The following is a 53,471-nucleotide window of genomic DNA, read 5'->3' as shown; positions in this document are numbered from 1 at the left end:
TTGATAATCAAAGCATTGTTTTCACGGATAAAAGCACATCATACGTTGATATTTCAGATTTTGTTGAACTTCATATCACCGAAAAATCTGATAAAGAAACTACCAACGAAACCTTAAAATGGGTTCACATCACCATCAGCAATGCTAAAAGAAATCTATTGGGAAATTATCATAAAATCAAAAGAAAATATCTTCAATTGTATCTCAACGAATTTATTTACAAACTAAATCGAAGATATTTCGGAGACAAACTATTCGAAAGGCTCATTATTGCTAATATTACAGCAGTATGATTAAAAACGGATATACATATTTTATTTAAACATATCATGAATTACGATCAGTTAAAATTCAATATTGATGCTTACAGGCAAACAGGTGAGATCTTGGCTGCGGCTCAATTTCTTGTTCATCAGTTTAACCTTGATGATGAGAACTTTGCCGGATTTGGTTTTCGTGATGAGTTAAAAAAAAACTCAATATTATTAACAGCCAATGGAGAAATTGGAGAACTGCAGGAAGTTATGATTCCGAGAAATCTATTCGATTTTGACCTGGATTTGGTCCTTAATATGCTGGCACATGAGATGCTGCACGTCCGCCAAAAATCTCCCAAAATGATGATTTTGGACAAAAACGAACGCGAATGGCAGGCGTATTACGAAATGCTTTTCCACACCAATTTTCCACAAATCCCAGAATTGTCTGATTATTACAAGAATTTTTTCGGAGAAAAGGCGCTAATCTATTACGGAAGAATGGGCGAAGGGAGTGCATTGCAACTCAAATACGCAGAGCAAAAATTGGATGTTGAGAAACTTTTGCAGGAGATTAAGAATAAAACGACTTAACAGTGATAAAATCTGGTATAATGATTTTGATAAAATCGACATCAGGTCGGAATTATTTCTGCTAAAGATTTTGAAAAAAAAGAATTCGTCCTGTCAAATGGAAATTGATTTTGACATTTGGGAAAAACGGGTTATTTATTGGATGATGTTAATCAAAATTCTGAAGTTCTACCAACTTTCTGTAAGTACCGTTAATGGCCATTAGCTCGTTATGGGAACCTTGTTCTATAATATCACCCTTTTCCATCACCACAATATGATCTGCCTTTTGGATGGTTGATAATCGGTGGGCTATAACCAGCGAGGTCCTGTTTTCCATCATTTTTTCCAAAGCATCCTGCACATACCGTTCTGATTCTGTATCCAAAGCAGATGTTGCCTCATCCAAAATCATAATCGGAGGATTCTTAAGGACGGCTCTTGCGATAGAAACGCGCTGTTTTTGGCCTCCGGAGAGTTTGTTACCATCATCGCCAATATTGGTATTATAACCATTGGGCAGGCTTTCTATAAACTGATGGGCATTGGCAATCTTAGCCGCTGCTATTACCTCTTCCTGCGTAGCATTTTCTTTCCCCATGGCGATATTGTTGTAGACAGAATCGTTGAACAATACCGATTCCTGCGTAACCATCCCAAGGAGAGAACGGTAATCTTTCAGGTTAAGATTTTTGATATTTTCACCATCAATCTCGATGCTGCCTTCGGTCACATCATAGAACCTTGCCAGCAGGTTGGCAATAGTTGTTTTGCCACTACCACTCTGCCCTACCAATGCTACCGTTTTACCTTTACCAATAATCAAGTCAAAGTTCTTGATGATTGTCCTATCCTGATTATAATAGAACCCTACATTTCTAAAATTAATTTCTGACTTCAGGTCATGGATTGGGACAGGATTGGCAATCTCATCCACGCGCACATCGGCATCCAGGATCTCCATGACACGTACCAGAGATGCTTCAGCCTTCTGCACATTGGAGATGGATGAAGAAAGACTTTTTATAGGAGGAAGAATCTGGAAGAAAATGCCTAAAAACACAAGAAAATCCTCTGGACGGATGCTGTGATTTACGATAATCTCTTTACCGCCATACCAAGTGATGATCAGAAATGTAACCGCACCCAGAAACTCACTCATAGGAGAAGCCAATTCTTTTTTGCGGCCCAGACTTACCGAGTTGTTGATCCACTTAGTCATAGAAGCGGTAAATCTTTTACTGAGCAACTTTTCCGCGTTGAAGATTTTGATAATCTTAGCAGATTTAAGCGTTTCATCTACAATAGAAAAAATATTACCCAACTCATGTTGCGCTTCATGAGAATCCTTTTTCAGGCTTTTACCAATCACAGAGATCAAAGCGCCCATGACCGGGAGAACAATTAAACTAAACAACGTTAATTGTGGACTGAGATAAAACAGCGTCACCAGCGTACTGATAAGCATAAATGGAGAATTGATCAGATCTACAAGGCTACCCAGGATATTATTTTCTACTTCGCCAACATCATTGGACATCCGGGACATCATGTCTCCTTTTCGTTGCTCGGTAAAAAAAGATACAGGCAAAGCCAAAACCTTATTATACATGGCACTCCGCAGGTCCTTTGTAACACCAACTCTATAAAATATTAACAGGTAGGCACCAAAATAACGGAATATGTTTCTTAATAAAAACGTGAAGGCGGTAATCACGCAAAGCCACGCCAAAACGGTAAGTGCACCACGCTGGTTGACTTCTGACTGAATAAAATAGTAAGAATACTCTTTGAGGTAACCAAAGAAGCTGGAAATATGGCCATCGTAAACAGGTTCTTTCAAATCTGCATCCATTTTCACGCTCCCAAAAAGCATCCCTAAAACCGGAAGGATGGTTCCTAACGAAGCTATCTGAAAGACTGAATACAGGATATTAAAAAACAGACTGGCGTAGATATATTTTTGATGAGGTCTGGCAAATTTTAGAATCCGTCGATATAAATTCATTTAAAAAAATTGAATGGCAAAATTACACTAAAATAAGTAGCTTTTTACTGCAAGACGTTACAAAGTGGCGATTACTTTATTTTAATCAGTAGAGATAATATCTTTTGTAAATAAAAAGGACTTCAAAAATAATAAAGTAAATTAATGCCAGGGCGTAATAAGTATTCTTTTTAGGCTTTATAAAGATCAGCAACAAACAAATGGGAATGTGTGTCATAATTCTAATACCATAGAGCGGCATCAGAGCCTCAAGATAATCTTTGCCTTTGTAGATGGTGTCTACCAGATCCAGACAGTATAAAGCACCAAGAAATCCAAAAAGCCATTTTTTCCGGGAAAAAAAGTAATTTTTATAATCATTGTTATAATCTTTCAGGTCTGTAGGATAAAGCAATGTGCATAAGACAAAAAACATGATGATGTAACTGATGATAAAAACATATTGGGTAAAAGTCCAAGAGCTGATGCCTCTCAGCCTGTATTCCCACCACCAAAAATGAATCATCAAAATAAAGATGTAAAGGACAAACAGCAGATGTATCCAGAAAGGCTTGTACCGGCCAGGGTGCTGTATAAATCTCACGCTGCCATTGAGTAATGTCCCGATACTTAATCCGAGAATGATACTGATGATCGTTTTGAGATGGTTGAATGTATCCACGCTATAAGTTTTAATCAAAAAAAAAAACAGCTCCCATCAATGGGAACTGTTCTCACTCAAAAAAATCGTCGTAAGCCTATCGGAGTCTGTCTACAGATTTTACGAGCCTCTCATCTTTTCTGATATATACGTTTGCCAAAAGCAGACATATTACAGATAACAATGGGAAAACCGGCTCAATACCCTTCTCAGGAAAATGAATTCCTCCGGATAAATTGAGTAGCCAATACACCAAAAGACCAATCAACAAAGCGTTTATAATAATGCTGATTGTGTTCAGCAGGATTTGTCTTTTTCTGTTTTTGAAATTAAAAATGCTTAAAACACCAAACAGAATCAGGATCACCGTAGAAGCATTAATCGTTAAATACCTGCCAAGGATATCAAAATCCTGAGCTGTTATATTGAGGAAAACGGCTCCCAATACGGCTAAAAAGATCCAAACTGTTTGTATTCTTTGCAACATTTTTTACTGTAAAAGCTTTATAAAGAAAGCATTAAACCGTTGCAAAATTAAAATATTTTTTGCATAATTCAAAAATTAATGTAGATTTGCAGTGTAATCACCTATTTAAAAATGCTAACCTCCTGGTTTTCATTCTTACTTATACACAAATAAAAACTACTTTTTACGTATAATATGTTTAATATTGAAACGCTAAAGTCAAAATCCGATGAGGAATTGACTCAACTTTCTAAAGATTTAGGCGTTAAATTGGCAAAGAAAAGCTCTCCGGAAGAAACTGTTTTTGCAATTCTGGATTATCAGGCTTCTAACCCAAAAATCATTAAAGATTATCTAAACGCCACTCAAGAAAATATGGTAAAAAAAACAGAGGAGACACCGGCAGAAAGTGTAACTCCTGCAAAAAAAAGAGGCCGGAAACCTGTGGGCAAAACCCAGCAGGAAACAGAAGCTCCTCAGGAAGACACAGCTGTAACCCAAGAACAAACAGCTGCTACGCAGGAAGAAGCACCTGCAGAAGCCGTAAAAACACCACCCCAGTCTAAGAAAAAACCAAGAGCAAGGGTGCAACCGGCCAAACAGGAAGAGCAGCAGGAAGAACAACCAAAAGACACTGCCGAAGAACTTCCTAAAACTGATGAAAAAACAGAGGAAAGCACTGCAGCTGCCAAGGCGCCGCAAGCAAGACCTAAGAATAACAATATGCGAGGTCAGCAAAGAGCACCTCAAAATAACTCTCATCAGAACAATCATAAAGAACCGTCTGAATCTCAACAAGAGGCTCCTTCTCCAAGAAAAGAATTTAATTTTGACGGCATTGTTACCATAGAAGGTGTGCTGGAGATCCTTCCTGACAATTATGGTTTCCTTCGTTCATCAGATTTCAGCTATATTTCTTCTCCTGATGATGTTTATGTTTCTACCAATCAAATCCGAAATTACGGACTGAAAACCGGAGATACCGTAAAAGGTATTGTACGATTACCAAAAGAAGGTGAAAAATATTTTTCCCTGCAAAAAGCAACCGAAGTGAATGGCCGCGACCTGGCATTTATCAAAGACCGTGTCGCTTTTGAATATCTTACCCCGCTTTTCCCTCAGGAAAAATTTAACCTGGCAGGTAGAAACTCTACTTTTTCTACAAGGATTGTAGATCTTTTTGCACCAATCGGTAAAGGCCAGAGAGCTATGATTGTAGCACAGCCAAAAACCGGTAAAACAATTTTGCTGAAAGAGATTGCCAATGCCATATCTGCTAACCATCCGGAAGCTTACATGATGGTACTGCTCATCGATGAAAGACCGGAGGAAGTTACAGATATGCAGAGAAGTGTCAACGCAGAGGTAATTGCCTCCACTTTTGATGAAGCTGCAGACAAACATGTGAAAGTTGCCAACCTGGTTTTATCCAAGGCACAAAGAATGGTAGAATGCGGACACGACGTGGTGATTCTCCTGGATTCTATCACGCGTTTGGCCAGAGCCTACAATACGGTGACACCTGCATCCGGGAAAATCCTTTCTGGAGGTGTGGATGCCAATGCACTTCATAAGCCCAAACGTTTTTTTGGAGCCGCAAGAAAGATTGAAGGCGGCGGCTCTCTTACCATTATTGCAACAGCATTAATTGATACTGGATCAAAAATGGATGAAGTAATCTTTGAAGAGTTCAAAGGTACCGGAAATATGGAGTTGCAGCTGGACAGAAAAATCGCTAACAAAAGGATTTATCCGGCGGTTGACCTTATTGCATCCAGTACAAGACGCGATGATCTCCTACAGGACGAGGCCACGCAGCAGCGTATGTGGATTATGAGAAAATATCTGGCGGATATGAATCCGCTGGAAGCAATGGAATTTGTGCAAAAACAAATGAAAGGCACCCGTAATAACGAAGAATTCCTAATGTCTATGAACAGGTAACCCGCTACTAGCTAATTGCAGTTGGCTATTTGCCTTTATCCATAAATAAAAAATTCCGACTCTTTTTATAGAGCCGGAATTTTTTTGCAAACCTTCAAGGTTGTTGAAACCTTGAAGGTTTAATATTACGCTACAAAAACATCTGAAACGTCGCTCTTTCTGCTGAGAACAGCATGGGCATAAGAACAATGTGCTTTGATAGACCATCCGTTTTTTCTGGCAAATTCCACTGATTTGTCCACCAATGATTTACCCATGCCTTTGCCTTCAAACTTTGGAAAAACCATTACATAACTTACAATCAGCTTCTTAAGTTCCGGGACGATTGTATAGGTCAACCGCCCAATTTCTTCCTGCGCATTTTTCATGGAGATAAATCCGCCATTGCCTGATTTTTTATTTTCGAAAAGAAGTTCCATAAGGGTTGTTTTCAGAAAAAGAAGCGAAAATTATTCCAAAACAATTAGGCAACATCGGATTCAAAAAAACACAGCTTCTACGTATTTTAGCAAAACAGCTACGCACTAAGCAATCATTGAGATAGAAACAACAAAAATACTTGCCCAATAAAAAACGTAACCGATTTTCTGCACAGAAACTTTTATTACAAAGATTACCGCACCGGTGTCCTAAACTCACCATAGCCCATAAGCCCGTCAAAGTTTCTGCCGAAAGGTGTATAGTATAAGAAGGCCTGATAAAGATTCTCAGTTTGCCAAAAATTTCCGTTGACATCACCATAGTTGAGTTGGCCACCTGAGCCTTTCGTAGCAATAATATAGTTGTAAAAACCTTGTTTCAGGTAGATCTTGGCTATATATTTTTGGGCTTTCTCATCATACTGCATCTGGCTTTTTTCGTCAGCTTTGTAATCGTTAAACATTCCGAGAACATAAAAGTCCTTATCAGACTGCTGACTGTCCAGGGCAAAGTAAACCCAGGAATAATCAGCCTCTCGATCGGCATTGCGCTCAATTCCCAAATCATTTCTGCGGAAGTAGAACGCACCATTTACATCCGGCTGGTATTGATAATCTGCAGGAAAAGCCCATACAGGATGCAGGTATGTATAGTTTCTGCCGTCTATATTCTCTGTGTTGGCTACCATATCCATTGCCTGGTTGATAATCTTATTATCAAAATAATAAAACTCATTGTTACCCGGGAAAGCCAAACCCAATTGCTGGAACAACAACTGATTGCCGAGTGTAGAACTTGGGCGCAGATTGCGCAGTGCAATACCCCAGTTATTATTCTGGATGACACTTAGCGACAGAGAAGACAGATTGTTGGTAATCCCGGCACCATTCCCGGTGGCCTGGATCTCCAGACGTTGCTTCAAACCGGGGTTTTTGGCATCGATAAATCTTGTAACATTAATCCCAAGATTAGCACCATCCTCGTAAATGGAGAACCGTTTTGTAAATAATGGCTTATCCTGAGAATCCTTAAAAACGATAATCTCATAATTCCCCGATATTTTTGGCTGAATCTTCTCGTTGGGAAAAGCCAACTCATAATGTGTATATTTCTGATAAGTATTGAAGGAATACTGAAAGTTGTCAATCAGTGCATTCATACTTCCGTTGGCAAACTCGGTAAAAAAAAGGCCGTCTTCTTCCCAGTTTCTGTTATAATGTTTATAAGTGTACCTATAGATCTGACTGGAGTTTGACAGATCATCAAATCTTAAAACCAGTTGCTCGCCATGCATAATTACCGGCGTCTCATCGTTGGTTTTGGGATTAAAAACCTGGATGCTCCTGATCTCCTGTGAAAAACTAAAAATGCTTAAAAACAGCGCTAATATTGATATTAATTTCATCTTACTAATTTGATTGGGTCCGGAAAAGTCACCATCCAACAGGAAACTTTTTCTAAAGGCTAAAATAATGTTTTATATTTTTACATTAAATATAATTAAATGCTAAACGTAGAATCTTTTACCTTCAACCCTTTTTCTGAGAATACTTATATTGTTTATAACGACAAAAAAGAAGCTTTTCTTATAGATCCGGGAAATATGCCTGAAGCTGAGACAGATATACTGGCCAACTTTATCGCATCAAAAGAGCTTAAAATACAAAACATCCTGCTTACCCACGCCCATATAGATCACATTATCGGGCTGCAATGGGCTTACGACACGTATAAAGTCCCGGTTTTGATCCATTCTCAGGAGATAGAGATTCTGGAGCGCGGTCCATTTACCGCAAAAAATTACGGTTTCTTCTTCCCACCCTTTAAGGGAGATATTCAGCACATCAAAAACGGAGATAAGATCCAGTTGGGTTCTGATACTTTTAAGGTCTTGGATGTTCCCGGGCACTCTCCTGGTAGCGTGGCTTTTTACAGTGAAAATGATGAATTTGTGATCTCCGGAGATGCGCTTTTTATGATGAGCATTGGCAGAACCGATCTATACAAAGGCAATTATGATCAATTGATATCCAGCATTACCCGTCAGTTACTGACCTTGCCGGAGAACACCAAAGTGTACAGCGGCCACGGCGAAATGACATCTGTTGGTTTTGAAAAAGCCCATAATCCTTTTCTGAAATAAGACTTAGCACCAAGAGAGAATATCCAATACCTGATGTGCAAAACGGAACTGATTTCAAGAAGAGATTCGATCAGATTTTTGACTCTAAAAGCATTAATCAAATTTCAACTTCCAGAATTGAGCAATGGAGTGACGTTGGCTGGAGAGGAATAATGCTGGATAACGGAGTCCTTTGGATTGATACGGATGGAAGAATTATTGCCTTTAATTATCAAAGTCCATTTGAAGCTCATCAAAAACAGAAAATTATTCTTAACGAAAAGAAAAATCTGTTTTCAACATTGAGACAATATAAATTACCAGTTTACAAGTTCTCAACTCAAAATTATTTGATTAGAATTGATCAACTCAAAAATGGAAAATACCGTTATGCTTCTTGGAAATTAGGTAAAAAAGAATCTACAAAACCTGATTTGGTTTTGACAAACGGCGAAATCAGCATGGATGGAAGCGGCGGCAATCATACTATTACCTTTAAAAAAGGTGAGTTCAATTATATAATTTACAGAAAAATTATTGGTGAAAAAGCTTCACCGGAAATAAATCTGACAGTTGAGCAAAATAATAAATTAATTCTGCAACAAAATGGAAAAATGATACAATAAAAAACGCTTCCAAATCCGGAAGCGTTTCAATTTTTAAACTTAAAATCTATGATAAAGTAGGTCCCGAAGCAATTAATTTGCGGGCTTCTTCGTTATCTGCAAATTGCTCAAAATACTGGATGTACCTTGCGGCCAAATCTTTGGCTTTAGTTTCCCATTCGGAGCTATTTTCATAGCTGTCGCGAGGATCCAGGATATTGTCTGAAACCTCAGGCAAAGCCACCGGAAACTCCAGATTCATCACAGGAACCTTGCTGGTTTCTGCCTTATCAATACTTCCGTCGATAATCGCATCAATAATTGCTCTGGTATCTCTAAGAGAAATTCTTTTTCCGGTACCGTTCCAACCTGTATTTACAAGGTATGCTTTGGCGCCGTGTTCCTTCATTTTCCCAATCAGTGTCCTAGAATATTTTGTAGGGTGAAGGGTTAAAAATGCCTCTCCAAATGCCGGGGAAAAAGATGGTGTTGGTTCTGTAATCCCGCGTTCTGTCCCAGCTAATTTTGAAGTATAGCCACACAAGAAATGATATTGTGCCTGCTGCTCTGTCAAGATAGAAACCGGAGGCAAAACCCCGAATGCATCTGCTGAAAGATAAATAATTTTGCTGGCATGGCCAGCTTTGGATGGCAGTACAATTTTATTAATATAATAGATGGGGTAAGATACTCTTGTATTTTCTGTAATAGATCCGTCGGTGTAATCTACATTGCCGTTGTCATCTACTACTACGTTTTCCAGCAGCGCATCTCTCCGGATGGCACCAAAAATATCTGGTTCTTTTTCCTTGCTTAGATCAATCACCTTTGCATAGCAGCCACCTTCGTAATTAAAAACTCCGTTGTTATCCCAGCCATGTTCGTCATCTCCTATCAGATAACGTTTGGGATCTGCGGAAAGCGTGGTTTTACCCGTGCCGGAGAGACCAAAAAATACAGCAACATCACCTTTCTCTCCCACATTGGCAGAACAATGCATAGAGGCCATACCCTTCAGCGGAAGATAGTAATTCATGATAGAAAACATGCCTTTTTTCATCTCGCCACCATACCAGGTTCCACCGATAATCTGCATTTTTTTAGTCAGATCAAACATCACAAAAACTTCTGAATTAAGGCCGTGCTTTTCCCAATGGGGATTAACAGATTCTGAAGAATTAATGACTAAAAAATCCGGTTCGCCATAATGCTGAAGATCATAGTTGGAAGGGCGGATAAACATATTCATCACAAAATGAGCCTGCCAGGCCACTTTGGTTACGAATCTTACTTTCAGTCTTGTATCTTGATTAGAGCCACAAAAGGTATCGATGACGTATAATCTTTCATCAGAGAGGTCTTTTGTAACAACATCTTTCAGTTCATCAAAAATTTCTACAGATGTTGGCCGATTGATATGGCCATCCCACCAGATAGTATCCTCTGTAACATTATCTTTTACGATATATCGGTCTTTCGGCGAACGTCCGGTAAAAATACCTGTTTTTACAGCCACCGCTCCGGATTTTGTAAGAATTCCTTTTTCAAAACCGGAATTACCCGGATCTATTTCTGCCTGAAAAATTTCTTCGTAACTTGGATTATGGATAATTTCTTTGGGATTGGAAATGCCTTGACGCTCTAGATAAGATTTTAGCTTGTCCATGATATTTTTTTTGAAGATTAGGGTGTTGCGACAAATGTAAAAATATCAGGCAATTATCAAAGTTTTTATAAAATGACATTCATCAGGTCAATAAAAATTCATAATTAATTAACAATCAATTAATTAATTCTGACCAATCAAACACTTTTGTAAAACCTTGCTTTTTAAAATAGTCTTTGTAATCTCCAAATTTGGATGTCAGCACAAAATCTCCGCCCCATGCACCCAAACTTTTGACAAAGCTCGGGCAGTTTTGGAAGTATTTTTCCTTCACTGTTGGCACTTGAAGAAAGTTGGACAATTTTTGTTCGTGAATGGTCATTAGATCCGCAAACATTTCCAGTGAAGTACAATCTACAATTGTTTTTGTAAGATCCGTATAAAAATCAATCATTTCTGCGGACCGCGGTTTTGATCTGTAATGAGAAATCCCCTCTCTGCTGTCCTGTTTTTGATTGAGATGGATAAACAGTAATTGATCCCTGAAATGCGGCTGGAAATCTATTTTTTCGTACCTTCTTTCAGGAAAACGACTGTACAGAACGGCTGATTTTTCTTTGGCAACCGCAACATCATAACCACTTCCTCCCAAACTGATTTCGTTTAAAGTAAAAGCATCAATATTTGCCCATTCTGCAAGATTATTCATTAATGTGGAACTGCTGCCCAAACCAAAATCTGGAGGAAACTGAAGATTGGTCCTGATGTGATAAGAGGTATCACTCTTTAATTGGGTTACAGAAAGACTTTGGACATTTTTGAGAACTTTTAAGATGAATTCGGCTGCCCTTACATTATTGGTTTCTATGATCTGCCACTTCCTGTAATCAATCACTATTTTTAGCCATGGCAGATTCTGATGATCTGCATCCCAAAAAATCAATGCCCGTTGATCTCCTGTTTCTGTATAAAAAAACTCTTGTCCCGGCTTAGTAGGTACAGCCAGGACAAGAGCGCCATCTACAGCAACATATTCTGAGGTAAGCATTAATTTACCGGGAGAAAAAATTCTCTTCATATGTGCTGTTATGTTTTTCTTGTGACGATCATAAAAGAGAGTCCAATCACAAAGTTGATATTAATTTTATTTTGGAAACTGCTGTGTGGTTCTGCAGAGCTACAAAACAATTAGATTGCAGACGAAACAGTTACTTCCGGATTGATTTTCTTGATCAGGCCTTGGAGCGTTTTTCCCGGTCCAACTTCAACAAAATTGGTTGCGCCGTCTTTTATCATATTCTGTACACTCTGTGTCCATTTTACAGGACCAGTTAACTGTGCTATCAGATTTTTTTTAATTTCTTCCGGATCAGAAACGGCGGTAGTCGTAATATTCTGATAAACCGGAATAGTTGCATTGCGGAATTTTGTATTTTCTATCGCAGAAGCTAACCGCTCCTGAGCCGGCATCATTAGCGGGGAATGGAAAGCACCATTTACAGGCAACAATAACGCTCTTTTTGCACCAGCAGCTTTCATAGCTTCGCAGGCTTTTTCCACAGCTGCGGTTTCTCCTGAGATTACCAACTGCCCCGGGCAATTATAATTGGCGGGGACAACAATCCCATCAATCTGTGCACAAATCTCTTCTACTTTTTCATCTGCCAAACCAAGAATCGCAGCCATAGAGCTAGGATTGAGGTCACAAGCCATCTGCATAGCCTGAGCTCTTTCTGAAACCAACTTCAGCCCGTCTTCAAAAGACAAAACACCATTGGCAACCAATGCAGAAAACTCACCCAAAGAATGCCCTGCAACCATCTGTGCGCCAAGGCCGTTGGCCACTTTTACCGCTGCTACAGAGTGAAGAAATATCGCTGGCTGTGTGACGCTGGTTTTTTTAAGGTCCTCATCTGTCCCATTAAACATCACAGAAACAAGATCAAAACCAAGGATGTCATTGGCAGAATCCATCAGGTCTTTCACATCTTTTCGGGAATCGTACAGTTCTTTTCCCATCCCGACAAACTGTGAACCCTGCCCGGGAAATACAAGTGCTTTCATAACTTTAAATGATAACTGATGAATGATAATTAATCAATCCATCAATGTTTAAAAATTTTTATTTGAATGGCGTATCTATTTTAATGCTAATGATTGAGCCAATAAATGGTGAAATAATAACGATTAGATCAACGAGAACTTACTGCATCAATCTTACAACTCGGTAACCATTATTGATGTAAGCACCATTGGGCTTAGCTTTTACAAACTCAAATTTGGTTGCCAACTGTGTTTGGGTTTTGCCAATCTGCTTGAAGATTTCGCCTTTTTTGTTTTCTCTTGTCAGCATATCATTCATCACATCAAAACCAATGACAGCATATTTGGATGGTGTTTTACAATATTTTGCTTTGTAAGAAGCTAACACTTCTTTCTCAAAACTACCCTCGTAATCTATTTTTCTGTCCATCAGATATACCAGGCTAACTTTGGAAAGATCATCAACATTTTTCTCAAAACTAGGGCTGTAAAACATACTGAAAGCCTTGCTTCCTTCAGCCTGTTTCCCAAGCGCAACCATCTTAGAAGCAAAGGCAGCTCCCGCTGATTCATCATCATCCGCCAAAACAGCAATTACCGGTACCGCCTGGCCGGTCATCATATTGGTATCCAGTTTAATGTCTGAAGATGAGTTAACAATAACAATATTAGGTTTTGAAAGCGATTTTTCCAATCCGTCCTTTATGGCATTAGCGTTGGCTTTTGAGCTGTCAGCAACAATATAAATTTTCTGATCCTGATAAACCTGGCCTACTTCTTTCACGATCCTGTCTGAATAAACAGAACTTTCTGTTTCTACAATGATCAGATTATTATAATCAAAAAGATCCGAAGAATTGGCAAAAGGTGCAACTACCGGTATTTTTTTATCATTCACATAATTGAGGACTTCTAACACGCTGGATTTGAAAAACGGACCAACGATTAAGTCTGTATTATCCTGATTGATTTGCGACAAGCTGTTTTTGAAGGTATTTTCATTTCCCGCATCTACCACTTTGATATCCAGTTTTTGACCGTTTGCAGCATTTCTCTCAGCAGCCAACTTGGCACCTGTCAAAAAATCCATCGCCATGGTCCTGTACTTGGCATCATTGGCGTCAAAACCAAATGGCAGCATCAGTACAACACTCAACACATCGCCACTTTTTTTGGAGTACATCGGATCCTGTTTTTTGATTTTAAGGGTCATACCAGCTTTCAAACCGTCAGAAAGATTGGGATTGAGGCTGATTAGCTGATCCAAAGTCACATTAAACCGGTTCATAATACTGAACATCGTATCACCACTTTGAACAGTGTATGTCACATAATCGTCGGCAGATGCTGAACCAGACGCAACAGTATTATTAGAAACGGCTGCGGTAGTTTTGGTAATAGGCGCCGATGCATTATTGCTTTGCGAATTGTCTTCAACCTGAATAGCGCCGGAGGACTGTACTGGCGCAAAAGATGCTGTACCTGCCACTCTTATGGCTTCACCTGGCTTCAATCCACTCGATTCAAGACCCGGGTTAAGTGCAAATAACTGCTTCTGAGTTAGGTTAAACTGCCTGGATATTTTATAATAATTATCTTTTGCCTGAACTACATACAAGCTGTTATCTGTAGAAGTCTCAGTTTTAGTTTCGGTTTTTACAGCTGGTTTTACTTCGGCTGGTTTTTCTGTAACAGTTTGTGTTACCACAGTTTGAGCCGGAGCAGGCGATGCAGAACCCGCATATTTCTGAATATTGTCGGCAGGTAAAGTGACCAGATCACCGATTTTCAAGTGAGAATCCAGCTCCGGATTCAGTTTTCTGAGATCAGCTTCGGAGATATGATACTGTTTGGTAATCCCGTATATGGTTTGTTTCGGCAGCAAAGCAATGGTACCGGTCTTGCCGGTTTTGGGTGCAGATGTTGCAACTACAGGCGCAGCGGTTTTTACAGGACTGGATCCGTTTTTTGAAACAATCAGAACATCACCAATCTTGAGGTTGCCGTCTTTTTTGGAAGGATTGAGCCTGTACAGTTCATCTACTGTTAACCCATATTGACGGGAAATCCCATAAGGCGTTTCTTTTTGTGCCACAGTGTGTGTTTTCTGCGCAGAAAGCCCCAAAAAGCTTATAAGTGCTGATAAAATGAAAATCTTTTTAACCATCCTTTTTTAATAATGTTTACAAAAATAACGCTTTCAAATTAAATGGACGAAATTTTTGCCTTAGAACAAGTCCGAATGGCTACCAGTTCTAATCAAAGATATGAGCCGGATTTCTTCTTTCTGTTCCCAAATCAACAGCCAGTCAGATTTTATATGGCATTCCCACAGCCCAGAATATTGCCCGGAAAGTTTGTGTGGTTTGAATTGTTGTGGGAGATTGCCTTCTGAAACTAAAACCGTTACAACTTCGTCAAGTTTTTTCATATCCAAACCTCTTTTCTTAGCAAGTTTGATATCTTTTTTGAATTGATTGGTCAGTTCTAGATTATACATTTCAGGAATATAATTCTTTTCTAAAATTTTCCAGATCTACAGATGAAGTTTTCCTATTGCGAGCTTCTTTTATGGCCGTTTCTGTCTCCTTGTTATAGCGAGGTTTGCCTTCTTCAATCGTAACTCCACTTTTCTCTTTTTCAGAAAGTAGTTTTGCCATTTCAAAAAGTAATTTACCGGCTTTTGTGCGCTTGTTTATCGTAATCGTTATCATAACAGAGTGAATTGGTTGAACAAATATACAAAATTTGTAACCCTGATGTATCTCATCAAAAACCCTCAAATTAAATGGTACAAATTATAAGTTCGGATTTTTGAACATCTATTGCCTCATAACAATCCTCAATCCACTGCCTGCCATAGTCTGCATAAAACACGCTAAAGTTGAAAATCCTTTCCTGCCAGATTCCGCCCGGATGTACTTTTAAAAATAAATCCTGCATCTGGTCAAATCTCTCGGATTGTTTGATTTTTTCAGCTTTCAACAGGCGTTTTTGCATTCTTTTGAAAGATTTCAGTTGCCGAGTTTCTTCTGCTTTTACAAGATTGCCAAATGATTTGTCCGTGAGTTCAGCTTTAGCTTTTATTTCTGAAAATGATTCAATCAGGTCCTGCTCTTTCTGTAAAAGAAGTGATTGGATTTCGTTACCCTCCAATAATTTCTCATTGATAACTTCGGCAAAATTCCCAAAGAAATCCCTAATCGTTAAACCAGATTTCTCAATTTTATGTTCTGTTTTCCTATCGAGAAACAACATCGAATTCCGCGGAATAAGAATTGGGAAAGGAAGATTGACGGATGTGAAATAATCTCTGAGCTCCAACCAATACATGATCTCTGCATTACCGCCAACATAAGCCAGATTGGGCAATACTGTTTCCTGATAAGCGGGGCGCAGCACTGCATTGGGACTAAATTTTTCCGGGTAATTTTCTAATTCAGCAAGGATTTCTTCCCTTGAAAATTTGAGATCTGTATCTAGGACAAAATAATTTTCATTGATTTTCTCAATCCGGTTCCTTGTTTCGGTCAAATAAAAAAGGTTGATTTCCCTTGGATTGACCTGGACTTTGTGGTATTTTTCTTCAAAGAAATGACGTTGGTTTTTAGTAGTCTCAAAAAGCTGGTCCTGCAATAATTCTTTCCGGAAAATATCTTTTGCCTGATCTTTCAAAACCTTTTCATTACCATCCAGGGTCAGCAATCCGTAGTCAGAAAACAACTGGTTTACCAGATAACGAATGGCCTGCGTATGTGTTTTGCCTTTTTGATAGGCCTTTTTGATCCAGAGAATCAGTTCGGTTCCGTACAGGTTATCTTTGAATTCTTTTTCGAATTCATTAATAAAAAACTGGTCTTCAATCCTGATATTCCCCACATCACCACCCGATTTCCCATTCACTTCATAATAATGATCCCTCGTTTTGAAATGGTTGATTTCTTCGAAATCATGATCTTCTGTCGCCATCCAAAATATAGGCACAAAATTATACTCTGGGAAGTTCTGTTTAAGGAACGCGGCTGTTTTTATGGTTTGCAGGATCTTGTAAATAAAGAAAACAGGGCCTGTAAAGAGATTTAGTTGATGTCCCGTTGTAATGGTAAAGGTCTGCTGATCCTTTAGAAAAAACAAATTCTCCATCTGCTTTAGAGACATTTGTCCATCACTGTTTTGGGAAAAAATTGTATTGTACAGTTGTTCTCTCTGCTCAGCTGAAAAAGCATTTTGTTTCTCTGCAATCTGATTTTTGAAATTATCCAGGCCAAACACTTTATCCCGAAATCCGTCCAGATCCTGTGATAAAAAGTCTTTGATAAGCTGCGGAATGCTGTCAATATTTTGGAAACCAATGGTCATCTTTGATTCTTATATTTGATTCTTATATTTAACCTTAACAAACCGTCATCATTCCTTTTGCAGCAAGTTCAGCATGACAAAATGGCGGTCGGAAAGCTTACATAATAATTTTTACAAAATTAATGGAAAAGATACCAAACAATACCGATATTCAGCCTGAAATCATATACCGGATAATAAGGTGCCGTGAATGACTTGTTCTGCATAAAAGTCTGATTGATATGCTGCCCTTCTATATAAAAAAACATCCGTTTCACCTTCATATTGACATACACATCCGCTATGGGCTGCCCACCTATGGAATAAGAATTGACACCCGGAAGGAGATACTCGTTAAGTATCGGTGAAAACTCTCTGGAAGCAAATTTGGTAAAATAATACAATTTTATACCGGCCTGGATATCCGCAGCTTTTTTAAAAGCCGGTGTCTGGTAATATAAATTGACCCTTCCGATAAAATCCGGCATTGGCAGAAGATCACCATTAGTTAAAGCTTTTTGAAACAGCACTCTCCCATTAATATGAAACTTGCCAAATCCTGTAGTGGCTTCTCCGCCAATCTGCGAAATATTAAGCGATGACGAACTCTGCTGCGGCTTGGCTGCACTGTCAAAATAGGTGTAATTATCAATCCTGTAATAATCTGCAAACACCTGCGTATAGAACCATTTTGCAAGGCGCAAAGTACCTCCGATCTGGGTAACAGATTCATTATTGGGGTTTTGTAAATAATAATTATAATTGACGTAATGTGACGAATTTACCAGATAATTAAAGCCCGGATAAGCTGACTGAAAGTTGAGCCGACCTTCTATAAGGTAATCTTTTACCGGCTCAAAAACCAGATTATTGGTAGTCCTGATGTAATTGCCAAACTCTGAACCTTTTGAAATTTCCAGGAAAGATTTGAGCTGTATTTTATCCAGCAGTTTAATCTGCAAATTGCCAACAGCACCGAATCTCTGCTCCTTGAAATAACCCGGAATCTGCAGGACCGGATAGGCATTTTGATTGCCAAATGTAATATACTGATGACGGAAACCCGCATCCAGCTTAAATTTGTCGTTATCCCAAACCAGGCTAAAGGTATTGCTAAGATTGTTGGAAAACTTCTTATTGGTCAGTGGGAAATTATCTATACTTTCTGAATTAAAAAAAGTTCCGTTACTGGCAGTTTCAGAAAAATAATACTTGTTGCCCTGATGATAAATCGTGTGCCTTAATTTAAAAGGATACTTTGCCGGATCAAAAGGCGAAAACTCCTGACTGAAATAATACCTGCGGTACGCGAATCTGGATTCTGCACCTGTGAGGTTAGTCTCTATATTCTGGCGGTTATTAAAGCGCGAATCTCCGCTAAGAAAAACATCCAGATCTGCGACCCCGCCACTCTCCTGATTGCTGACATTCTGATGAATATAGTGGGCATAAGCCTCATACTTGTTGTTTTTTGATCTATAATGACCACTAAAAACGGTATTATTGCTGGCTGCAAGACTGTTCCTGTACAATCCCTGGGATCGCAAACCCATATACTCTATAGCAAAGTTAAAATTCTTGCCTACATTTTGGGTATAAGTAGTCTGTAACTGGCCGCCATTGCGCATTGCATTGTTATAGAAAAACGTGGTGGTAGGTGTTTTGACATCATAATAGTTGATGTCGTTCTCACCCAAAATATAAAATGATTTATTCTCCGGAAGCAGGCTTAGGTTACCTTCAGCATTTTTCTGATATTGTAGATTTTGAAAACCTGAGCCAATATTAGCATACTGAATTTTACCAAAGTTATCTTTTTTATTATACTGTGTCACAATGTAAGAGCGCTCTATTGCAAAGGTAGTATCGAACACTTTGTTTTCTGAAAAGCGCTGCTTAACGAGATAATCGTTGATTGTTGGTTTGTAGATCTCTAAAGAATCCTTCTCTCCGGAATCTACCTTGAGTGTGTCTGTGGGAATCTTGTTAGCATCTGTTTTGTTAACCTGCTGGGCATTAATAATTGTACTGAAAAATACCAGCAAAGCAAAAATGTATTTCATCAAGGAAATTTGAGTACAAAAATAGTAATTCTGGGCAAATAAAAAACCCCGCAATTTTATGGCATACTTTGAAATTGCAAATACGATCTATAATTAATTTCACAAATTATCGGTTAATCAGGTAAAAAATATTTACTTTTGCATATATTACTATAATATAGTAAAACTATATCAAACGACAGTATTAACTGAAATGTTTTAAATATTGTACAATTCTATATTATACAGAAGATTAACCCATTCTATTCATTTATGACAAAATGAATAGAATGGGTTTATTTTTACCATAATAACAATAATGAAGCGTGCTTTTTCCCATGAACTATCCATACCTTTGGTATGGCTTTACTATAGCTTTGCCATGAAGGGAGCATTCATAATAATAAACCACTAATTTTGAAAATACTGTAAAAGAAGATAATGAGGGCATAATAATGATAGAAGATCAGATCTATCAAAAACAAGTTGCTAACGATTACATCACCTTTATAATGCAGGTTTAAAACTCACCTGAAACAGGATGCGTGAAAAAACGCTGGCCCGGATGTATATGCCAAACAGCCATACCAATTCTGAGGTTAAATGCGAGCAAAAAATTGCCGCTCTTATAGGAACACATTATTGAATTTTTACAAAGTTATCGCTCTTGAGGAGCAGTCCCTAATACATTAATTACATTACTGGGATCACACTTCCATTGTAGCAGCGATCTGAGTGTGATAAATATCGTGGTGCATAAGAACTAACTAAAAATTAACACAGCGCTTGCTAAAGAATTTCTTCCCATTGTTTCAGCCCGCCTCTTTTCTGCCATTTTTGTGCATCCTGATATACGGACCTGTTAATCTTTTTTATCAATCCCCGATTTGAAATTAAATCCCTGAGTACTTCTACATAGCAATTTTCATCATGCAGCGGAATCAGAAATCCGTTATTCTGATTGATGATTTCCGCAGGGCCGTGCTCGCAATCATAGGCGAGTAGCACACAACTATTAAACATGGCTTCTATCAACACAAGGCCAAAAGGCTCATTTACCGATGTTAAACAGAAAATTTTAGATTCTGCCATGTTTTGCATCACCTCATCAAAAGGAACTTTGCCCAAAAGATGAACCTGCTGCTGCAGTTGATTTTCTTTTATAAAATTTTCAACCCAACCCATCTGGATCCCATCCCCAATCAGTTTCACGGTCCAATCTTTTGGCAAATCTACCTGCTGGATGATACGCAAGAAGCCCATGACATTTTTCTCCGGATGGAGATTGGCGGCAAAGACTATTTGGTTTTTCTTTTCTTCAACAGGTTTGAAAGGTAATTGGTACACCTCATCGTTCATCAGATTACAAATCAACTTTGTGTTGGCGCCTAAAGAGCGAAAATAATCCTGAGCCTGAGCCGTAATTGCCACTACCGCTTTTAATTTTTTTGAATAGTTTTTCCGTAGCGACCCCCATAGCCACCCGCCTCCTCTGAAGTTGTTATGTTCCCAGCCTATTGTTTTGTAATTGACCTTCTTATTGATGGATAATCCGGCAGACAATTTATACATACAACTGATGATGGTATCATAGTCACCACCATGTGTATCCATCCATTTATCCAAGGTTTTATAAGCACCAAAATCGTATAAATAAAATTTGAGTTTATCCCGAAAAGGAAGCCACCGCATATACCTGTCGAGCCAGACACAAACTTTGCTGAATGCCCAGTGGTGGAATGCGTCAACGAATTCCAATTTCACCTCAGGACGCAACTCATAAAAAGGTTTATGAGCGCTCATTAGCAGTAAAATGGTAATATCATAATCTACTGATACAGCGTTGACCAAATCTGTCAAAACCCGATTGATCCCACCGGCGCGGTTCATTTTGTAATAAACAAACAGTAGCTTTTTCTTTTCCATTGTTATGGTTTATTCTTCCTATAGTAGAAGTATGACAGCGGATAGAGTACAAGGGCAAGACCTTTAAATGCTTTCAGTTTCTTTTGCATGTCAGAAAAACCGATGCCATTACCCATTGCGTAAACCTGATAGCCCACCAAATTCCTGACTAACGCTTTGGGATAGCGCAGCAACCGTCTTCTATAGGAATTTACAAATGACAAATAACCTTCCATCAAACCAAAGGTGTTTTTGCCGGTCCAACGGGTATTGGAAACAGATGACGCATCATCCTGATCAAAATGATATGTCCTAACCACTTTATTAACAAAGCGGGTTTTGTACCCTGCCGCATCGTAGGTATTAAAAAAGACACTTTGCGGGATATATCCTTTGCCCAAATAAGGCGAATAATCAAATTCTTTCAGTAATTTTTGATAGGTTTTGGTGATGAAAATACCGAACTTGTCGCCCCGCACTTTGTATCTGTAGCGCATTTCCAAAATACTGCCATCAAAACCACTTCCCGGATAGGGATGCCCCACAATCTCACCATTTGGGTATTGTGACAAACCCATCACTGAGATATACTGATCTTGATTTTTGACCGCACTTACCTCTTTATATAATAGCTCCAAAGCATTTGCAGGGTAAGAATCATCAGAATCCACCACCATGAAATACGGCGTATCCACCTTCTCGACGCCTTTAAAAACAGTAATGAATTTATGCTGGTTCTGATGAGAATTATACTCAATCTGCATCAAATTTTCTGCCTGAAACTGATCTACCAAAACTTTTGTAGCATCTGTAGACCCGTCGTCCATAATGAGCCAGATAAAATCTTTGAAAGTCTGATTCTTCAGCGATTCATAGACTCTGGGCAAAGTGTGCGCCCGGTTGTATGTTGGCGTAATGATGGTGATTTTAGCCTCGTTCATTGTTAAGTTTTAAATGATACTGTTCTTCAAGAATCTCTGCTACCTGATTATATATCTTTTGCGAATCCAGCTTTTTATAAGATTCTTTGGTGTTTTGCTTAATTATATCCAGTAATTCAGGTTGTGTAAAAACTTTTCTCATGGCTTCATACAATTCCTCTTCATTATCGTTGACTAAAATCCCATCCACGCCATCCTCTATCATCTCCGGGATCCCACCTACATTGGTGCTTATGATTGGTTTTTCCAGTGCTAAAGCTTCGTTTATGACCAAAGGATAGGCTTCTGACCGTGTTGGCAATACAAAACAATCCGCATTTTTTATGTACGGGTAAGGATTAATTTTTGTACCTAATAACTTAAATGAGTCCTGTACCTCCAACTGATTGATTTGTCCGGTTAAATTATTTTTTTCCTCACCATCGCCTAAAACAACAATACTATGCTCAAAACCTTCATCGATTAACCTGCGGTGAATATTAATCAGCGTATGATAGCCCTTCCTGCTGTGCAAACGGCCAACAGAACAAAAAACAGGCTTTTTGAGTCCCTCATAATTAACATCAAACGCTAATGCTTTTTCTTTAACCTCATCGGTATGGATGGCATTATACACCACCGAACTGCCTGGATAAGTGACGTTATAATATTTTTTGATCACATCCCGGATATGCGCCGCACAGAAGATCACATGATCAAATTTTTTCATGGTTTCTATCCGTTCCCTGGCTCTTTCCTGATTGGTATCATAGGTCACATCGGTGTGGAACCAGGCTATTTTGCGCGAATTTTTATCGGGTGAGCTGAGCACCATATCAAACTCTGCATAGCTGGAAGCGATTTCGATGTCGTATTTTTCCCTGACTTTTATTTGGTACAAAACCGAAGGGAATTTTTCATAAATCTCCAACTTCAGGCGTCGCCAAATCAATTGCAATTTATGTAAAAAAGGATTAGGACTCATCTGCTCTTTCCCTTTTTCTACCACAATCAACTTGATACCAGCAGGGATCTCTCGGATTAATTCGCCCTGATACAGATTGAGCATCAGCGACAAATCAAACTGATCTTTGGGCAAGTTCCGCAACAGATCCAGGATCACTCTCGGGACGCCGCCCATCTCCAACGAACGGAGCCTGAAAAGGATTTTTATTTTTTGATCATTCATGTATTCAATCTGCGTTTTATTCTACTTGCGCGCCTAAGCTTCTATATTGTTGGCGAAACTTCTCTGCCCACTTATACCATTGGGAGAATTGAGCGTCGGGATGATCCTCCTGATCCAGAAAAGACCTAATATAGTCATCAGAAAAATCTTTGGGATAGTTCTGCATACTATCGAACTGATTGCTTAGCCACGCCTCGTTCAGGATATAATTCATACGATTAACATCAAAATGATTGCCGTACTCATGGTACGAACCTGTTGCCGAGGATTTAAAAGTTGTTTTCAACACTTCCCGACCGGTCCTGGCAAAAACCGCATTTTTATTTTTATGATACCAGGCTGCAGCGTTTCTCAGCTGCTGTTTTTCGTCCACTTTGCCCTTGGCATCTTCCCAGACAGCCAGCCAATAATCCTTCCGGTACAGGCCCATCAGAATAGAATTGATAGCCCAATACCTACGTTTGGTCTCATTATCCACCCAACCTAATTTGTATAAAATGGTAAAGATTTTATATTTGTTATACATAAACACATCCATCAGCCACTTATTGGCTGTGAACAATTTTACAGGTTGTGCCTGGTTCATATTTGCAGATAATTTCTTAATCATCAGCTCTTTATCATCCGACACATTGCCTAACCAACCCAGCTTGAGCAGGGGGCTTGCAAAGGATTTCATTTCTGCCACGATGTTATCAATATCCAGCGTTTCTGTAAACCAGACATCGTCTTCTGTCACCAAAACATAATCTGCGGAAGATTTAACTTCATTATACCATAAATCTGTCGGGATTGCAAAACCATCTATTTTTTTCCCCATTGTAATATGATCTTCAATCGCCTGGATTTTATCAGGATATTGAGCAGAAGTTATAATTTTTGCCTCAGGGAATTTGGATTTTATAATCCCCAGGTATTTTGTAGGCGTACCGTCATCTAAAATCTTGAGTTCAAAATTTCCTTTTACACAAGAATAGATGGATTGTAAACAGCGCTCTAAATAATACGGACGGTTGAAGGATTTGATTATTATTGTGGTCATAGAAGTTTATTCAATATCAATTTTAGTTTTAATTTGTAATTAATATTTGCATTGAAAGTCTTTTCTATAGAGTTAAAAAATGATGAATTATTAATATTCATTTGTAATAACTGGTAATTTAACAACTCCTTTTGCTGTTTTGATAGTTCTGACTTAGCCAAGACCACCTTCAAACTAAATTCTTGCATCTCAATCTGCTTAACTTTGGCAACTGTGCTATGGTAACCGGTGTTTTTTCTGTAGCTGGCCATGACATCATTCATAAAACCTATTTTGCCAAATTGCGAATAATATAAAATTAATGGATAATCTCCAATACTGCAATCTAATATCCAACTAGGTAGTTTATGAACATTTCTAAACATAATGCTAAGAGCCGGAATATAATTTTTTTGGTAAATAAAATTCTCCGAAATCGTTTCGATCTTTTTAAAGGGAAAACTAGAATCCAAAACGTCTAAAGTTTCATTATCAAAAATTTCTACATTATGCCCTACAAGAATATACTTTTGGTTTTTTTCTAAGAAATTAAGTTGTTTTTGTAATTTACTTTTATCAGTCCAAAAATCATCACCGTCACAAATCGCAACATAGTCTCCCGTAGAAGTATTAATTGTTTCATAAAAATTGGGCATAATCCCAACATTCTCTTTTCGGTCTATAAATTTGATGCAACTACCTTTTGGATGATTATTTATATAATCTTCTATAATTTGTTTTGTATTATCTGGTGAATTATCTGATGAAATAATAAATTCTAATTCAAAGTTACCTTCTTGCATTAATACCCCATCAATACATTGAGAAATATATTTTTCATGACCATAGGTTATGGTACAAACGCTTATTTTAGGAATTTTAGTCATTTCTGTTTTTAATAATTTTTGCAGGAACTCCAACAGCTATACAATTATCGGGTATATCTTTGTTAACGACAGCGCCGGCTCCTATAATAGCATTTTTCCCAATATTTATATCCGGGAAAATAATACAACCGGCTCCTAGATGAACAAAATCTTGCACGATAGCCCTTCCTAATACTTTAACATTTGGAGATACTTCTACAAAATTTCCGATGAAACAATCATGCGTAATAATAGAATCGTAATAAATCATTGTCCCTAATCCTATTTTAACATCATTTGATACTTTTACGCCGTCTAAGATATTAACACCTTCCATAATTTCTACATTATAATGTCCAATTATAGCCGTAGTAGAAATCAATGATGTAAAAACCCCTCCAATGGCTATAAACTTTTCATACATCATTTTTCTTAATGAAGGATTTCCTATTCCGATTGTAAATCGATTGTCTATATTTTGAAAGTATTCTTTTGCATCTTCTATGGATTTTAGTATAGGAAACTGTCCATATAATTGATTTCCTATATCATCGTTAACGTCATCATAAAACATAAGATTTTCTAATTCATTCTGTTGATTACAAACTTCCAACACCTCCTTAGCAAATCCTTTTGCGCCTACTATTAACATCGCTAATTATTTTGGATTCTTAACATTAATCTAGATATATAGTCTACCTCTTCTAACGTGAGATCATAAAAAAGAGGCAGGCAAAGAACCCGCATAGCGATATCATCAGAAACGGACATATCTATTTTATCTAAATAAGGTAAAGCGGATGATAAACTTGGATAAAAATACCGTCTAGTAAAAATTTCATTTAAATCTAAGTTTTCTTTTATTTTCAATAACAGTTCTTCAGATTCTAATATTATTGGATAATAAGCAAAATTATTTTCTGATTTTTTATGCCAAGTTGGTCTTATGGCCTTTAGATTTTTTAATTTTTCATCGTAATAATTACTCAGCAATTTGCGCTTATTTTTAATATCTTTTAAATATTTCAAATTAACTAGTCCCATTGCAGCATGAAACTCGGAGTTTTTACCATTAATTCCCAAATCAGAAAAAGTATCAAAACCAGAAATTCCAAAATTTCGGATTTTTGCTAATTTTGCTAATAATTTTGCATTCTTAGTGACTAAAAGTCCTCCTTCTATACTGTGATATAATTTTGTTGCATGTAAAGAACAAGTTGTAATATCTCCAAACTCAAAAATAGATTTACCTTCTATTTCTACTCCAAAAGCATGGGCGCCATCATATATCACTTTCAAATCATGTTTTTTTGCTATCGCTTCTATAGCAAATACATCACAAGGGTTGCCATACACATGAGTTGCCAAAATAGCCTCTGTTTTATCCGTAATCGCGTCCTCTATTTTTTTTGCATCAATACATAATGTATCCTTATCAATATCTACAAATATTGGTTTACAATTTTCCCAAACAATAGTAGAAGTTGTAGCTACAAATGAAAATGGGGTTGTGATAATTTCACCTTTAATATCTAAAGCTTTGATTGCCATTTGTAAAGCCACAGTCCCATTTGTAACAAATAATAAATGCTCTAACCTGAGGACATCTTTTATTTCCATTTCTAACCGGCTTGCTAATGGTCCCATATTTGTCAACCACTGTCTTTTCCAAATACCATCTAATAATTGTTGATATTCATTTTGGGGAGGTAAAAAAGGTTTGGTTACTGGTATCATTCTATAATTTTTTTAATTAAATGATCTTGTTTATTCACTATAATAGAGTTTGACGGGACATCTTTGTGAATGACACAACCGGCACCGATAATGACATTATTACCAATGGTGACATCCTTTAAAATCACTACGTTGGCACCGGTCCATACATTATTGCCCATCCTGATAAACCCAATATTAAAATCGGTTTTAGATACACTGAACGGCTCTTTGCTATACTGATGGTTGTGATCAAACAATTTCATCCCTTCTCCCAGGATACAATTTTCGCCAATGGTGATCTCTCCCAGGCAGGCAATTGTTGCCCTTGTGATGTAAGTGTTTTTGCCAATAGAGAACCTGGCATTTCCTTTTATTGTTATATAATTTGACTCATTAATCATGACATTTTCTTCTATATTGATTTGTGCTGATGAAGAGATGTCGTAATAATTATTGGGGCCTAATTTAAAATCCCGGGACACATGAGATTTGGCATTACTCCGAAAAGCTTTGTAGGCCTCATGTTTTTTGGCTTTTTGGATGAGTTTATCTGTCAGTAGAAAAATTTTGTAAAACATATGAGTAAATATTAGGATTTAGATGTCTGATGTTAGATATAGGCGAAACGTTTCATACATTATCCAGCCTTGTATCCACTCGCATCTGCTCCAGGCCTTGTGTCCATTTTTCCATTGGTCCGCAAACGCCTTACTTTCTTTTTCGATTAAGATGTTATAAATATAATCGACAGAAAAGTCGTGTGGATAGTTTTGGTATTCATCAAACTGGCCGTTGAGCCAAAGTTCATTTAAGTGAAAATGTTCAATCATCACTACAAATTAATTATTTTTTTTTTGAACACTAATATAGAGTCTAATAACCTAAAAAGTTTAGCTTTAAAAAGAAAGTAATCTATTTTTTTTAAAATGGTATCTGGTTTAAGAAATTGAAAACTGTCTTTATATGAATAGTGCATTTTCTTTAGAAACAATATTCTTTCTTTCTTTGGGTAATCACTCCAATAAATTATAGTTCTTAGGATATGATTAAAATTCCTGCTGAATTTATCCTGAAAAAATTTTACATTATCCACAGAACTATCATTCTTTAAAATATAATGATAAAACTTATTACATTCTAAACAATATAAAAACTCAGATTCAAATTTAGCATGTTTTGTTGTTAGAGAATTTTTTCTTTCGACGTAATTATAGTGATCTGCTCCTACAAATTTTAACTTCCCAATTAATTGTAAATATTTCTGATAAAATATCTCATCTTCCCCCATAGTGATAGAATCGACAAACACTAGTGAATTATTAACTATCAATTCTCTTTCAAAAATCTTATTGAATAAGTATCCTTGAGTATACCGATATTCTTTGATAATAAGATTCAAATCTTTTGGCAAACTAAATTGTATATTGTGATAACCATTTACATGTTCAACAACTTTTATTTCATTATCTAGAATTTTTTTATAATCTTGAACAACCATGGCATTTTCCTCAGTACTTTTCAGGAAGGTTATTAGGTAATCCTTATCTACCCAATCATCTGAATCAATGAAACATAAATACTTTCCTACCGCATTAAGCATACCTAAGTTTCTAGCCGCTGAAACACCCCTGTTTTCTTGAGAAAAGACTTTAATATTATCATGTTCCTGAGAAAATTTGACACAAATATTTAAAGAATCATCGGCCGATCCATCATTTACAAGAATTAATTCCCACTCAAAAAAGCTTTGATTTATGATACTTTGGATACACTTTATTAAATACTTACTTGTATTGTAAACGGGTGTAATAATAGATATAACAGGTTTTTTTTTCATCATTTCTCTTATACATTACAACTTCAGTCAGACTAAGATTCTTTATGCATCTCTATAAAACTTTCTGTCCACTTTTTCCATCGCTCGGCAAATTCTGTATTTTCTTTTTCTGCCAGAATGTTGTAAATATAATCCACCGAAAAATCATTGGGATAATTTTGATATTCATCAAACTGCCCGTTTAACCAAAGCTCATTTAAGATATGATTAAACTTAATTAAATCAAAATTTTCTTCGATATTAAACGCATTGAAAGAAGCCGATGAGCGATAGGAGGTTGCCATCACACGATTGGTCATCAGGGTATATTTTGACTTCCCTTTATGTCTAAAAGCCCATTCTACCGCATTTTTTAACTGTAGTTGCTCTATCACACGTTTGTACTTATCTTTCCACAGAAACAAGAGATAATCTTTACGGTACATTCCCATAGGAATATCATACATTACCCACAACTGCATTACCCATCGTTTTGGCAAAAGTTGGCATCTCTCTAAGAATGTCCTGATATGTGCAGTATTGTTGAGCAAAATTCCATAAAACTTTTTTGACCTTATTATAAAGTGTGGCTGATGATATGAAATGGTATCCGTCAATTGATGATGCGGAATGATATCTGAATCTTTTTCTAAAATCCTGCCCAATTTGAGTAGATGAATGTTATATTTCTCCATCTCCTGCGCGTATAAGTGCATATTAAAATCATCTACAAACCAGACATCATCTTCTGTGATGATCAGAAAATCAGATGACTTTGCTATTGCATCATACCAAAGATCAGTCGGTATCCTTACATCGTGGTATTGCTCGATGCCCTGCAGGTGGTAGTCCAGTTTCTTGATTTTTTCATCCCTGAACTTAGAAAATTCAAACTTTACCTGTGGGTATTTCTGTTTGATTTTATCGAGGTATTTCTGCGGTGTACCATCGTCCAGGACTGTTATTTCTATATCTTTGGCGTCGCTCACCCGTTCGTAGATGCTGCGCAGGCAGCGGTCTAACAAATGAGGGCGGTAAAAACTTTTTATAAGGATGTTCATATAAATCTAAGTTTAATTAAATATTATTGTGACTATTCGAAGAAATATATTTAACAAGCATCTCCTTTAACACAGAATCACTTTTAATTTTTCTTGCAAAAAAACAATCTTTTAGAGCGATCAGTTTATCAAAATCTGTTTCGTCTAAAAAAGCCGGATACCCGCCTCTACCAGAATCCCAGTCATAATATCTTAAGTTGTTTTTAACAATAGTATCATACCAGTGTGAGTTCAATAACAAAGTCTGAAAATAAAATTCTTCTGCACAGAATGTATATCTGAATCTATTTAAAAAACTTTTATCAGGATAATTAATTACATATTCAAGGGCATCCCTGTTAAGACTCCAATAAGTAGAACCTGCATAAATTTTTTTAGGAAAATCATCGGGATATGATCTCTTTATTTTATATTTTCTTTGTAATCTTACCAGAATGTCTATGTAATATTTTTGTTTTTCAATTTTTGCATTGAAAAAATCATATAAATGGAAGCTACTCAACCTATCAAACCAAACTTTGCCAGATTCTCCAGTAACTTCAAAATAGTCTAAATAATTTTTTGACTGATCTAAAATTAAAAATTCTTCAATTGATTTTACAGGAAAATCTTCCCCAGTTATTAAATGAAAAAATGAATTTTCATTATTTTCCAAAGCTATTTTTGACAGGAATAATATAGCCTTCAAATGGTTAAAGCCGCCCCAATTTACCTCATATTTTTTTGAAACAAAAACATTATCGAATTGCTTTAAAATGTCTGTATCAATTTTACTTTTCTTGTCAATATGGATGTAAAAATTGAAATTATTACCAAATAAAGTTATTAACTGGCGCAACGAATAGAGATCCTTGTAGGCTGTTATAAGTATAGCTTGTTTATTCATAATTATCTTTATGAGTCAGCTGTTATTTTTTTACAAGCAGTGGACATTAACTTTTTTAATTTATAGATTTAAATAAATTTTCCCATCGTTCCATAATATTGCTTAATGCATATCGCTGCGCTACCTGAGCGGCTACTTCTGAGGTTTGAGCCCGTAGTTCTTTGTCTGCCATGAGCTGCTTTAATTTCCCTGCCAACTGCGGCACATCACCGGGCGTTACCAGAAACTCTTTTAGCTGGCTGTCGCCCATCATCTGTTTGGGGCCATTTTTACACGCAAACGCAACAGGAGCCAACCCACAGGATAGTGCTTCTAACAATACCAACCCAAACCCTTCAAACCTTGAGCTAAGCGCAAAGATGGAATGTGCTGCAAAAACCCGGTTAATATCCTTTCTCGGTGGGAAAAGATGAACGGTTTCTTCTAAATTTAAGTCTTTGATTTGTTTTTTCATATCCTCCTCCAGTTCACCACTTCCATAAATATCTAATTGCCAGTCCGGGAAATCTTTTGCCACGATTGACCATGCATTAATCAAATCATCAAAGCCTTTCTGGTAGGTGTAGCGCCCAACAGCCAATACCTTTTTGGCCTCAACATCTGCCTTCATCGGCGTTATTGTTATGGGGTTCGGGATATTGGTGACATTGGAGAAATATCTTGCCCACTCTTCCTGGTCTTGCTGTGTAAGCACTACAATCTTGTCATATCGGTTGAGTGTCCTTTGGAACATAGCGGTCTGGATTTTCATCTTCAGGTTTTTGAGAATCCATTTGGCTTTCAACTTTTTGCTCAGTGGGGTAATATCAAAATGGAAGTGGTACTCCAATATTTTTTTGCTACCGTCTTGGATGAGCGGCAAAAATTTATGTTCTGCCCCAAAATACATTGAGATGGCTATATCTGTGGGATTATTGAGCAGGTATGCTTCCACCTTTTTGCGATAGGCGTGCATAAAGTTTTTATACTGTTTCCTTTTTTCCCAATAACCCAGGCCTTTTAGCTTTGAAGTAGGATCCGGAATGTTAAAATGTATCAACTTAATTTTATCACTAAACTCAAAAAACACCGGGTCGTCAAACTGACGGTAGGTAATAATGGTCACCTCATGGTGCAGGACATCTGCCAGGTAATTGGCTTTGACATTCAGCATCCGTTCTGTACCTGCAGAATCTTTAAGGCTTGGAAAAAAATAAACTATTCTCATCTCTAATCAACCTCTATCTATTATCTGTAATTTTTGAGTACAGGCAACAGTTTTTTGTACTGTATGATATGTTTATGATATTTCAGTATCAAGGGGTGAAAAATCTGAACCAAATAAAAATATGGGATTGGCTTTACCATACCTTCGGAATTATCTTTATTATAATACTCATATAATTCGTCCATCCTTTTATTCACTTCATTATACCATTCTGTAGTGATCGGTGTGTAAGGTTTGCAGATAAATGCACAATTTCCAATCAGCAATGGAGTATGTTTGGCTAAATCATTATGGATTTTTCTTTCTGCCAATGCCATTAGTTCATAATTATTATAATTTTTACCATCGAGAAACCGATGTGCCACAGGAGCTAATCCTCCATACAATAATTCGGGATAACCAATAATATATCTATCATTTTTATCGTTAAGTTTCTGAAAAGCAGGTTTCCAAGAATGGCTAAAAGGCTTAATATCTGCATACCCCCCACCATGATGATGCATAAAATAGCACCGCAAATAATCAGATCGCATGGTTAGACTCAATAACTCGTAGCCTTTATGAAGAGGGAAACCAGGTTTAATATATTGGGGTAAATTCTCCGGCGTGATAAGCTTCACTGGTACACCGGCGTTCTTTTCCAATGCTTGTATACCTTTTTTACGGTTTTCTGTCAGCGGATTATCGCCGGTCCAGAAACAGTAGATTACCTCCGGTGCAGGTTCTCCTGTGTAAGTAACGGGATTATCCAGATTCAGAAAACTGTGTGGGTATTTATCTTTATTAAAAGTATAGTTGTAGCGTCCCTGTTTCGTATTCAGTAAAAACTGGTATGTTTCGGGGCAGGTTTTCCTAATTCTTAGAGCTATTTTGTTGAGCATGGTATTTTTTTCTATTGTGTTTTATAAAGGAAATATTTTTTATCCGGTATTTTACATAGTGCTTGTAAAGACTAAAAACTCCTGTTCCCTGAAACATCGGCGTTTTTAGAATCCTTTTAAAAGAACTGTTTAGCATTTCTCTACATGTATGATCTTTGGACCACCAATCCAACATTTCCCTTCTTTTTACAGCTAGTTTTTCTTTTTCTGAACCAAGCATTTTTAAGGTTATTAAAATCACGTTAGATTTTTCTATCAGTCCATTTTCCATTTTTTGGATATTGGGATAATTCCTCGTTGATTGAAGCGAATGGCGGAAATAGTTTAATTTTTCGTTGGCTCTGTAGTAAACATAAGCCTTTTCGTCCGAAAGCAAGTAATTCCAAAAAAGCCAGTCACCAGCTTCCCTATAATCCAAAACTTTATCTATATGTTTAATCCCTGATTCCCTTTTGAAAAGGACTGCACTTGCATTCACAATCAGGCATTTATTCAGCATATAATCCTTTACATAGTCTTTCCCTTTATAATAATGATTATTGCGCCAGAGGCTAGGATGTGAATAACCTGCATAATCCTGATAGGTATCTGCTATTTCGTTCCCATTTTCATCCACATAATACATATCACAATAAGTTACTGCCACATCATCATTTTCTGTGAATCCTGCTACCATCTTTTCGAGAAAAGCCACATCAGCCCAATCATCACTTTCAGCAATCCAAATTAGATCGCCCTTTGCCAGTTCCAAGCCTTTTTTCCATTGCCGAAAGGTACTGCCGCTATTCTGTTGATTATCAATGCGGTGTGTAATCCTTTCATCTTTATACGAGTTAAGAATTTCTACGCTGTTGTCCTGCGACCGATCGTCCAACAATATTACCTCAAAATTCGGATAGGTTTGGTTAAAGACAGAGTCCAGCCTTTGGCGCAAATATCTTGCGTGGTTGTAATTGGGGACAATAACCGAAACTAAAGGGTTTGTAAGCATTTGGAATCTATTATTCTATTAATCAAGGTCTACTTCTGCCAGATCACCGAAGTATATCTGAAAATAAAGTAAGGCAAAATATTATAGTAAGTTATCATTTTACTTTCGGAAAAACGCCTGTAATCTTCGCTATTCTTAATAAACTGATGCCATTCTGCCATTTCTTTTTGCGAATCCGCGTAAGGCAAATGGTACAGGATCCTGTAATACATCTCTACCAAATCCTGCAGGGACCGCAGGGTAAATTTGTCCTTCTCCACTGATAAGACCGCTTTGTTTTCCAAATACTTTTTGTAATAATAGCGGATTACCGTCTCTACGCTTTTCCTGTTTTTGCGCACTGTTGCAGGTGCTATAGTTTGCCCTTCTCTACCGATAAAGTATCGATACAATTTCAAATTTGTATAGTACAAATCTTTGGCAAAGAACAAAGGAATGGCAGCAAAGAGCGTATCAGTATAGGATATTTTTTCGGGGAAATCAATCTTAGCTTTCCTTAATATTGCCGTTTTATAGGCCAGGCGGTGCATGACAAAAACATCTTTGCCGAATGTACTGATCGCGTCATCCAAATGATAAACCTTTTCATTTTTTAATTTTGGCAAGGCCTGCAGCTCTGAACGGTTCTCAAACACGAATTCTTTTACAAAATCTGTCACCACCACATCACAATCAACGGTTTGCAAGGCTTCTACAAACGCCTCAAATGCCTGGTTATCGTACCAGTCATCAGAATCAAGGATCTTGGTGTATTTTCCCCGGGCTTCCTCTATCCCTCTTTTGAGGACAGAGCCATAGCCTCCGTTGGGCTTATTGATCAAGACAAAAACCTGCGGATACCTGGCTTCGAATTCCCGGGCAATTTCTATCGCATTATCAGGGCTGCCGTCTATAATCAAAAGGACTTCTACCAAAGCCATTAGCGGTTCTTTGATTACCAGGGAATCCATGCATGTTCTAAGGTAATCCTGTGTATTGTAAATGGGGACAATTATGGTGAGTAATTTATTCATTAGGTATTACATTAGCATTACGGATTAAGATCCTTATAATTAATCACTTTATGATCCAACTTCATAAAATTATCGTTTTCTACTTTATCTAATTTTATTTCTTTCAGTCCCAGCATCTTCATTACCATGGGATAAAGATACGATGTAGAAACCGGCTGATCAACATTTTTATCAAACCTGTAATGGTTTTTGAGATTGGGATTGGAGAACCAGACATAAAACGGCACCCGTGTTGATTCTTTGGAATCCGCATGGATGAGTTTTTGGTCGCTGTACTTTAGACCGTGGTCTGATAAGTAGATCAACGCCGCATTTTGGCCATCCAGCTTTTTGAATAGTTCTCCCAGCAGATGATCTGTATAAAATATCGAATTATCATAACAATCCATGGGACTACCATCCCTGAACTGCCTAAAACTTTCCGGGTACCGCAAACACGGGTCTGGATGGCTCCCGGTGACATGTATGACTATGAATTTTTTATTTTTATCCTTCAGCGCATCAGCAACAAATGGCATCAGGCTCATATCGTAGCCATTGACCCACTTTTTATGTTTAGAAAAAGTAGCAATTTCGGTAACACCCTTGATATTGTTTTGTGTTGTAAGCCAATAAGTTGTATAACCCTGTGAATTGGCCATGTTAACCACATTGTCTGAGACTTTCTCAATGTGCGTGCTGTAGTCTTGTGGGCTGATCGGGCTCAGGAATAGTGGAATGCTGAGATTGGTAATGGCGCCCGGCGAATGGGCATCTGAAAACAAAATCATCTGATCCTGCTGCGCATCTTCGTTGGGCGTAGTAGTTCTGGTATAGCCATATAAAGACATATTCTGCTTTCTTACAGACTCGCCAATGACCAGTATGATGGTTTCTGTACCTTGATCTTCTTTCTGATAATGATAAGCTACCTTGTTATCTGTAATTTTTGCCATGTTCTTATTGAGCCGGTAGGCACCTTCCAAATCCTTAAAATGGTAGATGATATTTTTTACCATAGGCGCACCGCCCTTGTAGCCAAACCAATGCTGCTTTAGAAGAAAAACCGCCGGCATAATAAACCAGAGTGCCGTGGCAATATAGAGTTTCCAAGACCACTTTATTTTTGACAACATGTTAACAACCAAAATATTAACAAGTAATAAAATTAAAGAGATAAACAATGGCAAAAGGTAATAGCCAATCATATTCCCAGCCTCCCGGATGTTGGAATCCAGGACACTGACGGCCATGCCTATATTAAACCCGGAATGGTAGACCAGGTAACAGCAATAGGATATAAAAGAATTGACACTAACGATGATAAGCAGCAAATAAGCCACCACGCACCCATACCTGTACCTGCGGAACAAAGCGCAGAACAGAAGCAGCGAGGCATACATCACCGCATATTCTGCCACACTGCGGGCAGTATCAAGGCGGTTGCCGGATTGCCAGTCTTTGACAAGATAGTCGTAGGAAAACAAAAACCCTGTCAGATAAATGATGACAGACAAGATGAAAAGTAAGTATGGGAGGTATCGGGTAGGTTTCATTATTAATGATGATAATTAGTCCTGATTAGCTGCCAGTTTTATACTGGGCACAGCCCGACAGCAGATATCAGATGCAAAACAAATCCTTAAAAACTGTAAAGGTATGGTATCCTTATCTTAAAACTATAACTTTTGTGCATGTACCACATCCAGCGCTTTTTCTACCACCTGGTGCATGTCATAATATTTGTATTCTGCCAGCCTACCACCAAAAATCACATTGGGCAGTTGGCCTGCCAGTGCTTTATATTTCTGATATATCTGTTGGTTTTTCTCATCATTAATAGGGTAATAGGCTTCTTTGCCCTCGCTCATATCCTCTGGGTATTCGCGGGTGATGACGGTTTTGGGCTGGGCACCAAATTCGAAATGTTTGTGTTCTATAATCCTGGTAAAAGGGATATCTCTCTCGGTGTAATTGACGACAGCATTACCCTGATAGTTGGGCAGGTCTAGAATTTCATTCTCAAACCTTAAACTTCTATAATCCAAACTTCCGAACTGATGGTCAAAATATTCATCAATCTTGCCGGTATACACCACTTTGCCTGCCAGTGCATCCATGTTTTCCTTATCTGAAAAGTAATCGGTATTGGTTTTTACTTCAATCCCTTCCAACATTTTTTCTATGAGGGCCGTATAACCGCCTATTGGGATGCCCTGATAGGTATCGTTAAAATAATTATTATCAAAAGTCAGGCGAAAAGGCAGCCTGCGGATGATAAAAGCAGGGATTTCTGTGGCAGGCCTCCCCCATTGTTTTTCGGTATAACCTTTTATCAGTTTTTCGTAGATGTCTTTCCCACCCAGTACCAATGCCTGCTCTTCGAGGTTTTGAGGATCGGTAATATGGCTGTATTGGGCTCTTTGCTCTTCGATCTTATCATGCGCCTGCTGCGGCGTTTGGACACCCCAAAGCTGGTAAAAGGTGTTCATATTAAACGGCAGGTTATACAGTTTGCCTTTGTAATTGGCAATTGGCGCATTGGTAAACCTGTTAAACTCCACAAAAGAATTGACATAATCCCAAACGGCCCTGTTACTTGTATGGAAGATGTGCGCCCCGTATTTGTGGACATTGATCCCTTCCACGTTCTCGGTATAGATATTACCGGCAATATGGCTGCGGCGTTCGATAACCAGGCATTTTTTGCCCTGTTTTGTCATCTCGTGCGCAAATATGGCTCCGAATAGGCCACTGCCCACAATGAGGTAGTCGTATTTTTTTTGCATTGTTTTTTGTGTTTATTATTTGCCAAATAGCTTTAAAAATTTATTCATAAAGATATTTCTACGGCTATTTAAGATTTTTTTGATTTCTATCTGTGCTCTTTCATTTGCTCTGCAAACTGTAAAGTAGTCACCATAATATTTTATGTATAAGTCTAAATGCTTATTGTAGACATAATTTTTAGTCTTTATTAATATAGAAGAATCATTGTTTACTATGTGATTTCTAGAGTCTTCTTTTATTCTATAAAACAATTCAATTGAGTTAAGTTTACATATTTTGGTAACGTGATTTGTAGAAATATAATTAATCCAAAACTCCCAATCTTCTAAACCGTGAATCATTTTTTCATCAAATCTTACAGGACTTTTTTTAAAAATTGCAGGACAAAAAATTAAATTATTAATTAATAACTTACGAAAATCATATTTTTCAAGAAGCCAATCTTTATCTAATGCACCAAAGTATTTCGCATCAGAATAAATAATTTCCATACCTTCATTAGCCTTTACTACGCCTTTCTGTAAATATGAAGGCGCAATTGTATCATCACCATCTAACATTATTAACCATTCTGCTTGAGAATTGTCAATACCTAAATTTCTGGCAGACGCTACACCACCGTTTTCTTTTTTCAGATAACTAAATCGAGAGTCTTTTACCAACCATTCTTGCACGACTTCTTCGGTATTATCAGGTGAACCATCGTTGACGATAATACACTCCCAATTTTGATAAGTCTGATCCAGAACCGATTGTAAGCATTCATCCAGATATTGCGCCTGGTTGTAGCATGGGACAATGACGGAGATGAGGGGCGTGTTTTCCATTATAAATATTTATACAGTTTGAACAGGCCTAACTTGGCACCCAGCTGTAACCAGCGGGATTTCTTGAGCAAAGTCCTGAGGTTTTTGTGTTTTTCTTTTTCGGTGTCGTAAACCTCGCGGCGCACCATTTTTTCTACGAAAAGATCTTCTATATTAATATGCCTGCGCTCGGCCATTTTGATCAGTGCTACCCAATGCCAGAAATACGCTTTATCGCCATTGGCGTTGGTAGAGATGCCGCCATCGTGAACTCTGTAGAGATACAGATCTTCATCAATGTATTTTACGGGAGCCACTTCGCACAATTTCATGTAGAGGTCTTTGTCTTCGGCTTTTTTGTTACTGACGTCTATCCCCGAAGTTTGAAAATAAACCGATTTTTTAAAGGTTGCGAAATGCGATATTTCGCCATCAAAATTATAGTAATATTCGTTTAGTTCCGTAATAGTCTGTCCTTTATGAACAGACTTTGGTTCTAAATTTTCATCGCAAAACACAAAGTTTGAGTAAACGAGGCCTGCCTGCGGACTATCTGCATGCGCTTTAAGCGATAATTCTATTGCTCGTGGTTCCAAGACATCATCTGGATCTAACCTTCCAAAAACTGTTGCCGTACTCAAACCAATTGCTTTTACAAGTGTCTTCTGGTACCCTAAATTTGTTTCGTTTTGAAAGAATCTAAACCGCGAATCCTTCCCTATCAATGCTTTGATAACAACAGCAGAATCATCTGTAGAGGCATCATCTATGACAATGGCCTCCCAATCCTGTTCGGTTTGTTCAATAAGGCTGCGGTAACAGTCTTTAAAAAAATGACCGTTATTGTAGTTGGCGATGAGGATGGATATTGACAGTGAGCTCATTAATAAAATTTCATTAATTGCAACCTAAGCTAAAATAAGATCTGAAGCCATCATATCTTTTACTAATCCCTGTAAATCATATTTTGGCGTCCAATCCAGCTGCGTGTTGGCCTTTGTAGGGTCGCCAATCAGCAGGTCTACCTCTGTAGGCCTATAATATTCGGGGTCAACTTTTACCAATATTTTCCCAACTTCTAACTGATAAAGCGGATTGTTGCATGACTTAACTCTAATAATCTCTTTCTCATTTTCACCTGAACATTCTACATCAATACCGACTTCAGCAAAAGCCATTTTCACAAAATCTCTTACGGAAGTTGTTTTACCTGTGGCGATAACAAAATCCTGCGGCTTATCCTGCTGCAGCATCTTCCACATAGCTTCCACATAGTCTTTTGCATGACCCCAGTCTCTTTGTGCATTGAGATTTCCGAGATACAAAATATCCTGTTTCCCCTTTGCTATCCTGGCAACTGCCATTGTAATCTTACGGGTTACAAAAGTTTCGCCTCTCCGTGGTGATTCGTGATTAAATAAGATTCCGTTACATGCAAACATGTTATAAGCTTCGCGGTAGTTTTTTGTAATCCAAAAGCCATAGATTTTTGCTACACCATAAGGCGAACGCGGATAAAACGGTGACAGCTCATCGTAAAAGCCTTTGCTGTTTTTGTTCTCCGGCATACCACCATATAATTCTGATGTGGAGGCCTGATAAATGCGCGTCTTTTTTTCAAGGCCTAAAATCCTAACAGCTTCCAAAATCCTTAGAGTTCCCAGCCCATCTACATTAGCGACATATTCCGGAGAATCAAAGCTAACTTTGACATGGCTCATGGCTCCCAGATTATAAATCTCGTCGGGCTGCACTTCCTGGATGATCCTGATGATATTGGTAGAATCTGTCAGATCGCCATAATGCAGTTTAAAATTAACATTGCCGTCATGCAAATCTTTATACAGATGATCAATTCTCTGTGTATTAAACGATGAAGCCCTTCTCTTGATCCCGTGAACTTCATAGCCCTTATCTAAAAGTAATTCAGCAAGATAGGAACCGTCCTGTCCTGTAATACCTGTTATGAGTGCTTTTTTCATGACTGATTATGATAAAAATTTGTCGCTATATACTTGTTTTATGCCCGCTTCCAAAGAGATTCTGGCTTTCCACCCCATGGCATTAATTTTTGAGACGTCCATCAGTTTTCGTGGTGTACCGTCCGGTTTTGTAGTATCCCAGATAATGTTGCCCTGGTGTCCTACAATCTTCTGGATAAGCGCAGCTAATTCCCGGATGCTTAAATCTTGGCCAACGCCAATATTTACCTGCCCATAATCGTTATAATGTTCCATCATGAAAACGCAGGCTTCGGCAAGATCGTCAACATGCAAAAACTCCCTAAGCGGCGTTCCGCTGCCCCACAAAGTGACATCCCGGTTGCCATCCAATTTTGCCTCATGGAACTTCCTGATCATAGCGGGTAATACATGTGAGGTGTTGAGGTCATAATTGTCATTGGGTCCGTAGAGGTTGGTAGGCATCGCAGATATAAAATTACGGTTATATTGGCTTCGATAGGAATCGCACATCTTGATACCTGCAATCTTTGCAATGGCGTAAGGCTCATTTGTTGGCTCCAGAGTCCCTGTCAATAGATATTCTTCTTTGAGAGGCTGCGGTGCCATCTTGGGATATATGCAACTGGATCCAAGAAACAACAGTTTGCGGATATCATTGATATGCGCATTGTAGATCACGTTGTTCTGGATCATCAGGTTTTCATATAAAAAATCGGCTTTGTATGTATTATTGGCCCTGATTCCTCCCACTTTAGCGGCTGCAAGGAACACCAATTCTGGTTTTTCCTGTTTAAAAAAATCTCTTACCGCATAGCTGTCCCTCAAATCCAGCTCTGCAGATGTTCTCACAAGCAGATTCTGAAAGCCTTGTTTTTCCAGTTTTCTGAGGATGGCACTTCCCACCATTCCTCTATGCCCTGCGACATATATTTTTGATTTTTTTTCCATCATTTTTTATAATTGATGCCAATTCTTTGGGACAAAGTTATTTATATCAAAATTAGCAACTACTGGATTAAACCAATTTTTGGGCGCAATATTGACTGCGCCATCCTGATTGGCAAGCCATGCGCCCCACCAACTAAAACTGCTGTTGGCAATAATATGATGCCTGCAATTGGACATCAGAGCCATATCCATCCAGCTATCTCCTCCATCGTTTCCCTCTACTACGGTATAGTTACCTATATTTTGAAAAAGTTTTTTTGCGTAATCTTTGTCATCAGAAAAAATAAAAAATACCGGATTTTCTACTATTTGACAGATCCGGTCAATGGCTTTCAGATAATAATCTTCCGGCAGGACACCGTGGTATTTTTTCACTTCTTCTTTCAGGTAATCTCCTCTTCGGATATGGATACTTACAGCATTTGAAACAGTTATTTGATCTTTAATTTTTTTGTTGTTCCCACTCAAAGGTGGAAATGAGAATGCCTGTAATATTAATTCCCTCTTGTCCAAAAAGTATTTCTCTGACTGAAAGTAACCGTCTAAATAAATATTTCCCTTAGCAGGTATTGAGATCAACTCATTTTCTTTTTGTTGAATTTTAGAAATATGAATCCCAAACAATTTTCTAAATAACACATACCGTTTACGAAGAGAAAACAATCTGTTCTTTTCGGAAGTAGACATCACCCGAAATCTTGCGTTTTGGAAAACGGTGAGTTCAAAATCCCTTTTTGTGAAAGTGTCGGTTGAGGTATTATTTTTTTGCAAAAACTCAAGATCTAATACAGGTTCATCGTTGCTGTTTGCTAAAGCAACGGCGTACTGGAACATCTGGTTTCCTAATCCACCCTGGAGTTTAGTGATTATCACGTTGGGCTAATAATTTAATAATTGATTTTTTTACTTCTCACTTTTTATAAACCAAAAACAACCACAAGCATAATTTTGGGTTTTGACATCTTCTGGATTTGCATGGTATTCTTTATGAAATTTCACCAATTTAGGAGATTTTTTCTTTTTGAATAAATTCATATTTAAATATTGTGGATATTATTATCAAACTGCATTGCAAAAATACCTGTTGAGCCATCCGCTTTCTGAATTCTTTCATCTGTGGTTAAATTTTCAATTTCAACCGATAGGAAGCTATCATCATAAAAAACCGATCTTTTCTGCTGACTAACTCCAAATATTAAATTATATTTACCCGCCTGCAATGGGAAATTATTAACATCAAATTCAAAACAGTATCGTCCAGCTAAAAGGTTAATAGGTTTGCTCCATGAAGTATTTACAGAAACCTCACCGTGTGTTATTATTCCCAAAGCAAAAACATAATCTGAAATATTCTGTTGAACCTCAAATTCGATTCTTACTTTCCAATTTTCACCTACCCTCAAGTTGGCCGTATTTTTATCAAGAGAATTGATTACAAGCGCTTCTTTGAGAAATATGCACTTATCGATATTTTTATTGTAAACTTTCCTTGATGAAGTATTGGAGCCATCGCTCAAATATGTCCCAATTGTATTACCAATATTACCAGAATATTTCAATAGCCCTTTTTCCAAATAAATACCACTTGTACAGAGTTTTGATATCGCATCCATATTATGACTCACAAACAAAATCGTCCGCCCTTCGCCCTTCGTTACATCGCCCATCTTTCCCAAACACTTTTTCTGGAATTCGGCATCACCCACGGCCAGTACCTCATCCACAATCAGTATTTCGGATTCCAAATGAGCAGCCACCGCAAATGCCAGGCGCACGTACATCCCGGATGAATATCTTTTAACAGGCGTATCGATATAACGTTCCACTCCGGAGAAGTCAACAATTTCATCAAACTTTCGGGTAATTTCTTTCCTTGTCATTCCCAGGATGGCACCATTGAGATAGACATTCTCGCGACCGGTCATCTCCGGGTGAAAGCCAGTCCCCACTTCCAACAAAGATGCAATGCGCCCTCTTGTATGGATTTGTCCGGTAGTTGGTTTGGTCACTTTGCTCAACAGTTTAAGCAAAGTCGATTTCCCGGCGCCATTGCGGCCGATAATCCCAACGGCATCACCTTGCTCTACCTCAAAATTGATGTCTTTCAGCGACCAGACATAGTCTGAATCGCCTTTTTGGGAACGGTCATTGGCTTCACCAATCCTTAGATAGGGATCTTCTTTCCCTCTGATCTGGTGCCAAAAACGGTTAAGGTCATGCGACAAGGTTCCTGTACCGACCTGCCCCAGCCTGTATAGTTTTGATATATTTTCTGCCTTAAGTGCAAGCATGTATTTTAATTTTGATTAACGGATAGAATAAAATAGGATGTGTATACCATGCTTAGACCGTATCCATAAAGCTTTTTTCCACTTTATTGAAAATGACCGTCCCTACCATAAGTATAACTGTAATAATGGCAGTACTGACCAACAACATCCCGGCACTAAAATCACCCACTCCCAGCCATGCATATTTGAAACATTCGAAAATACCGGTGAGCGGATTATAAAAAGCAATTGTTCTGAATATCCCTTGTAAGCTGGAAACAGGGTAGATTACCGGTGTCGCATACATATAAAGACTGACACCAAATCCCAACAACATCTGCAAGTCCCGGTACTTAGTGGTCATCGAAGAAAAAATCATTCCCATGCCCAGCGCAAACATTGCCATCAAAACAATCAGAAAGGGTGTGGCCAGGATCCACCAATTGGGCTGAACTTCGCCTTTAGCTAAATAGTAGAAAAATACAATAAGAAATAATGACATCTGCACACCGAAACGCATCAGGTTGGATACTACAATAGAAATCGGCATTACCAATCTCGGGAAATACACTTTCCCAAAAATCCCGGCATTACTGGTAAACACACTGGCTGTACCCGTGAGGCAGCTTGAGAAATAGTTCCAGAGGGTAACCCCGGCCAGATAAAATAATATTTTTGGAGCGCCATCCGTAGATAAATTGGCAATATTACCAAAAACGACCAGATAAACCAGCGTTGTAAATATCGGGTTGATAAAAAACCAAACAGGACCTAATATTGTCTGTTTGAAGCCGGAGACAAAGTCCCGTTTGACAAACATATACACCAGATCACGGTAGCGCCAAACCTCCTTCAGATTGAGATCAAAGAGAGAATGGCTGGAGCCGATGGTTTCTGTCCATTGGTTGTTTTGAGAATCACTCATCAATTGTGTTTTTTTTTTAATTACTTTATCAGGTTTTTCAGATAAGCGCCGTAGCCGCTTTTACCATATTTGCCTGCCGTTTCCAGCAGTTTTTCTTCACCAATGAAACCATTGCGCCAGGCAATCTCTTCGATGCAGCCGATCTTGAAACCTTGTCTTTTTTCAATCACGCTCACAAATTCTGAAGCATCATGCAAAGAATCAAAGGTTCCCGTATCCAGCCAGGCTGTACCCCTATCCAGAACGCCCACTTCCAGTTTCCCTTTTTGAAGGTAAACATTGTTGACATCGGTAATCTCCAGCTCTCCTCTTGGGGAAGGTTTTATATTTTTAGCAATTTCCACCACCTCATTATCGTAGAAATATAAGCCTGGTACTGCATAATTGGATTTGGGATGCACCGGCTTTTCTTCGATAGAAAGCGCCTTGAATTCGTCATCAAATTCTACCACGCCATAGCGTTCAGGATCGGTCACATGATACGCGAATACCACACCGCCATCAGGGTTGGTTTTATGTTTCAGCAACGTTCCCATTCCGGAACCATAAAAGATATTATCTCCCAACACCAGTGCTGCAGCATCATCCCCGATGAATTCATCACCCAAGACAAATGCCTGTGCCAACCCATCCGGGCTTGGCTGCACCTTGTATTGGATATTACAGCCGATCTGTGAGCCGTCACCCAGCAATTTAATAAAACCTTCCTGGTCATGGGGTGTTGTGATGATCAGTATATCTTTGATACCAGCCAGCAACAATGTTGATAACGGGTAGTAAATCATTGGTTTGTCGTATACCGGCATCAGTTGCTTGCTGACAGCAATTGTTAACGGGTAGAGTCTTGTTCCGGAACCTCCGGCGAGGATTATTCCCTTCATTTTGAATGGATTTGTGGATTAGTGAGTTAGTGGATTAGTTTTTGGGCGATTTAGCTTGTGAGAAAGTCCATTGGTTTGAATTGATAATCATAGAAGTCAGCATTGATAAAACTTCATTATATTTTGTAATAAGATTTTGATAATCCTCTTCATTAATATACCTGCATGCTAAAGCAAAGTCCAACCAGTTTTGAGTTTCTGAAGCCTCTCCGTCAGCATCTATCAATTTGTTTTCAAATAGTTTTGGGTATTTTCTTTTTCTCCATCCTTCAGCAATATTTTCACAAACTGATCGGGAAGACCTTCTAATCTGGTCTGTTAAAGAATATTTTTCTTCAGGCGGAAACGTTTTTGTTATCTCGAAAATGAGCATGGCAGCAGCAAACGCATTTTGGTAAACTTTAAGCTCTTTATGATATTTTACTAAGGCCATACTTTTTTGATTTATAAAGTTGTTTATCAAATTTCCCGACTAAACATACTCACCCAATAAACTACTCAACTACTTTTTAATGATATTGTTTGTTATAATACTTCTGATAATCTCCGCTGGTAACGTGTTCCAGCCATTCTTTGTTATCCAGATACCAGTCTATAGTTTTGCCAAGACCTTCTTCAAAAGTCACGGACGGTTTCCAGCCCAGATCTTTATTCAGTTTTGTCGCATCGATGGCGTAGCGCTTGTCGTGCCCAGGTCTGTCTTTAACGTAAGTAATCAATTTTTCTGAATAACCTTCCGGTTTACCTAATTTGGCATCCAGCTGTTTGATGAGTTCTTTTACCAAATCAATATTCTGCCATTCGTTAAAACCACCAATATTGTAGGTTTCTCCGGTTTTGGCCTCGTTGAAGATCTGATGGATCGCTCTGGCATGGTCAATCACATACAGCCAGTCTCTTGTATACTTCCCGTCACCATAGATTGGCAATGGTTTTTCGTTAAGGATATTAGAAATACAAAGTGGGATGAGCTTTTCTGGGAAATGGTTCGGCCCATAATTGTTAGAGCAATTGGAAACGATGAATGGCATCCCGTATGTGTTACCATAAGCTCTTACCAAATGGTCAGATGCCGCTTTGGAGGCGGAATATGGGGACTGAGGATCATAAGCTGTTGTCTCCAGGAAAAAGCCTGTCTCTCCCAAACTACCATAGACTTCATCTGTAGAAACGTGGTAGAAAAGGTTGGTTCTTTTCTCATTCGGGAATCTCCCGTGGGTATGATCCGGGTTCAGTGTCCAGAACTCCTTGCAAAGATTCAAAAGATTAGCCGTTCCGTTGACATTGGTATTGATGAACGCGTTGGGATCTGTAATACTTCTGTCCACATGGCTTTCCGCAGCCAAATGTACCACCGCATCCGGATGGTATTTTTCGAATACCTTTCTTAATTCTTCAGGTTTTGTAATATCTGCTTTTTCGAAAACATAATTAGGTTCGTTTTCGATATCCTTTAGATTTTCGAGATTCCCGGCGTATGTTAGTGCATCCAGGTTAATAATAGTCGTATTGGGATTGTTCTTTACAAACTCCCTTACCACGTGGGATCCTATAAAACCGGCACCTCCGGTAATGATAATATTTTTCATCTTCTTATTTATGGTTATTTTACCAGTTTTCTGCCTATACTTTTATAATAGAAATGATGTTGCTCTGCCAGTTCCAGCGGGAACATATTTCTGCCGTCAAAAATGGCTTTGTTATTCATTTTTTCTGCCATCAGCGTAAAATTCGGATTTTTGAATTCCGGCCATTCTGTAGCAATAAGAAGCGCATCAGCATGATCCAGTGCCGCATACATATCTTTGGCGTAAGTAATTTTATCACCAAAAATCTTCCTCACATTAGCTTCTGCAATGTTGTCATAAGCAACCACCTCAGCACCCTTTTCCAACAGCAGGCTGATATTATCCAGAGAAGATGCTTCGCGGATATCATCGGTATTGGCTTTGAACGCCAGTCCCCACACTGCAATCTTTTTACCCTGAAGGCTACCTCCAAAATACTGTTCCATCTCAGGAACCAAAATCACTTTTTGATTTTTGTTGACACTCTCTGTCGCATCCAAAAGCTGGAATTCATAACCTTCATGACGGCCGCTGTTCAGCAAAGCCTTAACATCTTTCGGGAAACAGCTTCCGCCGTAACCAATGCCCGGGAAAAGAAACCGATGGCCAATCCTGTCATCGCTTCCCATGCCCAACCTTACGAGATCTACATCGGCCCCTACTTTTTCACAAAAGTTAGCAATCTCGTTCATAAATGTAATCTTAACAGCCAGGAAGGAGTTGGCAGCATACTTCGTTAATTCAGAAGAGCGCTCATCCATATTAATAATAGGAACCCCGATATTAGTGAACGGCTGATACAATTTTGCCATGATGCCTTTGGCTTTATCGGAAGAAGTCCCAATAATGACCCTGCTGGGATTCATGCAGTCTTCTACTGCAAAACCCTCCCGCAAAAATTCTGGATTGGATACCACATCAAAAGCTACTTCAGTTTTTGCAGCGATGGTTTCCCTCACCAAATCCGCTGTCCCCACCGGAACGGTACTTTTGTTAACAATAACCTTGTAATCTGTGAGCAGGTCTCCGATATCATTGGCAACTTTCAGGACATAAGACAGATCCGCAGACCCGTCCTCACCCGGCGGTGTAGGCAATGCCAGGAAAATAACTTCGCTTTTCTCCAGCGCCTCTTTGAGATTGGTAGTAAAATGAAGCCTGTTGGCCTGGATGTTCCTAAGAAACATCTCTTCCAGCCCTGGTTCGTAGATTGGGACGACACCATTCTTCATCCCTTCTACCTTTTTTTCATCGATATCTACACAGAAAACAGAGTTCCCCATTTCCGCAAGAGCTGTTCCTGTAACCAGCCCAACGTAGCCTGTGCCAACAATTGTAATATTCACAAAGAATAGTTTTTAAAATTGAGGCAAAAATAAGAAAAATTTACTTCACGTCCTGCCAACAGAAAATATTGGTTTCTTGCATATTAAAGAATAATCTCTTATCTTTGCAAAAGATTTACGGGAAAAATGGGAAGGCTTTCGCAAGAAATGCCTTTTTTCGTAGATGTAATCTGAGGATTTTAAGTATGGATTTTAAAACAGAAGTTAGCCGTCTTATCAACGAATTTCTTGAAACGAGGCCTGACCTTTTTTTGGTAGAACTCAAGATTTCTGCATCATCGGATATCACGGTGATTTTGGACGGCGATAATGGTGTAACCCTTCAGGACTGCCTGGATGCCAGCCGGGCCATAGAATTTAATATGGACCGTGAGGCACATGATTTCAGTGTACAGGTCATGTCGGCCGGCCTTAGCGAACCGCTTGAGTCACCACGACAGTTCAGGAAAAATATTGGCCGTGAAATTGAGGTTGTTTTGCAGGACTCTTCAAAAATTGAAGGCGAGCTCATCACCGTTGATGAGGATAAAATCGTGATCAAACTGGAGTACAGAAGACCAAAACTGATTGGTAAAGGCAAAGAAGATGTTGTAGAGAAAAGAGAAATCCCTTATACCGAGATTAATAAAGCATTAGTAGTAATAAAATTTTAACATAAGGTGATTGGATAAGATTGTAAAAGATCGGTTATCATTCATCATTTATCATTTATAAATTTAGACATGGATAATTTAGCTTTAATAGAAGCCTTTGGTGATTTTAAAGAAATAAAGAATATCAGCAAGATAGATCTGATGGCGATTATAGAAGACGCTCTTAAGACGCTTCTCAGAAAACGATATGATTCTGACGACCATTTTGATGTTATTGTAAATCCTGACAAAGGGGATTTCCAAATCTTCCTTAATAAAGTGATTGTAGAGGATGAGATGTCCGAAGATGACGATCTTGAGATTGAGATCTCCGAAGTAAGAAAAATAGATCCCACCTTTGAAGTAGGTGAAGAATATACGCAGGAGATTCCGGTGGCTAAATTAGGCAGAAGAAGCATATTGACTCTTAAACAAATATTGGCTACAAAAATCCAGGAACACTTCAACGCTTCATTGTACGAGCAGTTCCGGGACCGGATCGGCGAGCTTGTGATTGGCGAGGTGCACCACATCCGTCACAAACATGTGATCTTGCTAGATGACGAAGGCAACGAGTTTATCCTGCCAAAGGAAAACCAAATCCCGTCTGACTTTTTCAAAAAAGGCGACAGTGTAAGAGCGATTGTAGAAAGTGTTGACTTCCGCGGATCAAAACCTCAGATCATTGTATCGAGAACGGCACCAAAATTCCTTGAAGAATTACTGGAACTTGAAATTCCGGAAATCCAGGATGGCACCATTATCCTTAAAAAAGTGGTGAGAATCCCGGGTGAGAAAGCGAAAATCGCCGTAGATGCTTATGATGACAGGATTGACCCTGTTGGTGCATGTGTGGGTGTGAAGGGATCCAGAATCCACGGTGTGGTACGCGAATTGAGAAATGAAAATATCGATGTGATCCAATGGTCCAAAAATCCTGAAATCCTTGTCAAAAGAGCTTTAGGAAATATTACCATCAATAAAATAGAAATCAATCAGGACAGCAACTATGCCCTGGTATATACCCCGGTGGACGAGATCTCCAAAGTAATTGGTAAACAGGGGCAGAATATCAAACTGGCATCATGGCTGACAGGTTATGAGATTGATGTTTATAGAGAAACTTCTGAAGATGATGATGTAGAACTGGTAGAATTTGCTGATGAAATTGAATCATGGATTATCGATGAATTCAAAAAGGTTGGCCTGAATACTGCAAGAAGTGTCCTGGACAAAGACACAGAAGCCCTACTGAACATTGTAGACCTGGAGGAAGAAACCATCACAGAGGTCAAAAACATTTTACGAGAAGAACTGGAAGGATAATGGAACCTGGCTAGCTCCCGGGTCTCAGTAAGAAATAATTTAAATTTAATAAAAAGAAAAATAAAGCTGTAAGCTTAAAACGCTAAAGCCAAAAGCAAATTAATATTTATGCCAAAAATAAGATTAAATAAAGCCGTTAAAGAACTAAACATCTCTATCCCGAGAGCTGTAGAATATCTGCAGGGTAAAGGTATAGAAGTGGACAGTAATCCTAACGCTCTATTGGAAGAACAGGCATTTTCTGCATTAGAAGCTGAATTCCGAAAGGATGGCGAACAGAGAAAAGCTTCTCATGAGGTGGTGATTTCTAAAGTTCCTGAAGAAAAATTAGCAATCGAAGAAAAAGCCCCTGAGGTTATAAGAGCCAAAGCAAACGTTACTTCTGAGCCTAAAGTTTTAGGTAAAATCGACCTTAGCACCAACAAGCCTGCTGAGGAAGCTCCTGCCGCCCCTGCCAAAGAAGAGGCAAAGGTACAAGAGCCGGAAGTTATCAAAAAAGAAGAGAAGCAGGAGTTTAAAGTTCTGGACAAGATAGACTTGTCCAAACTGGAAACCGGCAGATCAAAACCTGCTCCAAAAACAAAAGAGGAGGAACCTAAAGCGCCGGCTCCGGAACCTGCAAAACCTGAAGTGAAAGCCGAAGTAAAGGCAGAGGAGGCTGCGCCAAAGGAAACATCTGCTCCGGTATCTGATGAACCACAGAAGATTGAGACTGTTTATCAAAAATTAGACGGCCCAAAAATCCTGAAACAAACTGTAGACCTTTCTCAGTTTAACAAACCAAAATCTTCGTCCAACGCCAACGCGGCCAAAAAGAAGAGAAAACGTATTACAAAAGATACCCCGGGACAAAATACTGCCGGACAAAATAACAATCAGCAGGGCAATAGACCAGGCCAGGGTAATCAAAATAACAACCGTCCGCAAGGCCAGGGTGGTAACAACCGTGGCGGTAACAACAACAACCGTGGCGGCGGTAATAACCGTGGTGGCAACAGACCAGGCCAGGCCCGTGTAATGCCGGTAGAACTTACCGACGAGCAGGTTAAAAACCAGATCAAAGAAACGCTGGAAAAATTAACCAACAAAGGTGGTAAGTCCAAAGGGTCTAAACACAGAAAAGAAAAAAGAACCTGGAGAAGAGAGCAGGACGAGCTACAACAGGAAAGAGATGCACAGGATACAACACTTAAGGTAACGGAGTTTATTACCGTAACCGAACTGGCATCACTAATGGATGTAAGTCCTACCGAAGTAATCTCCGCGTGTTTCTCTCTTGGTGTTATGGTAACCATGAACCAACGTCTGGAAGCCGATACATTAACATTGGTTGCCGACGAATTTGGTTACAAAATCGAGTTCTCAGATGCCGACATCGAGGAAGCCGCAACAGAAGAAGAACCAGATGCTGAGGAAGATTTGTTGCCAAGAGCACCTATCGTGACCGTAATGGGACACGTAGACCACGGTAAAACATCCCTACTCGATTATATCAGAAAAACAAACGTTATCGCCGGAGAATCCGGAGGGATTACGCAGCACATTGGTGCCTATAACGTGAAGCTGGAAAACGGACAGCGCATCACCTTCCTGGATACACCGGGTCACGAGGCCTTTACCGCAATGAGAGCAAGAGGTGCACAGGTTACCGATATTGCCATTATTGTTGTAGCAGCCGATGATGATGTCATGCCACAAACCAAAGAAGCCATCGCCCACGCTCAGGCAGCGGGTGTACCAATGATTATCGCCATCAACAAAGTGGATAAACCGAGTGCCAATCCGGATAAAATCCGTGAACAACTTTCTGCCATGAATATTCTTGTAGAAGAATGGGGCGGGAATGTGCAGGCACAGGAGATCTCAGCAAAATTTGGTAACAATGTTGACCTTCTTTTGGAAAAAGTACTTCTTCAAGCAGAGATTCTTGAACTGAAAGCGAACCCTAACAAACAAGCCAGTGGTGTGGTGATAGAAGCAGCCCTTGACAAAGGACGTGGCTATGTTGCGACGATGCTGGTGCAGAATGGTACATTAACTGTGGGTGATTATGTACTGGCTGGGAAAAATCACGGTAAGGTAAAAGCCATGCTGGATGAACGTGGAAAAACCATGGAAAAAGCAGGGCCGTCAATCCCGGTTACTATTCTTGGTCTAGACGGGGCGCCAACAGCGGGTGATAAATTCCGTGTATTTGCTGATGAAAAAGAGGCTAAGACCATTGCCAATAAAAGAGAGCAGTTGCAAAGAGAACAATCCATCAGGACTAAGAAACATCTTACCCTGGATGAGATTGGACGCCGTATCGCACTGGGAGATTTCAAAGAACTTAATATTATCCTGAAAGGTGATGTGGACGGATCTGTAGAAGCATTGGCTGATCAGTTGCAAAGGCTATCCACCGAAGAAATCCAGGTTAACATCCTTCATAAAGGTGTAGGACAAATTACTGAGAGCGACATCCTGTTAGCTGCAGCATCCGATGCCATTGTAATTGGTTTCAACGTAAGAGCCAGCGTCAATGCCAAAGATATTGCTGATAAAGAAGAGGTGGAAATCAGAACCTACTCGGTAATCTATAAAGCCATCGATGAAGTGAAAGAAGCAATGGAAGGCTTATTATCGCCAGAGATCAAAGAACAGGTGATTGGTAATGTTGAGATCCGTGAGGTCTTCAAAATATCCAAAGTTGGTTCTATCGCAGGTTGTATGGTATTGACAGGTAAAGTGACCCGAAATTCTAAAATCCGACTTTTAAGAGACGGTATCGTGAAGTTTGACGGCGAGCTAGAAAGTCTTAAACGTTATAAGGATGACGTGAAAGAAGTTACCAAAGGCTACGAATGTGGTCTTAACCTGAAAGGTTACAATGACATAGAAGTCGGTGACATTCTTGAGGTTTACGAAGAAGTAGCCGTTAAGAAAAAACTTAAATAATATAAAAAAGGCTGGTTTTAATTAATCAGCCTTTTTTTATTTTAAGAGGTCATAAGATATTTTCATATCCCAAATATTCTTTATTAAAAGGATTTCTGACTATTTTTAATTCTCGCAGATTATTCCAATTACACTGATGCTAAATTTAAAATCTGTAAAATCAGCCTTATCAGTGAGAATATTACATTTCACTGTGTGAAATTAAGTTATGACGTCTAGTTAGTCATTCCTTAAAATAAATACAACGATTTGATATTCAATATTTTATTATCAAATTTCGCTTAAAAATGTTGTATAAAATTGCAGAAAATCGTATTTTTAGGGTATAAAAAGTGGCAAAATGTTAGGAAAAATAAAACAGGATTTACAGCAAAATTTATTCAAGACCAGACTTACCGAGCTTATTAATATGGATCATCCACTTGTAAAATTAGCGCATGAGATTTCTTGGGATAAAATAGAAGCTGAGTTCGAGGGTTTATTTTCAAAAGAAGGAAGACCCTCTATTGCGGTTCGCAAAATAGCAGGAATGCTTTTGCTCAAGGAAATGTTTAAAGAAA

General features: G+C 38.5%; 51 protein-coding genes and 1 pseudogene. 9 read left to right on the top strand and 43 right to left on the bottom strand.

The window, feature by feature from the left end; all coding sequences use genetic code 11:
- A partial coding sequence (locus B0B05_RS10375; RefSeq protein ID WP_143745927.1) for a transposase occupies positions 1 to 293 on the top strand: 293 nt, incomplete at its 5' end.
- A gap of 36 nt (positions 294 to 329) precedes the next feature.
- The gene (locus tag B0B05_RS10370; protein WP_076783580.1) at positions 330 to 851 is read left to right on the top strand and encodes a hypothetical protein; all 522 of its coding nucleotides are present in this window, start codon (positions 330 to 332) and stop codon (positions 849 to 851) included.
- A gap of 148 nt (positions 852 to 999) precedes the next feature.
- Here B0B05_RS10370 and B0B05_RS10365 read toward each other — a convergent pair whose 3' ends face one another.
- The 3 genes from B0B05_RS10365 to B0B05_RS10355 form a co-directional block, all read right to left on the bottom strand.
- Positions 1,000 to 2,838 carry an ABC transporter ATP-binding protein gene (locus tag B0B05_RS10365; RefSeq protein ID WP_076783579.1) on the bottom strand — a complete coding sequence of 613 codons (1,839 nt, stop codon included), beginning with the start codon at positions 2,836 to 2,838 and terminating at the stop codon, positions 1,000 to 1,002.
- An 85-nt stretch (positions 2,839 to 2,923) separates the two neighbouring features.
- Positions 2,924 to 3,499, bottom strand: a complete 576-nt coding sequence (locus B0B05_RS10360) for a hypothetical protein (protein ID WP_084173933.1) — start codon at positions 3,497 to 3,499, stop codon at positions 2,924 to 2,926.
- A 76-nt stretch (positions 3,500 to 3,575) separates the two neighbouring features.
- Positions 3,576 to 3,965, bottom strand: coding sequence for a DUF4293 family protein (locus B0B05_RS10355; RefSeq protein WP_076783577.1), 390 nt, complete (start codon positions 3,963 to 3,965; stop codon positions 3,576 to 3,578).
- 174 nt (positions 3,966 to 4,139) lie between these two features.
- On the opposite strand from B0B05_RS10355, the gene rho reads away from it, so the two are divergent.
- Complete coding sequence (gene rho / locus B0B05_RS10350; protein WP_076783576.1) at positions 4,140 to 5,888, top strand: transcription termination factor Rho; 1,749 nt, start codon at positions 4,140 to 4,142, stop codon at positions 5,886 to 5,888.
- Between the two features lie 125 nt (positions 5,889 to 6,013).
- Here rho and B0B05_RS10345 read toward each other — a convergent pair whose 3' ends face one another.
- Positions 6,014 to 6,307, bottom strand: a complete 294-nt coding sequence (locus B0B05_RS10345) for a GNAT family N-acetyltransferase (protein WP_076783575.1) — start codon at positions 6,305 to 6,307, stop codon at positions 6,014 to 6,016.
- A 194-nt stretch (positions 6,308 to 6,501) separates the two neighbouring features.
- Positions 6,502 to 7,713, bottom strand: a complete 1,212-nt coding sequence (locus tag B0B05_RS10340; RefSeq protein WP_076783574.1) for a type IX secretion system plug protein — start codon at positions 7,711 to 7,713, stop codon at positions 6,502 to 6,504.
- A gap of 99 nt (positions 7,714 to 7,812) precedes the next feature.
- Here B0B05_RS10340 and B0B05_RS10335 point away from each other — a divergent pair, with 99 nt between their 5' ends.
- Positions 7,813 to 8,451, top strand: a complete 639-nt coding sequence (locus B0B05_RS10335; protein ID WP_076783573.1) for an MBL fold metallo-hydrolase — start codon at positions 7,813 to 7,815, stop codon at positions 8,449 to 8,451.
- A 35-nt stretch (positions 8,452 to 8,486) separates the two neighbouring features.
- Positions 8,487 to 9,056, top strand: coding sequence for a hypothetical protein (locus B0B05_RS10330; protein WP_076783572.1), 570 nt, complete (start codon positions 8,487 to 8,489; stop codon positions 9,054 to 9,056).
- 46 nt (positions 9,057 to 9,102) lie between these two features.
- Here the strand turns inward: B0B05_RS10330 and pckA are convergent, their stop codons facing one another.
- The 38 genes from pckA to B0B05_RS10145 form a co-directional block, all read right to left on the bottom strand.
- Complete coding sequence (gene pckA / locus B0B05_RS10325; RefSeq protein WP_076783571.1) at positions 9,103 to 10,701, bottom strand: phosphoenolpyruvate carboxykinase (ATP); 1,599 nt, start codon at positions 10,699 to 10,701, stop codon at positions 9,103 to 9,105.
- Between the two features lie 115 nt (positions 10,702 to 10,816).
- Entirely contained in the window at positions 10,817 to 11,719 is a 903-nt protein-coding gene (locus B0B05_RS10320) for a GYDIA family GHMP kinase (protein ID WP_076783570.1), read from the bottom strand.
- Positions 11,720 to 11,829: 110 nt separating this feature from the next.
- A complete protein-coding gene (fabD, locus tag B0B05_RS10315; protein WP_076783569.1) occupies positions 11,830 to 12,705 on the bottom strand; it encodes an ACP S-malonyltransferase in 876 nt (291 codons plus the stop codon).
- A 139-nt stretch (positions 12,706 to 12,844) separates the two neighbouring features.
- On the bottom strand, positions 12,845 to 14,851 hold the full coding sequence (locus B0B05_RS10310; protein WP_076783568.1) for an amino acid ABC transporter substrate-binding protein: 2,007 nt from the start codon (positions 14,849 to 14,851) through the stop codon (positions 12,845 to 12,847).
- A 60-nt stretch (positions 14,852 to 14,911) separates the two neighbouring features.
- On the bottom strand, positions 14,912 to 15,184 hold the full coding sequence (locus B0B05_RS10305; protein ID WP_076783567.1) for a type II toxin-antitoxin system YafQ family toxin: 273 nt from the start codon (positions 15,182 to 15,184) through the stop codon (positions 14,912 to 14,914).
- A 1-nt stretch (position 15,185) separates the two neighbouring features.
- Entirely contained in the window at positions 15,186 to 15,398 is a 213-nt protein-coding gene (locus B0B05_RS16600) for a hypothetical protein (RefSeq protein ID WP_076783566.1), read from the bottom strand.
- Positions 15,399 to 15,468: 70 nt separating this feature from the next.
- On the bottom strand, positions 15,469 to 17,043 hold the full coding sequence (gene bshC, locus B0B05_RS10295) for a bacillithiol biosynthesis cysteine-adding enzyme BshC (protein ID WP_076783565.1): 1,575 nt from the start codon (positions 17,041 to 17,043) through the stop codon (positions 15,469 to 15,471).
- Positions 17,044 to 17,162: 119 nt separating this feature from the next.
- Positions 17,163 to 19,085, bottom strand: a complete 1,923-nt coding sequence (locus B0B05_RS10290; protein WP_076783564.1) for a putative porin — start codon at positions 19,083 to 19,085, stop codon at positions 17,163 to 17,165.
- A 768-nt stretch (positions 19,086 to 19,853) separates the two neighbouring features.
- Complete coding sequence (locus B0B05_RS10285) at positions 19,854 to 20,990, bottom strand: glycosyltransferase (RefSeq protein ID WP_076783563.1); 1,137 nt, start codon at positions 20,988 to 20,990, stop codon at positions 19,854 to 19,856.
- A gap of 2 nt (positions 20,991 to 20,992) precedes the next feature.
- Entirely contained in the window at positions 20,993 to 21,910 is a 918-nt protein-coding gene (locus tag B0B05_RS10280; protein ID WP_076783562.1) for a glycosyltransferase family A protein, read from the bottom strand.
- Entirely contained in the window at positions 21,897 to 23,078 is a 1,182-nt protein-coding gene (locus B0B05_RS10275; RefSeq protein ID WP_076783561.1) for a glycosyltransferase, read from the bottom strand. Before B0B05_RS10275 ends, B0B05_RS10280 begins: the two co-directional genes overlap by 14 nt.
- A 16-nt stretch (positions 23,079 to 23,094) precedes the next feature.
- The gene (locus B0B05_RS10270; protein WP_076783560.1) at positions 23,095 to 24,120 is read right to left on the bottom strand and encodes a glycosyltransferase family 2 protein; all 1,026 of its coding nucleotides are present in this window, start codon (positions 24,118 to 24,120) and stop codon (positions 23,095 to 23,097) included.
- The gene (locus B0B05_RS10265; RefSeq protein WP_076783559.1) at positions 24,117 to 24,986 is read right to left on the bottom strand and encodes a glycosyltransferase; all 870 of its coding nucleotides are present in this window, start codon (positions 24,984 to 24,986) and stop codon (positions 24,117 to 24,119) included. Before B0B05_RS10265 ends, B0B05_RS10270 begins: the two co-directional genes overlap by 4 nt.
- Positions 24,979 to 25,617 (bottom strand): NeuD/PglB/VioB family sugar acetyltransferase, encoded by a 639-nt coding sequence (locus B0B05_RS10260; RefSeq protein ID WP_076783558.1) that lies wholly within the window; start codon positions 25,615 to 25,617, stop codon positions 24,979 to 24,981. The genes B0B05_RS10265 and B0B05_RS10260 overlap by 8 nt, the downstream gene beginning before the upstream one ends.
- Positions 25,618 to 25,619: 2 nt before the next feature.
- Positions 25,620 to 26,702: a DegT/DnrJ/EryC1/StrS family aminotransferase gene (locus B0B05_RS10255; RefSeq protein WP_076783557.1), complete on the bottom strand. Its 1,083-nt coding sequence runs from the start codon at positions 26,700 to 26,702 to the stop codon at positions 25,620 to 25,622.
- Positions 26,699 to 27,262, bottom strand: a complete 564-nt coding sequence (locus B0B05_RS10250; protein WP_076783556.1) for an acyltransferase — start codon at positions 27,260 to 27,262, stop codon at positions 26,699 to 26,701. Before B0B05_RS10250 ends, B0B05_RS10255 begins: the two co-directional genes overlap by 4 nt.
- Positions 27,263 to 27,280: 18 nt before the next feature.
- Positions 27,281 to 27,514 (bottom strand): hypothetical protein, encoded by a 234-nt coding sequence (locus tag B0B05_RS10245; protein WP_076783555.1) that lies wholly within the window; start codon positions 27,512 to 27,514, stop codon positions 27,281 to 27,283.
- A 2-nt stretch (positions 27,515 to 27,516) separates the two neighbouring features.
- Positions 27,517 to 28,524 (bottom strand): glycosyltransferase family 2 protein, encoded by a 1,008-nt coding sequence (locus B0B05_RS10240; protein ID WP_084173932.1) that lies wholly within the window; start codon positions 28,522 to 28,524, stop codon positions 27,517 to 27,519.
- Positions 28,525 to 28,553: 29 nt separating this feature from the next.
- Positions 28,554 to 29,561, bottom strand: coding sequence for a glycosyltransferase family 2 protein (locus B0B05_RS10235; protein WP_076783553.1), 1,008 nt, complete (start codon positions 29,559 to 29,561; stop codon positions 28,554 to 28,556).
- 16 nt (positions 29,562 to 29,577) lie between these two features.
- Complete coding sequence (locus B0B05_RS10230) at positions 29,578 to 30,447, bottom strand: beta-1,6-N-acetylglucosaminyltransferase (protein WP_076783552.1); 870 nt, start codon at positions 30,445 to 30,447, stop codon at positions 29,578 to 29,580.
- 55 nt (positions 30,448 to 30,502) lie between these two features.
- Positions 30,503 to 31,654, bottom strand: coding sequence for a glycosyltransferase family 4 protein (locus B0B05_RS10225; protein ID WP_076783551.1), 1,152 nt, complete (start codon positions 31,652 to 31,654; stop codon positions 30,503 to 30,505).
- Between the two features lie 20 nt (positions 31,655 to 31,674).
- Complete coding sequence (locus B0B05_RS10220) at positions 31,675 to 32,535, bottom strand: glycosyltransferase family 32 protein (RefSeq protein WP_076783550.1); 861 nt, start codon at positions 32,533 to 32,535, stop codon at positions 31,675 to 31,677.
- Positions 32,507 to 33,526, bottom strand: a complete 1,020-nt coding sequence (locus tag B0B05_RS10215) for a glycosyltransferase family 2 protein (RefSeq protein WP_076783549.1) — start codon at positions 33,524 to 33,526, stop codon at positions 32,507 to 32,509. Before B0B05_RS10215 ends, B0B05_RS10220 begins: the two co-directional genes overlap by 29 nt.
- Positions 33,527 to 33,555: 29 nt before the next feature.
- Positions 33,556 to 34,539 (bottom strand): glycosyltransferase family 2 protein, encoded by a 984-nt coding sequence (locus B0B05_RS10210; RefSeq protein WP_076783548.1) that lies wholly within the window; start codon positions 34,537 to 34,539, stop codon positions 33,556 to 33,558.
- Between the two features lie 17 nt (positions 34,540 to 34,556).
- On the bottom strand, positions 34,557 to 36,074 hold the full coding sequence (locus B0B05_RS10205; protein ID WP_084173931.1) for a phosphoethanolamine transferase: 1,518 nt from the start codon (positions 36,072 to 36,074) through the stop codon (positions 34,557 to 34,559).
- Positions 36,075 to 36,197: 123 nt separating this feature from the next.
- Positions 36,198 to 37,307, bottom strand: coding sequence for a UDP-galactopyranose mutase (glf, locus tag B0B05_RS10200; RefSeq protein ID WP_076783547.1), 1,110 nt, complete (start codon positions 37,305 to 37,307; stop codon positions 36,198 to 36,200).
- Positions 37,308 to 37,322: 15 nt separating this feature from the next.
- Entirely contained in the window at positions 37,323 to 38,135 is an 813-nt protein-coding gene (locus B0B05_RS10195; protein WP_076783546.1) for a glycosyltransferase family 2 protein, read from the bottom strand.
- Complete coding sequence (locus B0B05_RS10190) at positions 38,135 to 38,998, bottom strand: glycosyltransferase family 2 protein (protein WP_076783545.1); 864 nt, start codon at positions 38,996 to 38,998, stop codon at positions 38,135 to 38,137. Before B0B05_RS10190 ends, B0B05_RS10195 begins: the two co-directional genes overlap by 1 nt.
- Before the next feature lie 24 nt (positions 38,999 to 39,022).
- The gene (gene gmd, locus B0B05_RS10185) at positions 39,023 to 40,096 is read right to left on the bottom strand and encodes a GDP-mannose 4,6-dehydratase (protein WP_076783544.1); all 1,074 of its coding nucleotides are present in this window, start codon (positions 40,094 to 40,096) and stop codon (positions 39,023 to 39,025) included.
- A gap of 6 nt (positions 40,097 to 40,102) precedes the next feature.
- The gene (gene fcl / locus B0B05_RS10180; protein WP_076783581.1) at positions 40,103 to 41,026 is read right to left on the bottom strand and encodes a GDP-L-fucose synthase; all 924 of its coding nucleotides are present in this window, start codon (positions 41,024 to 41,026) and stop codon (positions 40,103 to 40,105) included.
- Between the two features lie 6 nt (positions 41,027 to 41,032).
- Positions 41,033 to 41,899: an alpha-1,2-fucosyltransferase gene (locus B0B05_RS10175; protein WP_076783543.1), complete on the bottom strand. Its 867-nt coding sequence runs from the start codon at positions 41,897 to 41,899 to the stop codon at positions 41,033 to 41,035.
- Positions 41,900 to 41,929: 30 nt separating this feature from the next.
- A complete protein-coding gene (locus B0B05_RS17025) occupies positions 41,930 to 42,061 on the bottom strand; it encodes a hypothetical protein (protein ID WP_262488150.1) in 132 nt (43 codons plus the stop codon).
- Positions 42,062 to 42,063: 2 nt separating this feature from the next.
- Positions 42,064 to 43,317: an ABC transporter ATP-binding protein gene (locus B0B05_RS10170; RefSeq protein ID WP_076783542.1), complete on the bottom strand. Its 1,254-nt coding sequence runs from the start codon at positions 43,315 to 43,317 to the stop codon at positions 42,064 to 42,066.
- Between the two features lie 52 nt (positions 43,318 to 43,369).
- Positions 43,370 to 44,221 (bottom strand): ABC transporter permease, encoded by an 852-nt coding sequence (locus tag B0B05_RS10165; RefSeq protein WP_076783541.1) that lies wholly within the window; start codon positions 44,219 to 44,221, stop codon positions 43,370 to 43,372.
- 20 nt (positions 44,222 to 44,241) lie between these two features.
- Positions 44,242 to 45,102, bottom strand: a complete 861-nt coding sequence (gene rfbA / locus B0B05_RS10160; protein WP_076783540.1) for a glucose-1-phosphate thymidylyltransferase RfbA — start codon at positions 45,100 to 45,102, stop codon at positions 44,242 to 44,244.
- Between the two features lie 34 nt (positions 45,103 to 45,136).
- Entirely contained in the window at positions 45,137 to 45,535 is a 399-nt protein-coding gene (locus B0B05_RS10155) for a four helix bundle protein (RefSeq protein WP_076783539.1), read from the bottom strand.
- A gap of 76 nt (positions 45,536 to 45,611) precedes the next feature.
- Positions 45,612 to 46,691, bottom strand: coding sequence for a dTDP-glucose 4,6-dehydratase (gene rfbB / locus B0B05_RS10150; RefSeq protein ID WP_076783538.1), 1,080 nt, complete (start codon positions 46,689 to 46,691; stop codon positions 45,612 to 45,614).
- 14 nt (positions 46,692 to 46,705) lie between these two features.
- Complete coding sequence (locus B0B05_RS10145; protein WP_076783537.1) at positions 46,706 to 48,016, bottom strand: UDP-glucose dehydrogenase family protein; 1,311 nt, start codon at positions 48,014 to 48,016, stop codon at positions 46,706 to 46,708.
- A gap of 185 nt (positions 48,017 to 48,201) precedes the next feature.
- On the opposite strand from B0B05_RS10145, the gene rimP reads away from it, so the two are divergent.
- The 4 genes and pseudogenes from rimP to B0B05_RS10125 all read left to right on the top strand — a co-directional run.
- Positions 48,202 to 48,669, top strand: a complete 468-nt coding sequence (gene rimP / locus B0B05_RS10140) for a ribosome assembly cofactor RimP (protein ID WP_076783536.1) — start codon at positions 48,202 to 48,204, stop codon at positions 48,667 to 48,669.
- A gap of 69 nt (positions 48,670 to 48,738) precedes the next feature.
- Complete coding sequence (gene nusA / locus B0B05_RS10135) at positions 48,739 to 49,974, top strand: transcription termination factor NusA (RefSeq protein ID WP_076783535.1); 1,236 nt, start codon at positions 48,739 to 48,741, stop codon at positions 49,972 to 49,974.
- Positions 49,975 to 50,082: 108 nt separating this feature from the next.
- On the top strand, positions 50,083 to 52,911 hold the full coding sequence (gene infB, locus B0B05_RS10130) for a translation initiation factor IF-2 (RefSeq protein ID WP_076783534.1): 2,829 nt from the start codon (positions 50,083 to 50,085) through the stop codon (positions 52,909 to 52,911).
- A 340-nt stretch (positions 52,912 to 53,251) separates the two neighbouring features.
- Positions 53,252 to 53,471, top strand: a pseudogene (locus tag B0B05_RS10125) (IS5/IS1182 family transposase); the annotation flags it as partial.

Origin of the sequence: Epilithonimonas bovis DSM 19482, assembly GCF_900108115.1 — a bacterium.
Taxonomy (GTDB): Bacteria; Bacteroidota; Bacteroidia; order Flavobacteriales; family Weeksellaceae; genus Epilithonimonas; species Epilithonimonas bovis.
This window is presented reverse-complemented; position numbering and strand designations above follow the sequence as displayed.

Coding starts and splice junctions, on each gene's coding strand:
- B0B05_RS10370 (WP_076783580.1), top strand. CDS start 330: ATGAATTACGATCAGTTAAAATTCAATATTGATGCTTACAGGCAAACA.
- B0B05_RS10365 (WP_076783579.1), bottom strand. CDS start 2,838: ATGAATTTATATCGACGGATTCTAAAATTTGCCAGACCTCATCAAAAA.
- B0B05_RS10355 (WP_076783577.1), bottom strand. CDS start 3,965: ATGTTGCAAAGAATACAAACAGTTTGGATCTTTTTAGCCGTATTGGGA.
- rho (WP_076783576.1), top strand. CDS start 4,140: ATGTTTAATATTGAAACGCTAAAGTCAAAATCCGATGAGGAATTGACT.
- B0B05_RS10345 (WP_076783575.1), bottom strand. CDS start 6,307: ATGGAACTTCTTTTCGAAAATAAAAAATCAGGCAATGGCGGATTTATC.
- B0B05_RS10340 (WP_076783574.1), bottom strand. CDS start 7,713: ATGAAATTAATATCAATATTAGCGCTGTTTTTAAGCATTTTTAGTTTT.
- B0B05_RS10335 (WP_076783573.1), top strand. CDS start 7,813: ATGCTAAACGTAGAATCTTTTACCTTCAACCCTTTTTCTGAGAATACT.
- pckA (WP_076783571.1), bottom strand. CDS start 10,701: ATGGACAAGCTAAAATCTTATCTAGAGCGTCAAGGCATTTCCAATCCC.
- B0B05_RS10320 (WP_076783570.1), bottom strand. CDS start 11,719: ATGAAGAGAATTTTTTCTCCCGGTAAATTAATGCTTACCTCAGAATAT.
- fabD (WP_076783569.1), bottom strand. CDS start 12,705: ATGAAAGCACTTGTATTTCCCGGGCAGGGTTCACAGTTTGTCGGGATG.
- B0B05_RS10310 (WP_076783568.1), bottom strand. CDS start 14,851: ATGGTTAAAAAGATTTTCATTTTATCAGCACTTATAAGCTTTTTGGGG.
- B0B05_RS10305 (WP_076783567.1), bottom strand. CDS start 15,184: ATGTATAATCTAGAACTGACCAATCAATTCAAAAAAGATATCAAACTT.
- B0B05_RS16600 (WP_076783566.1), bottom strand. CDS start 15,398: ATGATAACGATTACGATAAACAAGCGCACAAAAGCCGGTAAATTACTT.
- bshC (WP_076783565.1), bottom strand. CDS start 17,043: ATGACCATTGGTTTCCAAAATATTGACAGCATTCCGCAGCTTATCAAA.
- B0B05_RS10290 (WP_076783564.1), bottom strand. CDS start 19,085: ATGAAATACATTTTTGCTTTGCTGGTATTTTTCAGTACAATTATTAAT.
- B0B05_RS10285 (WP_076783563.1), bottom strand. CDS start 20,990: ATGGAAAAGAAAAAGCTACTGTTTGTTTATTACAAAATGAACCGCGCC.
- B0B05_RS10280 (WP_076783562.1), bottom strand. CDS start 21,910: ATGAACGAGGCTAAAATCACCATCATTACGCCAACATACAACCGGGCG.
- B0B05_RS10275 (WP_076783561.1), bottom strand. CDS start 23,078: ATGAATGATCAAAAAATAAAAATCCTTTTCAGGCTCCGTTCGTTGGAG.
- B0B05_RS10270 (WP_076783560.1), bottom strand. CDS start 24,120: ATGACCACAATAATAATCAAATCCTTCAACCGTCCGTATTATTTAGAG.
- B0B05_RS10265 (WP_076783559.1), bottom strand. CDS start 24,986: ATGACTAAAATTCCTAAAATAAGCGTTTGTACCATAACCTATGGTCAT.
- B0B05_RS10260 (WP_076783558.1), bottom strand. CDS start 25,617: ATGTTAATAGTAGGCGCAAAAGGATTTGCTAAGGAGGTGTTGGAAGTT.
- B0B05_RS10255 (WP_076783557.1), bottom strand. CDS start 26,702: ATGATACCAGTAACCAAACCTTTTTTACCTCCCCAAAATGAATATCAA.
- B0B05_RS10250 (WP_076783556.1), bottom strand. CDS start 27,262: ATGTTTTACAAAATTTTTCTACTGACAGATAAACTCATCCAAAAAGCC.
- B0B05_RS10245 (WP_076783555.1), bottom strand. CDS start 27,514: ATGATTGAACATTTTCACTTAAATGAACTTTGGCTCAACGGCCAGTTT.
- B0B05_RS10240 (WP_084173932.1), bottom strand. CDS start 28,524: ATGATGAAAAAAAAACCTGTTATATCTATTATTACACCCGTTTACAAT.
- B0B05_RS10235 (WP_076783553.1), bottom strand. CDS start 29,561: ATGAACATCCTTATAAAAAGTTTTTACCGCCCTCATTTGTTAGACCGC.
- B0B05_RS10230 (WP_076783552.1), bottom strand. CDS start 30,447: ATGAATAAACAAGCTATACTTATAACAGCCTACAAGGATCTCTATTCG.
- B0B05_RS10225 (WP_076783551.1), bottom strand. CDS start 31,654: ATGAGAATAGTTTATTTTTTTCCAAGCCTTAAAGATTCTGCAGGTACA.
- B0B05_RS10220 (WP_076783550.1), bottom strand. CDS start 32,535: ATGCTCAACAAAATAGCTCTAAGAATTAGGAAAACCTGCCCCGAAACA.
- B0B05_RS10215 (WP_076783549.1), bottom strand. CDS start 33,526: ATGCTTACAAACCCTTTAGTTTCGGTTATTGTCCCCAATTACAACCAC.
- B0B05_RS10210 (WP_076783548.1), bottom strand. CDS start 34,539: ATGAATAAATTACTCACCATAATTGTCCCCATTTACAATACACAGGAT.
- B0B05_RS10205 (WP_084173931.1), bottom strand. CDS start 36,074: ATGAAACCTACCCGATACCTCCCATACTTACTTTTCATCTTGTCTGTC.
- glf (WP_076783547.1), bottom strand. CDS start 37,307: ATGCAAAAAAAATACGACTACCTCATTGTGGGCAGTGGCCTATTCGGA.
- B0B05_RS10195 (WP_076783546.1), bottom strand. CDS start 38,135: ATGGAAAACACGCCCCTCATCTCCGTCATTGTCCCATGCTACAACCAG.
- B0B05_RS10190 (WP_076783545.1), bottom strand. CDS start 38,998: ATGAGCTCACTGTCAATATCCATCCTCATCGCCAACTACAATAACGGT.
- gmd (WP_076783544.1), bottom strand. CDS start 40,096: ATGAAAAAAGCACTCATAACAGGTATTACAGGACAGGACGGTTCCTAT.
- fcl (WP_076783581.1), bottom strand. CDS start 41,026: ATGGAAAAAAAATCAAAAATATATGTCGCAGGGCATAGAGGAATGGTG.
- B0B05_RS17025 (WP_262488150.1), bottom strand. CDS start 42,061: ATGAATTTATTCAAAAAGAAAAAATCTCCTAAATTGGTGAAATTTCAT.
- B0B05_RS10170 (WP_076783542.1), bottom strand. CDS start 43,317: ATGCTTGCACTTAAGGCAGAAAATATATCAAAACTATACAGGCTGGGG.
- B0B05_RS10165 (WP_076783541.1), bottom strand. CDS start 44,221: ATGAGTGATTCTCAAAACAACCAATGGACAGAAACCATCGGCTCCAGC.
- rfbA (WP_076783540.1), bottom strand. CDS start 45,102: ATGAAGGGAATAATCCTCGCCGGAGGTTCCGGAACAAGACTCTACCCG.
- B0B05_RS10155 (WP_076783539.1), bottom strand. CDS start 45,535: ATGGCCTTAGTAAAATATCATAAAGAGCTTAAAGTTTACCAAAATGCG.
- rfbB (WP_076783538.1), bottom strand. CDS start 46,691: ATGAAAAATATTATCATTACCGGAGGTGCCGGTTTTATAGGATCCCAC.
- rimP (WP_076783536.1), top strand. CDS start 48,202: ATGGATTTTAAAACAGAAGTTAGCCGTCTTATCAACGAATTTCTTGAA.
- nusA (WP_076783535.1), top strand. CDS start 48,739: ATGGATAATTTAGCTTTAATAGAAGCCTTTGGTGATTTTAAAGAAATA.
- infB (WP_076783534.1), top strand. CDS start 50,083: ATGCCAAAAATAAGATTAAATAAAGCCGTTAAAGAACTAAACATCTCT.